Origin of the sequence: Methanolobus sp. (assembly GCF_016278365.1) — an archaeon.
Taxonomy (GTDB): Archaea; Halobacteriota; Methanosarcinia; order Methanosarcinales; family Methanosarcinaceae; genus Methanolobus.
Map to the genome: position 1 here is coordinate 352520 of NZ_JADQBZ010000002.1, position 53372 is coordinate 405891.

Sequence of the window (53372 nt, forward strand, 5' to 3'; positions counted from 1 at the left end):
TTCTCGATGGCATACCTCAAAGAGGTTCTTGGCATGACCGTCTTATTTTTCATCACATATTCGAATATTTCCTGCTGGTGCGCTTTACCTGCTTCCTTGAGCATCCACCCATAACCCTTGCGTACAAGGTCATCTTCATCTTCTAGCAGCCGGTCGGCTATTTCCAGGACATCTTCCAGGAATTTCCCGTTCCTGGCTGGCAGCACAAGAGTAACAGCTGCAGCCCTCCTGAACCACCGGTTATCAGAGGCGGTCCACTCTTTGAGCCTGTGCATGTAATCGGGATAAGTTTCAATGAACGTGGCAACCGAATGATTACATAAAGTATCGCATTTTGCCCAATTGTTAACGTATTTCCCAATCCATTCTTCAAATATCTCAAAGTCAGAAGGCTCGTAGTATTTCCTGAAACGGTAAACCCAGTCAAAAGCAACAGAGGATTCTTCAAAGAGGTCTGATGCAAGGAGATGTTCGCACAGAGAAAATACCTCCTGCTTGCTTTCATCCTTTATCTGCCGGAAGTATTTATCTGCGATTTTAATGACAGTTGCTGCCTTTACACCATAACAGTTTATCCCTTCCTTGAAAAAGCGCGCAGATGAAGCTTTTGTTTTTTCTTCTGCACTTTGGGCCAGTTCCACCCTTATACTTGATACAAGATCTTCATGCATTTGCTCGCCAGCCATGGTTTCTTTTGTAAAGATATAAAGAAGATGACACAAATGGTTAATACGGCTTACGGACGATATCCATAGGGGGAAACAATGGACAATACCAGCGATATAAGCAATACCAGTAATGTCAGACAGATACTGAAGAGCGTGCCGATCACCGAAGGGGCCGGAGTGCATCTAAAAAGGGCGTTCACTTCAAGCAGAGGCCCGGACCTAGACCCGTTCCTTATGCTTGACAATTTCCACTCGGGCAATCCGAGTGATTACAGGATGGGATTCCCGTGGCATCCACATCGTGGTATGGAAACTATAACATACATGATTTCCGGGAGTGTGGAGCACAGGGACAGCCTCGGGAACAAAGGCACGATAGGCCCCGGCGACATACAGTGGATGACCGCGGGCAGCGGCATAATACACCAGGAAATGCCAAAGGGAAACGAGAATGGAGAACTCTGGGGACTACAACTGTGGACAAACCTCCCTGCAGCACATAAGATGATGCAGCCCAGATACAGGGAAATTAAAAGTGAACAGATACCTTCAGTGCATACCATGAACGGCACCGTGGTCAAAGTGATATGCGGAGATGTCGATGGGATGCACGGACCTGTTAAGGATATCATGACTGAGATAGAATATCTGGATGTGAACATACCGGCCAACGCCTCATTCAGGCATCCCACGCAGCCGGAAAATACTATTATGGCATATGTTCTGGAAGGAGAGGGTTATTTCGACCCGGAAGGTACCTTATCTGCAGGAAGTGAGAGCCTTGTCATATTCGAGAGTGATTACTGGGTAGAAGTAAAAGCTGCAGACAAAGGAATAAGGTTCCTGTTGCTTTCAGGCAAACCATTGAATGAACCTGTTGCATGGCGCGGACCGGTAGTAATGAACACGCAGGAAGAATTAAGACAGGCTTTTGAAGATTACAGGGAGGACAGGTTCGTAAAAGGAGAAGCCCATTTTACAGAAAGCTCACAATAAAGGTCCCATCAAAACTAAAATGGCATAAAATCAATATTCGTAAATCCTCCAAGTATCAGGAAGCCTATGATCAATGGTTGATGCACCAGGTAAATAAAAAGTGAGTTCCTGCCCAGAAGACCAAACAGTCTCACCAGATAATTATTTTCAAGGTCACGTATCCTGAACTGCCTCCTATAACCACGGTACAGGATGTTTCCGGCTGAAACACCCAGGAGGACCAGGCCGAACCAGGGAATTAAAGGGACGTAATCTATGGAATAAAAACCGTAGGGCCTGAGGCCAAGCCAGAGCAACCAGGGAAAATCAACATATGCACCTTCTGCAAAAAAACCTATGAAAAGGATAGCCAGACCTACAAACAGGGGTTTCATCTGAAATTTAAGAAAAGGATATGCCAGGATAATAGAAACGCCTATCAGGTGAAGTATCCCGAAAAAGATGGTACCGCGGGGAAGAAGTGTGCCTGTGACAAAGGTAATGACAAGTCCCCATGAGAATATAGCAGCACCCCTTCTTACATATTTGGGAAATAGACTACGATTTCCACTTGCACGACTCCTTGCCCGGGAATAACTAAGAGTGAGGGACAGGCCTACAAGGAAAATGAAAGTCATAGAAGCACTTCTTCCTATTATCAGCAGGATACCTGAATTAACATCCAGTTCGTATATACCTAAAGATCTCAAGTCGTAGAACAAATGATAGATCACCATGAGGACAATCGCCACACCCCGGAAAAAGTCAACCTCCCAGAAGCGAGTCTGGAAAGTCTTGTCTATTGTTTGTCCCATTACTGATGAACCTGGCACTGCCATCTTTACTTCCTATCCTTATCCCTTTTGAACATGGAAGACAGATGCAGTGCATAGGTACCATCTTCTTTTATCGCCATCACTATTTCCTTGCGATCGAAAAGGGATTCAAGGTTCAGCTCATAGGAACCCGGGCCCAGTATACGTACGGATTCCACACGTTCGCCTTCATCTTCTGAGATACTTCGGTCTTTTTTCTCAGGACCGATTATCTCATCGATCTCCCGTATTATCTTTCCTGCAGGCTTATCTTCAGGCTTGTGTCCTGAACTCTCATCTATTACCGTATGATGTTCAGTCCCTCTCCCAGCCTCACCTTTATCACCTTCAGATGCCTCTTTTTCAGCTCGCTCCTTTTCTTCCTCTTTTACGTAGAGGAACTTATTCCAACCGCAGCTAGGACAGCCGCTAAGTATAACGGGAGCACCGTCGTCGAATATTGATTCACATCGTGTGCACTTGTGAGGCATGGTTCACCGGATTATATAAGCACTATGTATATTAAAATCCTTGCGATAATCTGCAGATAAGGATAAGACATCACCTATTAAGATATCTCCCAATCAACGGTCCCAGTCTCCTTCTGGTTTCATAAGATATCATCCCGGGAGAGGTTGTAATAGCCCCTGCCAAGGCATCCTTGCACATGCACTTCTGATCCGGGCTTATCTTTCCGATGGCTTCCACAATAATATCCTTTACGGCAGCTTCGTTCTTGACAGCGTTCTCAATGACCGTTTCTATAGTGACATCCTCCTCATTCCATACATCGTAGTCTGTCACAGTGGCTATCATGGAGTAGCATATTTCCGCTTCACGTGCCAGTTTGGCCTCAGGTATTGCAGTCATGCCAATAATATCAAAGCCCAGCGCCTGGTATACCCTGGACTCTGCACGTGTCGAGAACTGCGGGCCCTCCATGCACACATAAGTTCCGCCTTCCTTTACATCATAGCCTTTGGACCGGGCAATATCCACAAGAGATGATGACATTTCGGGGCAGAACGGGTCAGCAAATCCTATGTGTGCCACGATTCCACCCTCAAAGAATGTGGAAGGTCTTGATCTTGTGCGGTCATATATCTGGTCCGGGATGACAATATCAAGTGGAGCCAGTTCTTTTTTCAGACTACCAACTGCAGATGCTGCTATGATGCGCTTGACGCCCAGTTTCTTCAGTGCAAAGATATTCGCCCTGGAGTTGAGCTCGGTAGGAGATATCCTGTGTCCGGTACCATGTCTTGGCAGAAAACACACACTTTTATCGCCATGTTCACCTATAATGATCGAGTCAGAAGGTTTTCCAAAGGGAGTGTCGATATCAACAGTCCGTACCTTATCCAGCATATTGGTATCGTAGATACCGCTTCCGCCTATGATGGCAATATCAGCCTTTTCATTCATGAGATTCCTCTCTTTCATATCCAGGGAACACTCAAGCCAGTCCCCATGATTGTTTTCCACTCTCCAAGGTCTGCTTCACGATTCCCCTGCGAGTCATCTCGGCCATGATCTCAGGGAGCCTGCCAGGCTGTGCTATCTCAAAGGAAAAAGAATCTAGCGAATGATGCACGTAAAGTCCATGCCTTATCGAAGGGATGTCCCATGATGTGCGACTCTCCTTTGACATAAGTCTTGAAATGATGTCTATCATATCTTCCATAAAGTTCCATGGGAAGACAACCCAGGCCCACTCTTCAAGGCGCTCACCGCAATATTCCGGATCAAAAGCAGAGCATTCAAGATACTGGAGTGTTGCTGTCCTGACCTCCTTTGGATTCTGTTGCATAACATATTCCCTGGAATGCAGGAGACTTTTCCCTGTATCGGCTATATCATCAACGATCAGTACGTTCTTTCCCTTAACGCAATCATTTGCCAGAGGATACCTTATCATTGGCTCATTACCTGCAAGTGCAGTCCCGACATAGTGCTCTATCTTAAGACTTGTCAGGTCATCCAGTCCGAGAAAATCACATAGCACACGCCCACCAAACCAGCCACCTCTTGCAAGAGCTATTATCATGTCGGGCTGATAGCCAGAATCTTTTATCTGGTCTGCAACATTTCTGCATAGATCGTAAATATAATCCCAGTTTGTAATTACACATTTGAACTTGTCAGGTAACGCCATTTTGATTTCCTCCGGATTTTGATATATTTAGACAGAAATGACATATATTCTTTCGCTTTCCTGCAACCAGACGCAACCTTTATCTGCAATGATACTCTTCTTAGGGGTACCCTTACGAATTGAAGCAATAACCGAAGCGGGGTGGGGTAGCCAGGAGATCCCGACGGGCTCATAACCCGTAGACCGATGGTTCGAATCCATCCCCCGCTACTTCTTTTCAATTCGTTGTTTTTTATCAGAACTATATATATGTTAATTTTTCTATTTCTTGCTCTATATGACAAGCATGTATGTGATACTTATTACATGAACCAGTTCACAACAACGTTAAATATGAACGCCCATTTATTAGAACTAAAAGAGAGACAGGATGGTCCTTAAATGGTTATGGATAAATTAGGGAGTTCCTTACAGGATGCCCTCAAGAAACTGGTAAAATCAGGACGTATAGATGAACGAACTGTGACCGAGGTAGTCAAGGACATCCAGAGAGCCCTGCTCCAGGCAGATGTTAATGTCAAACTCGTCATGGAGATGTCAAAGCATATCAAAGAGCGGTCGCTCAATGAAGAGGTTCCCTCAGGTATGAGCCCAAGGGAGCACGTGCTCAGGATAGTCTACCAGGAACTTATCAACATTATCGGAAAAAGTACCGATATACCTCTCAAACCCCAGAAGATAATGATGATAGGGTTGCAGGGTAGCGGTAAGACCACAACCACATCCAAGCTGGCCCGATATTTCCAGAGGAAAGGGCTTAGACCTGCAGTAATATGCGCCGATACGTTCCGCCCGGGTGCTTACCAGCAACTTAAAACGTTGTGTACCAAACTCGATGTAGCATTCTACGGTGAAGAGGGAAACCCTGATGCTGTGGGTATAGTTGAGAGAGGACTAAAAGAATTACATAAGTATGATGTCATTATTGTTGACACTGCAGGAAGGCACTCCCTTGAGAAAGACCTCATCAAGGAAATGGAAGATATACATGCAATGGCACAGCCGGATTATAAGCTTCTCGTACTTGATGGTGCTATCGGGCAGCAGGCTAGCGAGCAGGCGCGTGCTTTCAATGAATCTATCGGAATATCAGGAGTTATAATCTCCAAGCTGGATGGTACTGCAAAGGGTGGCGGTGCTCTTTCCGCAGTATCCGAGACAAATTCCTCAATAGCCTTTATCGGGGTCGGGGAAACGCCTGAGGACCTTGAGAGATTCGAGCCTGACAGGTTCATCTCCAGATTACTTGGGATGGGCGATATCAAGAGCCTTATAGAAAAGGCAGAAGAGACGCTGGCAGACGAGGAACTTGACGTACAATCCATGATGATGGGCCGGTTCACTCTCAAGGACATGTACAAGCAGCTCGAGAGTCTGAATAAACTCGGACCCATGAAGCAGATCATGCAGATGCTCCCCCTTGGAGGACTCGGAGCAAAGATACCCGAGGACGCTTACCAGGTTACCGGCGACAAGCTCAAGCGCTACAGGGTACTGATGGACTCCATGACCGAAGAGGAAATGCTCAATCCGAGAGTTATTGGTAGCTCCCGCATAAAGAGGATAGCCATTGGTTCAGGATCCAGTGCAGAGGATGTGAGGGAACTCCTCAAATATCACAAGATGATGCAGACCGCCATGAAAGGATTCCGCGGCGGCAAGTTCAACATGCAGAAAATGATGAAGAAAATGGGTATGTGAGCTAGTACCTCTCACATACTTCAAAGAAATTCGTCAGAAGCTTTTCTCCTTTTTCAGTGTGTGCAACTTCAGGGTGCCACTGTACGCCGTAAATAGGCCTTTCAAAGTGTTTCATGGCCTCGATCTCGCAAATTGGAGACCTTGCGAGCCTTATGAAATCTTCCGGCAGCACGCTTACCTCATCGGCATGAGAGGCCCACACATGTGTCCTTGGACCAAGCCCTTTGAGAATCTCATCCTCGTCAATTATCTCAATTTCCACACTGGCATAGCCTCCCGAGCTACCCTGGCGGACCTCGCCTCCGAATGACTTGGCTATTACCTGATGTCCGAGGCAAATGCCCAGTAGAGGGATGTCGATACTTTCCAGATACTCTGCACAGTTGCCTGCGCGCTCCATGCTTGGGCCACCGCTCAATATCAATCCATCCGGTTCCATGTCGAGGATATCTTCAACCGAAGTAGTGTTTGGGATTATTCCGGTATCCATATCAAGGTCCCGGACCGCACGATGGATAAGATGGCAGAACTGGCCATAGTTGTTGATTACAAGAATCTTTAATGTTCTCATGTGTTCGACCTTTTATGATGATTTTATGAGGCTATTTAAAGATAATAGAATAATATTGTTGCTATTGTAACTCACGATATAAGACAGTTTCATATTCCATCTGTCTACGAAACATAGTATTAAGTAAATCTAGATACAAACTATATCAGGAAGAGGAAATTCCATATAATGGTAAATATAATTATTGTATTTACCGTATGGCATAAAGAGGAATTGTTTTGGAAGTAAGAACCACAGGTATTCCCGGCCTGGATGAGATATTGGGAGGAGGAATTCCCCGTCCTTCAACTGTACTTCTCGCCGGAAACCCTGGCACCGGAAGAACCACATTGGGAATACAGAGCCTTTGCTATGCCGCCGCAAGAGGAGAAAAGGTATTATATGTGTGCCCAACCTCAAAATCAGAAAAATCCGTAAGAGAAGCATTATCAGGATATGATTTCTATGATGATTCACTGAATATCCGCATCTACAGCATAAGCTCGGTAGAACGGGATCCTCTCACCATGCTGGTCGACCTTGGGAACACCGTTGCAAATATGAAGCCCGACAGAGTGATGATAGACCCGGTCACTCCGATAGGTTTTGGTTTCGCTGAAGCTGAAAGAAGAAGGTTCATGTATTCACTCAACACCGCCATAGGCGAGTGGAATGCTATTGTATACATGACAGGGACAATGGCAACAAGCGATGTTTGCAGGTCGGTCATCAGTGATATCGCTGATGGTGTGATATACCTGACCCAGAAGATAGGGCGGGTGCACAATGACCGTCGTCTCAAGGTGATCAAATTCAACAGTATACACTACCTTGATGGAGAGCACTCTTTTGAAATAACCGGCTCCGGGGCGAATGTTTATCCACGAATGGAGTACCTTGTAGCTGAGAATTATAATAGCTCGGAAAGGACTGGATTTGGAATAGCCCGGTTAGATGAGTTTCTCGGAGGAGGGCTTTTCAAAGGATCATCCACGCTCCTGGCAGGCAATACAGGCACCGGTAAGACTTTATTCGGACTACAGTTCATTGTACATGGTGCCATGAAGGGGGAGCCGGGCATAATAAGCAGTTTCGAGGAAACACCACATGAACTGAGGCATTATGCGGCAAACGCCGGAATGGATCTTAAAGGCCTGGAGGAACGAGGGTTGATACGGATACTGCATAATTCCCCTTCAGGAATCAATGCGTGCAAGCAAGCAATGCAGCTCAAGGAAGCCATTAATGAAACAGGTTCAAAGAGAATACTCCTTGACGACATCTCGGGCTTTGACTACGTTTTTAATGATAGCACCGAGAAAAGGGAGCATATCTCAAATCTGATCCGGCTTTTTAAGAACAAGGAAGTGACTTCCATGTTCATCAGCAGCAATCAGTCAACATGGAACGAGCCACTTGCTCCACCAATCCCGATTTCACCAATTGTTGACAATCTTCTGTTTCTCAGGCATACGGAAGACAGGGAAAAGATAACAAAATCATTCTATATTTTAAAGAGCCATGGCACAGACCATGAAAAGCGCCTCATACGATATGAGGTCACTGGCGAAGGGATAAAAATCTCCGATTTTCAAAAAGATAACTGATAGATAGTTACTGAGAGTCTTCGCTTATACTGCGGAAAACATTTAAATAGTTCACCGTGCTACTATGTCACACACTAGCACGGGCATAATATGCCCTGCGTACAATTCATAAATAAACGGAAGGCATAAGACGATGACAGGAATCGGAAAGAAAATTCGCATTGAAAGAATAATGCATAGAGAAAGCAGAAATATGGTCGTTATTCCCATGGACCACGGCATATCTAACGGGCCTATCAAGGGACTTATAGATGTCCCTGAATCAATAAACAAGGTTGCTGAAGGAGGGGCGGATGCAGTACTGATGCAAAAGGGAATTATCATACACGGCCACAGGGGATACGGGCACGATGTGGGACTGATAGTACACATCAGTGCGTCAACTGCCCTTGGACCTGATCCAAACGACAAGGTGCAGGTATGCTCGGTGGAAGAAGTGGTAAAAATGGGTGCTGACGCCGTATCCATCCACATAAACGTAGGTTCGGAAACTGAATCCGACCAGCTCAGGCAGCTTGGGGAAGTATCCGAGCAGTGCACTTACTGGGGAATGCCCCTACTGGCCATGATGTACCCACGTGGGAAAGATATAGAGAACCCCCATGATGCCGAGCTTGTAGCCCATGTAGCAAGAGTTGGCGCCGAACTGGGCGCAGACGTTGTCAAGACCCTTTACACAGGAGACCCCGATACATTCAGGGACGTTGTAAGAGGATGTCCTGTGCCTGTGGTCATAGCCGGAGGGCCAAAGACCAACACCGACCAGGAGTTCCTGGAGATGATCAGGGGTGCAATGGAGGGTGGCGCACGGGGTGTTGCTATCGGAAGGAATGTGTTCCAGCACGAAAACCCCACAAAAATTACAAAAGCTATAACAGAGATAGTGCACTTCAACAGGAGTGTAGAAGAAGCGCTGGAAATGCTCAAGTAAGAGAGATAAAGCCAGTACATCTGGAAGTGCTCATATGAAGGATAAGATGATTTGGATAAAGGCCGATGAAGGAAACTGGGACGACAGGAAGATTGTGATCACAACAGGTATTGAATCTGGTGCAGATTGTATTCTTGTCAATGGTGCGGATGTCAGCAAGGTCAAAGAACTGGGAAATGTGAAAGTTGCTGCCTTTGCCTATGATAACAAGTCAGAGGCGGATGTCATTGTTGTAGGGAAAGGGGGCGAAGGGGATGGCACAAAGCCGCTTCCACCGGACTACGGAGGTTCTCTTGACGTGACAACGGCCATCCGACTAAAGGAAAAAGGTGTCAAAGTCGCCGGATACGTAATCATCCGCAACAAGGAATATGAGAACTTTGCCGCAGAATTGGGCAATGTCTGTGATTACCTCATCACTGTGGGAACAGACTGGCAGGTCATCCCACTGGAGAACCTTATAGCAGGGCTGCAGAAAAAGAATGTGAAACTGATATCCGGTGTGAAGAATTCCGAGCAGGCAAAGCTTGCCTTTGAGACAATGGAGCACGGTTCCGACGGAGTGCTTCTGGACACCAAAGACCTCAACCAGATAAAAAAGACTGCTACCCTTGCAGAAAGTGCAGGTGTAAAAGACATTGAGCTTAAGACTGCCATAGTCACAAGGGTCGACCCTATAGGCATGGGAGACCGGGTCTGCGTGGATACCTGTAACCTCATGGTCAGGGGCGAAGGCATGCTTGTGGGTTCGCAATCAAATGGTATGTTCCTGGTGCACTCGGAATCCGAAGAAAGTCCCTATGTGGCATCCCGTCCGTTCAGGGTCAATGCCGGTGCTGTACATGCTTACGTAAAAGTGGGTGAGAAAACCCGCTACCTCTCCGAGCTGAAAGCCGGTGATGAGGTCACTATCGTGGATGCCAATGGCGGGCAGAGGACAGGCGTTGTAGGCAGGGTCAAGATAGAGAGAAGGCCTCTGGTACTTGTGGAAGCAGACATCGACGGCAAGATAGTCAAGAACATATTGCAGAATGCTGAAACAATAAAACTTGTGACCAAAGATAAAAAACCTGTATCTGTAACAGACCTCAAAGTGGGTGATGAGATACTCGTGCACTCAGAGGACATCGGACGCCACTTCGGGATGAAGATCGAAGAAACGATCATTGAAAAATAATCAGGCATAGTAGCAGGTGTGGCAATGGTGCATATAGGCAATTTTGACCTTGGAAAGAAACCTGGAATTGTAGCAGTTATTTCTGAAGAACCAGTGGAAAGTGCCAAGGCCGCTAAATGGCTGGGTGCAGACCTGCTGGAGCTTCGCCTTGATATGCTGGAGTTCAGCAACCCGGATGAAATGAAGAAGGCCATTGAGAAGATCAAATCTACCACAGGCCTTCCGTGTATTGCAACCAATAGGTTACAAACCGATGGTGGCAAATGGACAGGAAGTGACGAGGCAAGAATAGAATTACTGGATCAGGCTCTCCTCAAGGCTGATGCAGTCGATATAGAACTTGCCGCGGATGCGGGCCTGAGAGACTCACTCATAAGAAAGGCAAAAGATGCCGGAAAGATGGTTATCGTTTCCTCACATGATTTTAAATCCACGCCTTCCCCGGCAGAGATGAGGGAAATCATTGACCGCTCTTTTAAAGCCGGCGCAGACATCGCAAAACTGGCGGTCACACCTGCATCCATGCAGGATACGCTTAATCTGCTGCAGGTTACCCTGGATGCAGGCGGGACGGTCTGCACAATAGCAATGGGAGATAACGGCAGGCATACAAGGATAGTTGCACCCTGCTATGGTTCAGTGCTTACATACGGCTCCATCGGCAAAGCAGTGGCACCCGGACAGATACCGATCCATCAACTCAAGTCAGCCCTGGTGATACTCTTTTGAGAACCGTGTTCGCTGTTTTCGGAGACCCTGTGGGTCATTCGCTATCGCCTGTAATGCACAATGCAGCATTTGAGGCCCTTGGCATGGATTATACGTACCATGCCTTCAAAGTAGGAAAAGAGGAACTGAAAGATGCACTTGCAGGTGCAAAGGCTATGGGATTTGGAGGTGTCAACCTTACCGTACCCCTGAAGCAGGAAGCCCTGAGCATAGTAGATGCTGACCCGCTGGCTGCGGCTATCGGAGCTGTGAATACGATTGACTTCAAGGAAGGCATGAAAGGTTACAATACTGATGGTTTAGGTGCTAAACGAGCACTTGAAGAGGAAGATGTGGATATCCGGGGCTCGGAAGTACTTATCGCTGGTGCAGGTGGTGCGGCCCGTGCTATCGCCTTCCAGTTTGCCAGAGATGGTGCCAGTGTTACCATAGCCAACAGGACGCCGGAAAGGGCACTCGAGCTGGCGGCTGATGTCTCAGCTGTCGGAAAGGTCAGAGGCTGTGGCTTTGAGAACCTTCGGGCACTTATCGGAGAAAGTGATATCCTGGTGAACTGCACGGTCCTGGGGATGCATCCTGATACTGAGAGGACCATCGTGACCTCAGAGGATATGCACCCGGACCTCACTGTTTTTGATATTGTTTACAATCCCCTGGAAACCCGCCTGCTCAAAGAAGCAAAGCTTGCCGGCGCCAAACCTGTCAACGGTATCATGATGCTTGTTTATCAGGGAGCTGAAGCTTTCAGGATATGGACAGGTGTTGAACCTCCTGTTGATATCATGAAGAGAGCAGTCCTGGAGGAGTTACAGACTTGAAGGTACTCATCATTGGCGGCACCGGGGAAATGGGACAGTGGTTCACCCGTTTCTTCAAAAATAACGGTTATGATGTAATGGTCTGGGGCAGCGGAGGGAAGGTAGAGATAGCCCAGAAGATGGGGGTTAATTTTGCCCCGGACATTGACATGGCAATATCGGAGAGCGATATCGTCATAGTTACAGTTCCCATTGACATCACCGGGCAGGTTATCCGGGAAACTGCACCGAAGATGAAAAGTGGCAGTCTCCTGATGGACCTGACATCACTCAAGGTCAAACCTACGGAAGTCATGAAAGAGTACGCACCTGCGGATGTGGAGATACTGGGAACACATCCAATGTTCGGTCCTTCCATACCCAGCCTTCACGGACAGATATTCATACTAACGCCTATTGAGGGAAGATGCCAGAAGTGGTTCCCTGTGATCAGGGCCCTGCTGGAAGATAACGGGGCTCACATAGAGATCATCAGCGCACAGGAGCATGACCGTTTTGTATCTGTTGTCCAGGGGCTTACACACTTTGCTTACATAACCATAGGCACCACATTCAACAGACTGGACTTTAGCGTCGCACAGTCCAGGAGATTTATGAGTCCTGTGTATGATATCATGGTGGATTTCGTTGGCAGGATACTGGGCCAGAATCCTTACCTGTACGCCTTCATCCAGATGGAGAACCCTGAAGTGTTGAAAGTGCATGAGGCGTTCATGCAGGAATGCAGGGAGATGTCAGCAATCGTGCGGGAGAATGATGTGGAGAGCTTCATCTCCAGAATGAAAGATGCTTCAGCCCATTTCGGAGACACCGCCGCAGCACTGCGTCGCTCTGATAAGCTCATAAATTCCAAGATAGCCGAGCTTGACGAACTTGTGAACTCAATAGGTATGGAGAAGGGGCTCAGGCACATCTATTCAGATGTTGTGCATGTAGGCATAGTAAAAAAAGTCACACCTCGGAGTGTTGTACTTTCCACAGGTAGCAAGCTCGTTTCAATGAAGCTGGAAAACATCCGCCTCTTATCCCCGGAAGAGCTCAGGAAATGGAAAACAGAGAACCTCAGGGGGCATTCAAGGGATATATCCGTCATCATTCCAAAGAATGCTGACCCGGAGGTCATACGCAGCATCATTAGCAATAATATGAATGTCATCTCAGTCCGGTTAATAGATATATATACATGTGCTAAGAGTGATACCGGATCAAGCGTGACCTATCGTGTAGGTATAATAGGAGATGCCAACGCCACAGTGGTCAATAATGAGATAGCAGCACTGCTCACAGGCATAGGTTGTAAACTCAGAGGATAACTCTGTCACCTACACTTTAACATCATTTGAACCTGGTTAGCACAATTATATACATAGTGCTGGGACAAACATTATCAGGTACCTATGCTTACACTAATTCTGTGATAATTTGAACAGAGCACCCGCAACTCCACAACAATATATAAGGTTCCTTAAGATAGGTATATTCTTTACAGCCCTTTTCGGAATGTACCTGGGAATCCAGGGGCTTTACCTGATGTTAGTAGAGAAGAATTACGTCACCGGAGCATCTCTGTTCCTTGCAGCACTCCTGATAGCTCCCCCGCCAATCGGCATATCCAGGATGGCAAAGGAACAATTCGGTATAGATCTGTCCATACCTGTGAGAATGGTGGCTACAACCATACTACTGTTTATAGCATGGCTGAGCCTTCCTTAAAGCGGACTAAGATAGTTATCAGATCCTGCTTACAAGATCTTCAAGCGCAACCTTAGGATCCTTAGCTTTAACAATGCCCGAGGCCAGCAGGACACCTACGGAGCCAAGCTCGAGGGCCGCCAGGAGATCCTCTCCTTTTGATATGCCTGCCCCACACAGAACTTTAACTGCAGGGTTTACTCTTGTGACAGCCTCCACGGAACCTGTAACAACCCGCGGGTCTGCTTTTGATACGGGTATTCCACTGCCTATAAGTTCCGGCGGCTCCACTGCCACGTAATCAGGGCCCAGAGCAGCGGCAGCGGCAGAAGTTGTGATATTATTGGTACAGACGATAGTCGTAAGACCTGTTTCTTTTGCCTTGTTTATAGATGCATCAATGTTTGCCAGTGTCAGGCAGTATTCGGAGTGGTTAATGAGAGTCCCGACTGCCCCTGCATCCTTTATGCACTGAGCGAAAGCATGTCCTGTAAAACCCCCTGCGCCTACGCTGTCCAGATGCTGCGCATAAACAGGGATATCCACCTGTGAGGATACACGATAAATATCACAGAACTGGGGTGCCATCGCAATATCTATGCCGGAATCTTCAGCAACTTGCCTGCATGCCTGCGCTATCTTTACGGCGCCTTCGCCTGTGCCTTCAATGTATGTCTTCAGGTTCAAAACTATCAGTGTGGAACTCATATGATCTCTCCGGTGAGAGATAATACCTCAAAATAGAAAAAAGCGTGTGTCTATTTGCTGAACACACGCACAAAATATATGTTTAGAAGTCAGTCATTACCCTGAACTGGTCTATTTCAGGGTTGTTAAGGCCTTCAATGAACTTCTCGGCAACCTGCCTTACATCTTTGGCATTGGTGATTGCCCTGCCTACTACAAGGACATCAGCGCCTGCCTTAAGTGCATCAGGCATTGTGTCAATACGGATACCGCCAGCAACCGCCACAAGGATCTTTGGTGAGAGAGCCTTTATGTCCTGGATATTGCCCCATGCATGAGCAGTTTCCTCAACATCGATAGCACGGTGCAGTTCCACAACATCAGGCAGTTCTTTGAGCTGCTTGAGTATTGCTACAGGGTCCGGGCAGTTCAGAGTATCCATGACAGCATATATTCCGGTCTTGTGAGCTTCCTCAATGGCTTTGTTGAGAGTTGCCACAGGTGCCAGTGCTGAGACTACGATAGCATCTGCGGTTGCATCTGCAACCATGCGGGCTTCCAGGTTACCGGTATCAAGGGTCTTGAGGTCAGCAACTATGAATGCGTCAGGACGAACCTCTCTGAGCCTGGAGATGACGTCAACACCGTAACGCTTGATGAGAGGTGTGCCTGCTTCAAGGATAACGTGGTCGCTCTTTGGAAGCTGGCTCACTATACTGAGTATAGCCTCAATGTTAGGGTTATCCAGCGCAACCTGCAGGTAAGGAGGATTCCAGAGCCTGGAGACCTTGAATCCCATTACTGCATGTCCCATTCTGTCCTTCTCTTTAAGTACTGTGTCAACGTCCGGGAACCCTTCCAGGGCACGTTTGACTGCCAGTTTAGTTGCCCCGTAATTGTACCTGAAGATCCTGTTGTAATCTTTGGCCTCAGGGTGGATGAAAACGCTTGCAATGACAACGAGATCTTCGATATCCATGTCACCGAACACACCTTCTTCAAGAGCGTCAGCAACTGCCTTTGCAACTGCAGCCTGCGCAGGACCAAATATCTGGGCTGCTTGATCCATATTCTTTACAGTAACCTTCGGAACTATCAGTGTAGCAGGTTTTGTAGGAAGGTTCGGGCGTATCACCGAAAGCAGAGGAGTGTGTCCTACTGACAGTTGTGCTAGACCGTTTGCAAATGCCTGACCTACAGGACCATTCTTGTTCCCGATTAAAAGGTCAACGTGCGCGAGTTCTGGTGCCTCGCCAATTAGAGCTTCTCCGATTAAAAACATCAATTCACCTACATAGATTAATGTAAATTTATCATTCCCTGTGCAATGTCAATTCCTGTTTGGTAGTTGCGGCACAGGGCGTGTTATGCGTGCTATATCTAGTATTATGATAAATACCTTTTTAAAAGGAGGATGCTAACGGACTAAAAATACGAACTATTCTTTACAATATCCGGGTGCAGATATCGTTAAGCCCGCACTCCCCACATCTGGGAGATATCGGACGGCATACATTCTGCCCAAAAAGGACCATCAGGCCGTTGATGTCTTTCCAGTCCTGCCTTGATACAACCTTTTCGAGTTCCTTTTCAGTCTCAGCCGCTGATGATGTTTTCACCAGTCCAAAACGATTAGATATCCTGTGTACATGAGTATCCACAGCAATTACATCTTTTTCAAAAGCATAACCAAGCACGCAATTAGCAGTTTTTCTGCCAACTCCGGGTAGTTTGAGCAGCTCGTCCATGCTGTCGGGGACGATGCCTCCATAGTTCTTCAAAAGAATCCGGGATATATCAATGATCCTCTGTGCCTTCACCCTGTAGAAACCCACATCCATTATAAGTGCCTGTATTTCATCAATATCAGCCGATGCCATTTTCAGAGGGCCATCAAATACTTCAAAAAGTCTCCGGGTTGCAGGAATGGTCACCTCATCACGAGTGCGCTGGGACAGCACTGTGGATATGAGCATATAGTAAGGATCCCTGTTTACGTGAAAATACCCACCGGGGTACATTCCCCGGAGGCGGGAGATCATCTCTTCAACAGACATCATTGAATGTAGTTAACCAACTTATAAACTGTTTTCTCTGGATCGAAAGAGGAGGAGGTCATTTAAGGTAAAGAGTTCAGGAGCTAAAGGAATAGGCTTTATACTTGCAGGCCGCACTTTTATTTATGGGAGTGAATAAATTAGTTACTTACACATTAATGTTCATTGTTTTTCTTGCAGCCCTTTCTTTGCTGCCTGTACATGGAATATCAGCAGATGATCACTTGATAGGCGCTGCTTCTGCACAGAACATGAGCAATGGTACCGAACTCACAATATACTCACAGGACATTGCACTTGTCAGGGAAACCAGGGAGCTCGACCTTCAGGAAGGAGAGAATCTGGTTGAGGTCACTGACATTACTTCCCGCATAGATCCAAGTACTGTTATCTTTGAAGATACCCAATATCCCGGAACTTATATTATCGAGCAGCAGTACATGCGGGACGCTGCAAGTATGGACAGGATACTGGAAAGGCATATTGGGGAGGAGATAACAGTCATCGATGAAGAAGGTAGCTCCTACACAGGGATACTGCTAAGCCATGAGAACGATAGCATTATCCTGAACACATCAGGGAATATCATTGCAATCGTAAACATCGCAAGGATAGAATTCCAGGATACCAATGATGACCTGATGGGACCTGCACTTACATGGAGGATATATTCACCAGAAGCAGGGCCAAGAGTTGTCTCAACCTCATACCTGACAGAAGGGCTGAGCTGGAAGGCAGATTATATTGTTATGATGGATGACAATGAAACTCAGGCCAGCATCAATGGATGGGCCACCATAGATAATCAGGCAGGTGCCAGTTTTAATAATGCAAGCTTGAAGCTTGTGGCAGGGGATGTGCGCAGAGTCTCCGGACAGCTACCGTCTCCGGAAATCGCAACTGATGATGCGGCTGTTGACCAGCCAGCCGAACAGTTCATAGAGGGAGAGTTGTTCGACTATCATATCTACACCCTGAACAGGACCACCAGTTTAATGGATGGAGAAATAAAACAGATATCACTGCTGTCTGAAGACTCCGTACCTGTAGAGAGGGAGTACATATTTGAGAGTGCTACAGGTGACAGGGTAAAAGTTGTGATGAACACTGAGAACACTGAAGACAACGGTCTCGGAATGCCGTTGCCACAGGGTATTGTCAGGGCATATGCAGAAGACCCTGATGGAACGCTGCAGTTTGTTGGAGAGGATACGATAGATCATACCGCCATAGGTGAAGAAATACGTATCTTTGTAGGATATGCTTTTGATATTACAGGAGAAAAAACTCAGACAGACTATCAGAGCCTGGGCGAGACCGCTGAAAGGCGCAGTTATAGCATAAACCTGACAAACCAGAAATCAGAGGATGTGAATGTCACTGTTGTGGAGAATATATACGGCGACTGGGAGATTACCAATTCCTCGCACGAGTACACAGTAGTTGATGCGTTCACTGCAGAGTTCGATGTTAGAGTGCCGGCAAACGGAGAGGAATCTATAACATACACTGTAGAGGCACGTTACCCACGGGCAATCCCTTAATGACGTAATCCGGAGAGATTATGTTTAGTCCCTGTGCAGGGAAGAGAGTAAGAGGGAAAGATCACATGCACTGCGGTCCCTGTTCCCTCCTCACTCTCTACCCATATATTTCCGTTGTGGATTTCAGTGATTGTCTTACTTACATGCAGCCCTAAGCCGCTGCCACCGTGTCTTCGTGTCAGGGAACTGTCCACCTGATAAAAGGGAGTGAAGATATTGGAAAATTCAGCCTGGGGGATACCTATGCCATTATCTTTTACCACCACATGCACATGATCATTATCCCGATAAGCTGAAATCTCGATGATGCCCCCGCTCTTGCTGAACTTTATAGCGTTGTCTACAAGTGATCTGAAAATATAAGGAATGTACTCCACATCACCATTGATAAGCGGCAGGTCGCTTCCAAAATTACGGACCATCTTTATATTTTTGTCTGTTACTTTAAAAGTGAAATAGTCCATCACTTTCTTCAGAGCATCTTCTATCCGAAGTGGATCAAACCTGTAATTGGCCTTGCCAGATCTTGTAATGCTTATGTAGATAAGAGAATCAAGCAGAAAACTCAGATGATCATACTTGTCGAGAACTATTTGCATGGCATTTTTCTGTTTTTCGTTCAAAGGTCCCAGTACCTCATCATGCACAAGTTCACTGTAACCCTTAATAGATATAAGAGGTGTTTTTAGTTCATGGCTAAGATTTGAGATAAATTCGTCCTTCATCCTGTCCAGAGAATGCAGTGAATCATTTGCCTTTCCCAGGTCCTGAACATATTTCTGGATAGTTTCCTGAGATTTTTTACGCTCACTTATATCGCGAGTAACGCCCATGAAGAATTTGAAATTCCCATCCTCATCAAATAAGGGAGTTGCTAGTGCTTCAGTCCAGACTGTGTAACCTTCCTTGTGGAATTGTTCCAGCTCCATGATTTCTGTATGGCTGGTCATCCTTGCATATTGGATATCTGCAAAAAAAGCATCCATACAAGACCGGATTTTCAGAATACTGTCCTGGGGGAACATTTCCGGAAAACTCTGGTCCATTACTTCCTCCGGAGTATAACCTCTCAATTTAATTACAGATGGGCTGACATAAAGGAAGTTACCTTCTTTATTCATGGTCCAGATAACATCGTTGGCATTTTCTGCCAGCATGCGGAACTTTTCTTCGCTTTCCTGAAGAGTTGTTTCAGCTCGTTTCCTTTCAGTTATGTCGCGCCCATTGCTAAGAATTGCAGGCTTACCTTCGTATTCTATGACCTTGACGCTTATTTCAACAGGAACCCTGGAGCCATCTTTTCTCAGATACTCCGTTTCAAATACAATATGTCCTTTCTTCAGGGCAGAGGCAAGGTGTTCCTTGCACTTGCTCCAATATTCAGGTGCAATAATATCGAATTTAGGTAATTGCAGCATCTCATCTTTACGGTACAATAGCAGATCGCATAACGAAGGATTAACTTCCAGTATATTGAAAGCCATATCAAGTATCATGATGGAATCGACGGCGTTCTCAAAAATTGCCCGGAATTTTTCCTCGGAAACCTTAATCTTTTGTTCGGCATCCCTTTTTTCAGTGATGTCCGAGCCGGAGCTTAGGAGCATTGTTACCTTACCAGCGGAATCCTCCGTGTATGAATTGCGCCACGAAATGAGTCTTTTGTGCCCTGCTTTTGTCACTACATTTCTTTCAAAACTTTCAACCGGCCTGAGACTACCCTCAAGGATCGTTTTGAAAAAAGATTCATTCCTTTCTTTATCCTCTGAAGGCACAACCATTTCTAACCAACTTGATCCAATAAGTTCCCCTTCGGCATAGCCAAGTACCTCATTGCATTTTGCATTGGTAAGGGTGACAGTCAGATTCGAATCAAGTGCCACTATCATGCATCCGGCGATATCAAGATATTTTCTTGTCCGGTCAGCTTCTGAGACTAGTTCATCATGCAGTTGTTTGCTTTTCAAAAGAGTCCTGACGCGGGTTAGAACCTCAAACCGGTCAAAAGGTTTTGTGAGGAACTCATCAGCTCCAGCCTGAATGCCTTCTATGCGGTCATCTCTGGAAGAAAGAGCAGTGACTATTATGACTGGTATAAAGCATGTTTCTTTGGATGATTTCATTATTCTGCAAACATCGTATCCGCTCATGCCCGGCATCATAACATCAAGGATGACAATATCTGGTTTTTCAGAATCGAGGATAGCAAGAGCTTCTTCCCCGCTATGAGCAGTCTCTATATCGTACTCTGTCATGAGCTGGGATTCAATTAACCTGACATTAAGGATATCGTCGTCGACAACGAGTACTTTGGACCTGTATTTTTCGCTCATAGTGCGTACCATTTGTTTTTTGCCCTGGGGCTGATTAAGGCATTCTAATACCGGCAGGGGATATATAATAAATTTTCCTTTATTAAAGCATTAATTTATGGAGGCTGAAAATACACTGTTTTTCGGCATTTTTCATAGGATGCGGGCAATCTTGATAAAATAACAGGAATACTTTATTAATGCATATATGACAATGGGAAGCTAATGTTTGAGCAGTTGATTGTCCCTGTGTCTATCTATACGTACCTGAGTCTTTTTATTACAAGTTTTCTGGCATCAACTGTGCTTCCGCTGGGGTCTGAAGCCCTTGTGATCCTGCTCATAAAATCAAATCACAATTTTTATGCAGTAGTACTTTTAGCTACTGTGGGCAATTATCTTGGAGCCTGTACAACGTACTATTTGGGACTTAAAGGACGTAGCGGAGTTATAGAGAAATATCTCTCGATCTCAAAGAAGGAGCTTGAAAAAGCAGACAGATGGTTTACAAGGTATGGTTCATATGCCCTTTTGTTCACCTGGCTCCCCCTGATAGGTGATGCCATTACAGCTGTGGGCGGTCTTTTGAAACTGGATTTTAGAGTATTCTCCCTATACGTTTTTACAGGAAAGTTTGTACGCTACCTGGCACTGGCATATCTCGCCACTCAAATATAAGGAAGAATACCTAAGAGATTCATAGAAGGCTATGTTTATGATGATATCAACCTCTTCCCAATTATTTAATTAGATAACTATATATACACTAGTACCGATATTATCTTAAATATATAATAAATGTTACAAAACATGGGCTGGATGAAACATGACCACGTTCGATATAAACCAAAAAGAACTTGTTAAAAACTCAGTTCTGATACCTGTTGCATTTGTAGCCGGAACACTGATAGCGATTCTAGCCTACAATTATTTGCCCCACGAAATTGCCCTAATATCAGTCGTCAGTGGCGCAATACTGGTATCACTGATCACATATGCCCTTGTAAGGGCAAAGTCCAACTAACTCTGCATCAGTTTTGATGCGATAATTATATAGCCTTGCATATCCATTCACATCTCTTGCCTATGGGCTCGTGGTCTAGCTGGTCATGACGTCGCCTTCACACGGCGGAGGTCCGGAGTTCGAATCTCCGCGGGCCCACTAAGAGTTCTAAAAAATAAATACTGGTTCTTGTATCAACGCCAACTGTTTTTCGAGTGATCCGATTCCTGAAGTAATTATTCTGTTACCATTTGGATATCAAGAATTTCCAGAGGGTCATTAATGAGTATAATCAATTAATTGTATTGAATCACCGATCTTCTTTTCAATTGCTGTTTTCATCTGTTCAGCATGCGGACAGGCAAATCCAATAGGATTTCCTCGTGTGATACACGAAGCAAGAACAATTGTATCTGCCCCTCTTTTAACCATTTCAGCAGCCCTCTGAACTGCTTTTTTTCCGGGGCAACCACCGCATGAAACAACACCTATCACTTCAATTTCACCCTCAACGCCCTCGAATGCAAGTTTTTTCTCCTTCATTACTTTAAAATCCGTTGTTGCAGGACATATGTCCTCTGTTTGCATACACCTGATCAATCCTGCCTTCATGATTCTGCCTCCTTGATATCTCCAAATATGCTTTCCGCCAGTAAAACTGAAATGTCCTTCATGTTCAACTCTTCATCCTTTGATTTACAAACACCGCCTATATGATGCATGCAGAAGGGACAATACGAGACCAGCATATCGGCCTTCTCTTTATAATCCTTAACCGACAACATGGCTATATCCGATGATATTTCCGGGAAGTTGGGCTTAAGACCAGCAGGTCCTCCACAGCACACGTGTTTGCCGCCAAAGAGTTCCTTAATACTCACATCCATGCTGGAGAGAATATCCCTTGATACATCCTTTGATTGCTTCAGAGGACAGGCATCCCTTACCGCAACAGTATAATTGAGTTTGTTTGGTTTGAGTGTACTATCATTTATCAGATCCCTGAACAGGTTGAGAGAATGCTCTACCTCAAAGTTCAATTCTCTATAGAGTTCAGGATACTCACGACCCAGGACAAGGTAGCAGCCAGGGCATGAAGCTATAACCTTCTTCACTCCCAGAGATTCAATATAGTCTACGAAACTTTTTGCATGTACTGCTGCCTCTTCAAGATGACCGTTATCAATAAGGAAAAGCCCGCAACATTTCTCCTCCTTCAGAAGCATTGGCTTGATGCCGGCATGGTTGAGCAGACGAATAGTCGACCTGGCGATGTCCGGCTGGCTGTGTGCTATCCAGCAGCCTGTCATATAGGCTATATCAGAGCTTTCGGCGATTTCCAGATCATCAGTGACCCAGTCAAACCTTGTTGACAGATCCATACCTCCGGGACTATTACGTTCGATAATGTTCTTTGAGATAGCCGTGGTCTTGGCAGGCTCTCTACCCTGCTTTGCTAACAGCTCCCTTTCATATTGGATGATATCGGTGATTGGTATGCTTACAGGACATACATCATCACATGCTCCACACCGTGTGGAAAGGTAAATATTGTCCATCTCATCCTGTGTGAGTTCATCGCCTGCTACTATCTTTGCAAGTGATTCGATCTTTCCCTGTGGAGTGAACCGGTTACCTTCAGTAACCATGTTAGCAGGGCATACATCCCAGCATTTCTTACAATCAATACATGAACTTATTTCTTCCTGAAAACGATGCATATGGCAACCTCACTTTTTCCGTGGAACGGACTAGTCATAATCATCCCATTGATTTTTATATATTTTAAATGGATGTAGTAATGGCCTGGCATTTTCAAATCTCTTTGAAAACCTTTGCAAGAGATTCACCTTTAACATGAATGGAGAATTGGTAAAGATATCCAAAGGGCACTGTATACACATTTATTCCTTTGCCTTTCAGTTTTTCTTCAATAGATACGATGACTTCCATTGCAAATTCCGGCGCGGATTTACTTGAAGACAAGTGAGCAAATGAATGCAATACAATGTGATTCTTATTTACTTTATTCAGATACCATTTGATGTTGCCCACTGCACTTTTGACAATCTTGCTTTTTCTCTCTTCATCTTCTGATTCGGCATGAATGAAAACAACAGCAGTATTCTCTATCCTTTCTTCGATTTCGACATTTTCCACACTTTCAATTGTCTTGCAATGAGTGTCAAACCAAAAATATTCTACATCGAATAGTAGCAATTTCATGTGCCCCACTCCTTATAAAAAGGAATTACTTTTATACCGTATCTCCTTTCCCCAATTCACTAAGCATTTATTTTCATAAAAATAATTAGAAACTGGATAGATTAGGGATATATCGATAGATCCACATCTTTTCCAAAAGCAACATAATTTGTAAAATCTGAACTGATGGCCTTGATCGCCTCTTCCGTTGGCTCAGAGTAATACCAAGCCGCATCTTTATTCACTTTACCATTGACAATTATATCATAGTAATTGATTTTTCCCTTGGGAGAAGATGTTTGATTCCCATTGTCTGTGAAGTATTCCAGATTCAATGTTTCCGGAGCGAAGTATTTTTCTCCGTCGATCATAAAGAATTTCTTGCTTTTGCCCAGCAGTGCTCCATTCCATTTGATATACCATGCCATTATTACCATAATATCAGTTCCATTGTTTTATTATCGCAATAAGAGGGAGCGAATCCTTTTCTTATATACATATTCTGTACATTATATTCATGGCATTGCTATTATCGAAGTTGTTGATAATCCTCATGTCAGGTTTTTTTAGTTTCCTAGATTAAGGTTATCAAATTAGCTCCTGAAACCCTTATTCAAATCTGAAGGCGTCCCTTAGTATTTCACGATCCGCATTCATCCCTGAAATATCAAGACACGGATCCACAAGAAATCTACACGGGTTTTATCCTTTTCCAGTCTTAGCTTCCAGCACTACCATGAATCCGTGTTGATCCTGTAAATCCGTGTCTTAGACATAGTTTAAAAACAGGTATTCTTAATAAAAAGTGAATAAACTTTTAAATCAAGATTCTAATTGGATTAACTTCGATTAAAAAAGAGTTTTCCGCAAAAGACTTAATATTTATTAAATACCAATGCTTCAACAGAAAATGCACTCTTTTAAAACTCTTGAGAATCTCAAAAACTCATATAGTGAGCGTATTCGCCAGATAGCAGATGAAAGAAAATCGGGAAAGAAATTAGTCGGTACTTTTTGTCTCTTTGTACCTGACGAGATTATTTTTGCAGCAGGAGCTGACCGTGTAATACTCTGCGGAGGCAAGAATGACACTGTATCAATAGCGGAGCAGTATCTTCCAAGAAACATCTGCCCGCTAATCAAATCTTCTTTTGGATCAATTATCAACGATGGCTGTTCAGGTATAAAATCCTGCTCTCATTTCAGTATGGTGGATATGATCGTAGCCGAGAATACCTGTGATGGTAAAAAGAAGATGTATGAACTGCTGGAGGATTACGTTCCAACCTACGTAATTGACCTTCCTCAAAGACCTGATACTTCTGAAGCTCTGAAATACTTTATATCTGAGCTTGAAAAGTTCAGGGATGCTATGGAACAGCTTACAGGCTATAAGATCACGGATGAACAGCTGAAAGAGGAAATAAGATTCTCTAATGAGACTAGACGGTTGTTTCACAGGCTCTATGAACTGCGTAAAAGGGATCCAAGCCCCATAAGTGGCACCGATGTGCTGAAAATACTTCAAAAGCAGTATTTTTTATCACCAGATAAGCTTAAGGAATACCTCCAGATGCTTATCAACGAAGTGGAAAATATTGAGCCCGGGCAGGTTCATAAGCCAAGGATAATGATCTCCGGTTGCCCAATGCCAGGCGGTAACACGAAAGTAACTGAGATCATAGAGAGCAAAGGCGGTGTCATTGTTGCAGAGGAAAGCTGTACCGGCACGAGATCTTTCTGGGACCTTGTCGACGAAAGCAAGGAACCGATGATCGCTCTGGCTGAACGCTATATTAAGATACCCTGCTCCTGCATGAGCCCCAATAACAGGCGTATAGATAATATCCTCGAACTTGCCAGAGAATTCAGGGTCGATGGTGTGATCTACTACACATTGCAGTTCTGCCACGGGTACAATATAGAAAAACAGAAGGTACAGAAAGCCCTGAAGGAGGCGGGGATTCCAATGCTCTCTATCGAGACGGATTACAGTGACTCTGACGTCGAACAGATCGGGCTTCGTGCAGATGCATTTATGGAGATGATTTCATGATCTCAGTGGGAATTGATGCAGGCTCGGCTACAACCAAGGCAGTGCTTGTCAAAGATGACGGCAGCACTGTTCACTCTATACGAGCCACAGCATTTGATTTTGTATCAGCTGCAGAAAAGGCATACGAGGATGTGCTTGGAATTGCTGAAATTGACAGAAAAGAAGTCGATCACGTATATTCAACAGGATATGGCAGGAACAGCATTAAGTTTGCCGACAGGTCCATCAGCGAGATAACTGCCCATGCAAAGGGTGTGCATCACATCTATCCGGATGTTGAAGGCATAATAGATATTGGAGGCCAGGACAGCAAGGTAATCTCTGTGAACAATGGCAAAGTAACAGATTTTTTAATGAATGATAAGTGCGCTGCCGGCACCGGCAAATTCTTAGAGTACACTGCAAGAGCACTTGAAGTGCCAATGGAAGAACTTGGAAAGATAGCTCTTGATTCAAGATCACCTGCAAGCATAAGCAGTATGTGTACCGTTTTTGCTGAATCGGAGGTTATATCGCTGCGGGCAAAAGGTTACTCAAAAGAAGACATCGCAGCCGGGCTGGTTGAGAGCATTGCAAGGAGGGTCGCTGTCATGGCCAGACAGATCGGGCTGAAAAGAAATGTGGCCTTTGTGGGAGGAGTGGCAAAGAACGCCGCCATCAAAGCAGCACTTGAAAAGGAATTAGGAATATCACTCTACGTGCTTCCGGAACCGCAGATCACAGGAGCACTTGGAGCGGCACTGCATGGTAGCAATTGAACAAGTGGCTGCTATTTCCCAGATGATAGACTCTGTAGATATTTTCATTTGAATAACATAAACACTTCCCACTGTTTCAGGTGCCGTGTCCTGTATGAAGCCAGCCAGGCTCTCAGTGACTCCCCTCTTGATGTAGCGTTGAGATGCCATTTACGAATGTTTTAGCGTAGACTCTACCGACTTGAAGCCAATAATTTATATACTATTTCCAACTGGGCAGGACACATATTCCTCTGGATATCTTGTCGTAAAATATATCTTTCCTCACTTACAACGTTATTATGCAGGGATGAAGATTTCAATCCGCACCGAGGGAAACAAAATATGACTAAATCAAGTTATTCCGATCTCGCCCAGGTAACCTACCACAGAATATATGTGGACTCACAGGGCGATTCACACTTTGATGTCGTAAAAGTCGAACAGAGTCTTATGCAAGCAGCACCACCAGCTGCCCCGTTCTACGTCTCAGAAGACGGACCGGCAGTGAAGTATCGCTTCTATACATTTGAGCCGGGCTGGATTGGCGAACTCCATCCGGCTCCAACCCGCCAGTTCCTGGCCCTCATGTCAGGTGCCGTGGAGATGGAGACCACGGACGGGACAGTCAGACGACTTACGCCCGGAGATCTGATCCTGCTGGAAGATACCTCCGGCAAGGGTCACGTGACGAGGAACATCGGAGACGGGTTCTGCACGTTCCTTGTGGTCCCGGTTCCTTCAGAGTGACATATTTCCCAGGTATCAGCTCTTCACACCCCTACAGAGTAAAAACAGAAGCGCTTTATTTGCATAAAGCGCAACATTTATCAGCGTGGAACAAATCAGCGTGGGACAATTCGTTATCCCAGCTTATTAGAATCTTATTCTGTAGTCGTTCCGTCAAAATCCGCTTCATTGGCTTCGGCTTCTTCCTTGGTGGCACGTACGATGCCATCCTTGTGATGCGCCGGTGAATAGATCGTATAGAGTTTCAGTTCCTCGGTTTCCGAAGTGTTGACGACATTGTGCTGCGCGCCTGCTGGCACTACAACTGCAACTCCGTCACCGAGTTCATACTCATTACCATCAATTATACACTTTCCTTGTCCACTTTCAAAACGGAAGAACTGGTCATTCTCCTCATGCACTTCCATCCCGATCTCTTCCTTGGGCCTGAGGCTCATAAGTACCAGTTGGCTGTGCTTTGAAGTATAGAGAACTTTACGGAAATTGTTGTTTTCCAGAGTAGCATCTTCGATATTGATAGAGAATCCTTTCATACTCATAAATGGGGAGTTAATTGTATATAAAATCATTCGAAAGTAAAGAACTATTTATAAATATTTAAATTCTATTTCTATTGATTGCTTCCATTACACCCTAATTATCTAGTCATGATAATTAGCATATGCCAATTGACTTGACGCCATGAAATAATTTCCCTACTAGACAGTCTCATAAAAGCATACCCAAGGAAGAACAGCTAATAATAAACAAAAAAATGAAAAGATACCAATGTGAACAGAGGTATTCAAACGGGTTCCTGATCGAAATAATCAACAGTTGTTGATACAGATTTCACTATAACCTCTGAATTCTTCCTGATTACATACTCACTCACACCGACATCAGTCTCTGAGTCTCCCCAGTCGTATGTATAACCCAATCTGGTCCATGGATACTTATCATAAGTGCTAGTGTTAAGGGAATTGAACCACTCGAAATGTTCCTTTGAAACATTTTCATGGAATTGAATCTGAGCCTGTGTGTCTGTGATCTCAGGATCAGGGCTTGGCCTGAAAAGGTCATCCGGCCTAACCCATAGCTCTACAAAATACTCATTCCCATTATTATATGGAAGACCTATGAGCTGTTCCAGTCTAAGTGTCAGTTCATTTTCAGGGATATCATTTCGCTGAACGAAATCTTTCAACTCAGGGATGACCATTGTCCAAGTGTCACCCCAGAATGTAGAAACAGTTGATCCCACTGGATAACTCTCAGGATACCTGGTCCAGGTGACAACAAGAACATATTTCTCACCCGAATCTTCCATCCAGTTCAGTTCAGTGTTCGACTCTGTTATAGGCACCAGTTCCTGGTATATCTCATCCTCTTGGGCAACCATTGAATCCTTTATTGCAGCCATATACATAAGTTCAAAGTCTGTCACCTCATTAGAAGACGATTCCGTATTATCATTAAGAACGAATCCTACATACAGTATAGCAGCCAATGATAGAGATAATAGCAACAGCAAATTAATTTTTTTCATACATTACCTTTCCATTTTTATATCACAGGTGTGGTCCGGGACATTATAAGCCCAGGATTATAGGTTTACATAAATATAGGATATAGATATATATTAATTATAACCAGGTGAGTCTTAAAAATACGTATTTGACATCATTTTTCAGTCTTCTCAGTCTTCTTATTCTTCAACCCATGCACAGCCGGATTGTGAATCACTTCCCCCCGGACATTATAACGCGAACCATGGCATGCGCAGTCCCAGGTTCTCTCAGCATTATTCCAGGAAACAATACAGCCCATATGCCTGCAGGAAGGATCCAGAGTATGAATCGCACCAGCATCATCGCGGTATGCTGCAACCCTTTCACCTCCGATCTTAACGATGGAACCTTCGCCGGGAGCGATCTGGGAGGCATCTTCTGGAACAGGGAGCACCCTGGCGCCTACAAAGCCTTTGCCAGATTCCAAGGCTTGTGAGAAGAAAGTCTTTGCCGATTCAAGCGGCTTGAAACGGGAAGGATCATATACTTTTGCCCAGGGATTTTCCCTGTCAAGTATCATGTCAGTGATAATCATGGCTGCAACTGTACCTGTGGTCATACCCCATTTATGGAATCCTGTCGCCAGGTAGGAGTGTTTACTATCCGAAGTAATCCTTCCGATGTAGGGAACATGGTCAACTGTGACGACATCCTGTGTGGACCAGTGATAATCGACAGACTTCACGGAGTAGATAGACCTGACCCATTCTTCAAGTTTCCTGTAATGGTCTTTTGTATTGCCGCCCTCTCCTGTCCTGTGCTCTTCCCCGGCCACAAGCACCAGTTCACCATCTCCTTCCGGCTGGGAGCGAAGGGAACGTGCAGGATGCTCAGCATTGATGAACATACCCTCCGGAAGAGATTCCTTCATGTGAACACCCAATACATAGGACCGGGATTGGTGAAGCCGGGAGAACATCATTCCCGGCTTGTCATCAACCGGAAAATGTGTTGCCTGAATTACATCTTTTGCCTTGATAATCCCATTGTTTTCGGTTCTTACACTTATAGGCCCTTCGCCTTCAATTTTATGTATCTTTGTACCCTCAAAGATATGGCATCCATTGCCCGGAATCTGCCGGGAGAGTGCACATAGATATTTGCGTGGATGAAACTGAGCCTGGTTGTCGAAGCGGACCGCACCATAAGTTTCAAAAGGCAAGGGTAAATTTTCCTCGAAAGAAGCGGGAATTCCCAGACTTTTAGCCGCCTTTACTTCCTTGTGTAGCTTATCGACTGATTCTTTAGAGCCAGCATAAACATAGGCAGGCTTGCGGAGAAGATCACAATCGATATTATAGGAATTCACCAGGAAAGCAATCTTTTCTATAGCTGCCTGGTTTGAGTCAGCGTACTGAAGCGCCTGCTCTTTTCCAAAATGGGAAATCAGGCGATCATATATCAGGTGGTGCTGGGAAGTTATCTTTGCAGTTGTCTGGCCACTTACCCCATGAAGGATCCGGCCTGCTTCTACCAAAGCTACCGATAAGCCTGCCTCTTTCAACAATAGAGCAGAAGTAATTCCAACTATGCCGCCTCCAATAATTGCCACATCGGCCTCAATATCTCCCGTCAGGACAGGGTAATTAGACTCCTGCGTTGTGGCTATCCAGTATGACTCTGGTGTACCCGGCAGGCTGTAATCTGCTAACTGCTTGCTGGTCATTGATAACACTCACCAGATATCCGGCACCACTTTACTGTGAATCGGACCTTCAATAACTGTCAGCAGTTCATATATAAGGTTGATTTTCCCCTCAATCTCGTCAAAATCTATTCTGTAACCAGTGATAGTATCCATGCAGGATGCTAGCTTTGCAAGTATAGCCTTATCCATTGAAAGTTTCCCCCGATGTCCCTGTTCAACACCCTTATTTAAAACATCACTTACATGGTTTATATACGTTTTTAATTCTCTTTAAAACAATATTAGCAGATATGTTGAATTGGAAAACCCACAAATATTCAGGGATTTGCACCAACCACTGCATACTATGCAGGCAACGCCGCAATTATAATATCCTATCATTCAAAAGATAAAGCATATGACCATGTTATCAAGAGACGAACTAAGAGAATGCATCGAAGGGGAAATTCCACTTATCGAGAATATGATCGATAAGGAAATACAGTTGCAGCCAAATAGCGTGGAACTGACGCTCAGGGGAATCGAAGCATTGAAAGGTCCTGGAACTGTCGATTTTGACAACAGCCAGAGACAGGTCCCGCAAAGCGAGAATATCGGATTTGACAGTGAGGACTGGACAGTGCTTGCTCCCGGAACATACAAAGTTACATTTAATGAGATAGTGAACATACCCCTGGACATGGCTGCTATAGCAAGACCAAGATCAAGCCTGCTAAGATGCGGTGTGACAGTGGAATCGGCCGTATGGGATTCAGGTTACAGGGGACGAAGTGAATCAATGCTTGTAGTACACAACCCTCATGGTTTCAGGGTCAAAAGAAATGCACGCCTGCTGCAGCTCGTGTTCTTTAGCCTTCGCAAAGAGGTCAGCCAGGGATATAACGGTCGATACCAGAACGAAAATGTATGACCAGACTCTGACCGACAAATCTTATCTGCGTAAAAATTATGTAGAATCAAACCTATGAGGGATGCATGAGCGAAATTGGCAAATCTGTAAGACTGGAAAGAATACTTGACCGTAATACACGTCGTACAATAATAATCCCGATGGACCATGGTGTAGGAGCAGGACCCATAAGAGGGATAATCGATATGCCCGAAACCGTCAACAGGGTTGCTGAGGGAGGAGCTAGTGCAGTACTTGGACATATGGGACTTCCCAAGCACGGGCACAGAGGTTATGGAAGAGATGTGGGACTAATCATCCACCTGTCTGCTTCCACTTCCCTGGGACCCGATCCTAATCATAAGGTGCTTGTAACAACCATAGAAGAGGCAATCAAAGTAGGCGCTGATGCTGTATCTGTACACATCAACGTAGGTGCGGAGGATGAAGCTGAGATGCTGCAGGACCTTGGCCAGGTAGCACGGCAATGCGATGAATGGGGAATGCCACTGCTTGCAATGATGTACCCGCGTGGGACAAAAGTAACCTCAGAACATGATGTCGAATATGTCAAGCACGCAGCAAGAATAGGGGCCGAACTTGGAGCGGATATCGTCAAGACAAACTATACCGGGGATATCGACTCCTTCAAGGAGGTAGTGAAAGGCTGCCCGGTGCCTGTAGTCATAGCTGGCGGCCCACGTATGGATACAGAGAAGGAATTGCTTGAAATGGTCTATGACTCTATCCAGGCCGGTGGAAAAGGTGTTGCCATCGGAAGGAACGTATTCCAATCCAACGACCCCACCCTGCTTGTGTCCAACATTTCAAAGATAGTCCATAAGGGATACACAGTGGATGAGATCCTGAAAGTATAAGCTGTACACGCCCTGTATTTAAAAGCAGGGCTAAGTCTTATTTTAGATTTTATTTTTATATCGTAACTCTAGCGGGTCAGCTGAAGATGCCCATAACATCGATTTGCCTATAGGGTTTCACTGGGAAGACGGCAAGAAAGACCTAAAGAAGATGGTTCTGCGCTGAGTGAGAGTCCTCCACACTAATGAGAGTCCTTAAAAATAGTGGAAAAGCAAGGTCAGATATTGAAATGACCAATGAATCATATATGGTTGGTGGTGGTACGATATGATAATATGATTGTATTGCTGACCTTGCGTAATAAATAGAATCCATGTGCATGCATATAATCTTTATGATGTGATTTTCAAGAAACATGTCCATAAAGTCAGGAAGCATGTCTTCAAAAAGCCTTGGTGAAGTCTCGTTACTATTAAATGCAATGGGAATGTCGATGTTCTATTTATCACTGATGAATGTCACTTATGAGGATAACTTATGGATAAGTATGAGCAGGTTATAGAACTGGCAAAACGCCGGGGATTCTTATGGAACTCATTCGAACTTTACGGAGGAGCTGCAGGTTTCTACGATTATGGCCCTCTGGGAAGCACACTTAAGCGCAGGATAGAGCAGATATGGAGAGACTTATATGTCATCCATGAAGGGTATATGGAAATAGAGACCCCCACCGTAGGTATTGAGGACGTTTTTGTGGCTTCAGGACATGTAGGAGGATTCTCTGATCCCCTTTGTGAATGCACCCAATGTGGGGAGGCTTTCAGAGCCGACCACCTGGTCGATCATATTATGGAAGGAGCTGATGCACTCTCCAATGCAGAACTGGACAGGCTCATCGGGGAACACAGTGTAAAATGCCCCGAGTGTAAAGGAGAACTGGGTAAAGCCTATGAGTTCAACCTCATGTTCAAGACCCAGATAGGGCCAGGGACTGGAAGGCAGGGTTATATGCGTCCTGAGACTGCACAGGGAATGTTCGTTGACTTTTTGAGGCTTGCACGATTCTACCGCGAGAAACTGCCCTTTGGCGCCACACAGATCGGTAAGTCGTACAGGAACGAGATCTCACCCAGACAGGGAGTTATCAGGCTCAGGGAGTTCACCCAGGCTGAAGCAGAGATATTTGTTGACCCTAAAGACAAGAGCCATCCCAACATAAAGAGATTTGCTGACACTGAACTTAACCTGTATTCGGACTCTGCACAGGAGAAAGGCACCATGGAGAAGATGAAACTGGGACAGGCAGTTGAACAGGGCATCATCGCCCACGAGTTCCTGGCATACCAGATAGGGCTTACAAACCTGTTCCTCACGAGAGTGGGCGTTGCTCCGGACAGGCTTAGGTTCAGGCAACACAAGAAAGATGAGATGGCTCACTATGCCATGGACTGCTGGGACGCGGAAGTAAGTACTGACCGGTTCGGCTGGGTCGAAGTCGTGGGAATTGCTGACAGGACAGACTATGATCTTTTAGCACACGCTGCTGTCAGCAAGACAGAGCTCACCATCTACAGGGAATATTCCGAACCGAACATAGTCACGCAGTTTGTCGTGAAACCGCACATGGGAAAACTCGGACCGCTTTTCAAGGGAAAGGCAAAACTGGTTGCTGAAGCTCTTAAATCCCTGCCGCGTGAACAGCTTGAGATGGAAGAGATTCGGATAATGGTTGACTCCGAGGAAGTTGTGATTCCAAAAGATGTGGTGGAATTCGCAGAAGAAACAGTGAAGGTCAGCGGAGAGAACATAGTACCTCACGTGGTTGAGCCTTCATTCGGTATCGACAGGATCCTCTACACGGTTATGGAACATGCATTCGAGGAGGAGGCAATATCCACAAAGGAGGAGGAGGAAGCCGGGGAAGAAGCAAGGATCGTCATGAGGTTCAGGAATGAGGTTGCTCCGGTACAGGTTGCTATCCTGCCACTCCTTACAAGGGAGGAACTAATTACCCCTGCAAGGGAAATCGAATCAAGACTCAGGGAAAGGGGACTGCTCGTATCCTATGATGACTCCGGTACCATCGGACGTCGCTACAGGAGAAACGACGAGATCGGTACACCATACTCTGTCACCATAGACTATGATACCGTCAAGGACATGACCGTCACGATACGGGAGCGCGACAGCATGAAGCAGGTCCGCACACCTGTAGAGGGTATCGAGGAAGTGCTGCATGGGATGATGTACAGGGGCAGGGAGTTCCAGAGTGTCGGAAAGGCACTCTAATACTTTCACTCCGCTTGCCACAAGTTTAAAAGTTTAAGGATTGTATTATTGGCAAGCTTTAAACTTGAAAACATGCCGGAATATATTAAACATCCCCTGATAAGGCCTAATGCTGTAGAGCAGCGCCTCTATCAGCTTGACCTCGCTGGAAAATCACTACGCGCACCCACACTGGTCGTGCTCCCTACGGGACTTGGCAAGACAATAATAGCTCTTCTGGTCATCGCCTCACGCCTGGAAAAGGCGGGAGGGAAGGTGCTATTACTCTCACCCACAAAGCCCCTTGTGGAGCAGCATGCATCTTTTTTGAAAAAAGTACTCCTGATACCGGAAGAAGAGATACTGGTATTCACAGGCAGCACAAGTCCCTCAAAGAGGACCGAGCTATGGGATAAAGGACGGGTTATTGTATCCACCCCCCAGGTCATCGAGAACGATGTACTGACAAAACGCATCAGCCTGGAAGATGTCACCCACATTACTTTTGACGAGGCCCACAGGGCAACAGGCAACTATGCCTATACATATATCGCCGAGAGGTACTTCCAGCTTGCCAGGGACCCACTCTGTCTGGGCATCACAGCAAGTCCCGGGAGTTCGGAGGAAAAGATAGCAGAGGTGTGCCAGGCCCTGCATATCGAGTCTGTTGCAGTGAAAACGGAATCTGACCGGGATGTGGCCCTTTACATTCACAAGAAGGAGATCGAGTGGAAACGTATTGAACTGCCCTCCGAGATGAAGGAGATCAGAGACCTGCTCAATAAAGTGCTTGAAGACAGGTACAAAAGAATGGGAGAAGCAGGATACCCCATAAACAACCAAAGATATGTCTCCAAGAAGGATCTCCTGGCGATACAGCAAAAGCTTCAGGGAGAATTAAGAGGTGCTCCGGACCCTTCGGCATACACTGCCATATCCATAATGGCAGAGATCATGAAGATAGGCCACGCTGTAGAGATAACAGAGACGCAGGGACTTGGAGCACTGCGTATGTACATGGAAAGACTGGATAACGAAGCCTGCTCAAAGAACGGAAGCAAAGCTTCTAAACGGCTGGCTGAGGATCTTTATTTAAGGCAGGCGGTCAGCCGGCTTAAAGGCTGCGACTGCGAACATCCAAAGATGGAACATGTGAAGCGCATAGTAGGTGAGCAGCTTGAGAGCAATCCTGATTCAAGGGTCATTGTCTTTGCCAATTATCGGGACACCGCAGAAATGATCACAACCGCCCTGTCTGAGACAGAACATATCAGGCCCATCAGGTTCGTGGGACAGGCCTCCAAATATAAGGACAAGGGACTTACCCAGAAGCAGCAGGTAGGGATAATTGAGAAGTTCAAGGCAGGGGAATATAATACGCTCATAGCCACATCAGTTGCCGAGGAGGGACTTGATATCCCGTCCACCGACCTTGTGCTTTTCTACGAACCCATCCCTTCCGAGATCAGGAGCATCCAGAGAAAAGGCAGGACCGGAAGGAAACATGAGGGACGCGTTGTTGTGCTTATCACCAAAGGCACAAGGGACGAAGGATACTACTGGAGCAGCCAGTCCAAGGAAAAAAAGATGCAAAGCAATATGTCGGAACTCCAGAATATGATGCCTGCCAGAAGGAGTGAAAACCTTATTGACACCATGACGTCCGCAGACCGGAAGGAACAGGTCACACTTTCAGATTTTGGAAAGGATACAGTGCAAGTGATCGTAGACCAGCGCGAGGTAAAGAGTTCCGTGGCAAGGGAGCTGGAGAAAGCAGGAGTCGAAATAATGCTCCACACTCTCGAAGTCGGGGATTACATATTAAGTGACCGCATAGCTGTGGAAAGGAAAAGCTGCGAGGACTTTACGGGCTCGCTTATTGAGCACAAGCTCTTCGAGCAGATATCAAATCTTGCCAGAACCTATGAGAAGCCGGTACTCATCATAGAAGGGGAAAGCCTGTTCAACACCAGAAACCTCAATCCCAATGCTATCCATGGTGCCCTCTCCTCCATAGCACTTGACTTCGGGGTTGCGGTATTCTACACAAGGGATGCACAGGACACAGCAGGTCTGCTAAAACAAATAGCTAAGAGAGAGCAGGTCGACGAGAAAAGAGACATATCCCTCCACGGTAAGAAGTCATCCATGATGCTTCCCGAGCAGCAGGAATACATAATATCGTCAATATCCGATATCGGCCCAAAGGCTGCCAAGAGCCTGCTCATGCATTTTGGTTCCGTGGAGAATGTAATCAGGGCAGATTATGCAGAGCTCCTGGAAGTGAAGAACATAGGGCCAAAGACCGCCAGTAAGATCAGGGAAATCGTTTCCAGCGCGTATAAGTGAAATGTTGGGATCCAAACAGGCAGCACCTAGAAGTGCTGCCCGGAAAGCTTTCCCATAAGGTCAGAATGTTCGTTTCATTTTCTTGACTATGGAAATACTGTGCTCGATAATATCCAGTGAATCAGAGATTCTTCGGTTATCATTCTCATCCTGCATGGAACGCGCGAGAGAGATCATCTTTTCCATCAATAAGGATTCAAGCTCAGTCTTCAATCCCTCCGTAGATACAGAAATGTCCTTTGAGACTGTTGCCGCAGATATGGACTCTTCCGTTATTTCCGGAATCTGAGTGGCATGAGGAACTATATGCTCGGTTACTGGAGTACCACCTGATTTGATAGCAGGGGCCGCTTCCGAGGAAGCCCTGGGCTGGAGCCTTGTGCGCGGGTCTTCCGTTTCCTTACATACAGGACAACGGACATCCCCCTTATACCTGAACATGGGTGCTCCGCATGAATCACAATGCTGTGCAAGCATTGTACCGCCGATTTCCAACATTTTCGATATTAGCTGTATTTTTTCATCATCATTGTCAACCATTCAATTTGCTCCTTGATTTACGCAATCTATATACCAATGAAAGTCTTTTTATACAATATAACTATTTAGAAGTAACTTAAGTAACACTTATTTTGATTCTTAGATTATCAAGGTGATCCACATGTCAGATTTTGAACAAGTCATTCAGGAATGCAAGCAGAAATTGGAATACATAGCCAATGATAATTCCGTTCCTAGAAACATCAGACGTTCTGCAAATGAAGTTCTGGAAACATTAAGCAAGGGGAAGGAACCTTTATTCCTGAGAACCTCATCAAGCATATCCATACTTGAGGACATAAGCAACGACCCGAATATCCCAGTCCACACTAGGACCCTTATATGGGATGTAGCCAGCCAGCTTGAAACTATCCCTGTAGATGAATAAGGGATAGATAATTTCTTTTTCTAGCCAGATGTTCTAAAGAAAGCTCGTGCAGAGCCGGATATTTTTTCACGGGAGATTATCTTCTGCAAAAATGTATATACTAAGCAGCCGATGGGACATGGGGTTTACATGATCAGCAAGATATCTGACATGATCAGAGAGAGTTTTGAGAATAAGGATGTTGCACGTGAAAAGAGTTTAATTATATCAAGGGATGTTGTGCGCAACTGCAGGACAGCCATGTTCAGCATTCATAGAAGGGATCTTGAGAAAGCATCCGAACTGCTTGAGATTTCCAGGCAGATGTTAGAAGATATAGATTCGCTGCTTGGGGAACATCCGGATATTTACCATGCAGGATTTGTAGAGCATGCCCAGCAGGAATATATTGAAGGTTACGTACTCTTTGCCTTGGTGAAGGACAAAGGAGATACTGCCAGCATTGCCGGACCTGAGGAACTTAGTGTCAGTTATGCAGCATACCTTAATGGCCTTGCTGATGTGGTAGGTGAGCTAAGGAGACATATACTTGACATTATAAGAAATGACGTACCTTCAGAAGGGGAAAAATACCTTGAGGTCATGGAAGAAATATACGCATGCCTTATGATGTTCGATTTTCCGGATGCAATGACGCACGGACTCAGACATAAAACAGATACCGCTCGTGCACTGATAGAAAGGACACGAGGCGATCTTACAACAGCCATCGGGCAACAGAAGCTGGAAAGCTCGATGCGGGAATTTAAGGCAATTATAGATTGATCATAGTCATTCGGATTTATTAAATCAGTTATATGAGGATTATTATGAGATTCAACCCTGATGAAATCAAGGAATGGGCCGGCAAGGATTTTGATGCGGCATGGACAGAAGGAAAACAATTCATAAAAAAATCAGGACTTAACGAACAATATCCGCACCTTTCCCTGAGATACGGCAAACCTCATCCGATATACGAAACCATCTCCAGGCTTCGGGAAGCTTATATGCGCATGGGTTTTGAGGAGATGATGAATCCCCTCATAGTGGATGAAAAGGAAGTCCACAAGCAGTTCGGCCACGAAGCACTTGCAGTTCTTGACAGATGTTTCTATCTGGCAGGCCTGCCACGCCCGAATGTAGGCATCTCCGATGAGCGCATCGGGTCAATAAGGTCGATACTCGGAGATATTGATGATGAAGCTATTGAGACTATCAGGAAGATATTCCATTCATATAAGAAAGGAGAGGTAGAGGGAGATGACCTCGTGCCGGAGATATCCGCAGCCATAAACGTCTCAGATTCACTTATAGTTGAGATGATAGACCGGGTATTCCCGGAATTTAAGGAGCTTGTGCCCCAATCCTCAAGAAAGACACTCCGCAGCCACATGACATCCGGCTGGTTTATCAGTCTTTCATCTCTTGCAGAGCGTGCCAACCCTCCATTCCATTTATTTTCAATTGACCGCTGCTTCAGGAGAGAGCAGGATGAAGATGCTGCACGGCTCATGACATACTATTCAGCATCCTGCGTCATAGCAGATGAAAACGTAACTATTGACCATGGAAAAGCGGTTGCCCAGGGTCTGCTATCCCAGTTCGGGTTTGAGAAGTTCATGTTCAGGCCCGACGAAAAGCGCAGCAAGTACTATTCTCCGGACACACAGATAGAAGTGTTTGCATATCACCCCAAACTTGTAGGATCAAAGACGAAGTACTCAGACGGCTGGGTAGAAGTTGCAACCTTTGGCATATATTCACCTACAGCCCTTTCCCAGTATAACATACCCTATCCTGTGATGAATCTTGGTCTTGGAGTAGAAAGGCTTGCAATGATACTCTACAATGCAACCGATGTTAGAGAACTTGCATTCCCGCAGATTGCCCAGTACGCAGAATGGGCAATGAAAGATGATGAGATTGCAAAGATGATATATGTGGAAAACGTGCCTGAGACACAGCAAGGAAAAGATATAGCCAGTTCCATAGTTGCAGTATGCGAAGCTCATGGCTCCACACCCAGTCCCTGTGAGTTTCCAGCCTGGGAAGGCGAGATATCCGGGAAGCATGTAAAGGTTGCTGTTGTGGAACCCGAGAGCGATACAAAGCTCTGCGGCCCCGCGGTGTTCAACGAAGTGGTAGTGTTCAAGAACGACATCCTCGGAGTGCCTGACAACAAAAAATGGAAAGAAGCGCTTGAGAACCATTCTGCAAGGACAGGAGTAAGGTTCCTTGATGCCTTTGCGGCACAGGCTGCATGGGATATTGAGAATGCTATCTCCAACGGAGAGACAAAGGTCGAAACACGAGTCAGGATAGTGAAGGTTCCTTCAGAGATCAACATATGCCTTGAACCGATAGCAAATTATTACATCACAAGCAACAACAAAAAAATAGACATCCGCGGGCCGATATTTACAACTGTGAGGACGCAGATTGGATGAAGGATATCTTCGCAAGTGGTTCGATCCGCAGTCCCGAACACTGAAGGACCTCAGGGCCCTGCAGCATGAAGCAACCCTGATGCTAAATATGGAGGACGGCTTTGACCGGCTTGAATCGGTAGCTGGTATTGATTGCTCCTATCTTGACGATCGCATCATATGTGCTGTAGTGATGCTGGATTACAAGACCCTGGAGGTCATCGGGCGGGAACATGTTGTTCAGAAGGTGAGGCTGCCCTATATACCCACATATCTTTCCTTCCGCGAAGGATGTGCTATGGCCTCTGCCTTTGAGAAACTTGAGAGGAAGCCGGATATCCTCATGATGGATTCATGTGGCATCAACCATCCGAGAAAGTCAGGAATGGCCTCTTATTTTGGAGCTGTGATGAATCATCCAACCATCGGAGTTTCTAAGAAGATACTTTGCGGTGAAGCTGAAATACCCGCACAGGTTGGAGAATACCACGAACTTGTGTATGAAGAAGAACAGATTGGATGGGTTCTAAAAACTAATAAAAGAAGTAATCCCATCATTGCATCTCCTGGGAATAAAGTATCTATGCGCTCCTGTCTTGAAATTGTAAGTCACTGCCTCAAAGGATATAAACTGCCGGAACCTACAAGGCTTGCGCACCTGTACGCCGCCCAGCTACGGGAAGAACTTAAATCCGGAAAGGGGCACCAGACTACTTTTGATGAAGGTTATTAGGGTCCTGTAGAAAAACTATCGAGATCAACATTAACCGGGCAAGGTGACCATATATGCAGGACGGCACCAAAAGAACCATGATCTCTGACTTCAGATTAACGGGCCAATCAGGGACAATATCTTTAATATCAATACGAATATGGATGAAATTATGAAGATATGCTTTTTTGGAGTCGGAGGGGTTGGCGGGTATATAGGGACCATTGTAACTGAGAAATATAAAGACAAACACGAGATTTATTATATAGCGCGTGGTCAACATAAAGATACCATTTGCAAAAACGGACTGACCTTAAAAAAAGCAGGTGAGAATAAGATAATCACTGCATCTCCTAAAAAGTGTACTGATACGGTTAATGATTTACCTGTTTGTGACATCGTCATTTTGTCAGTCAAAATTTACGATCTGGAAAATGCAATCAAAGAGATCTCAAAGATCACAAATGAAAGAACAATTATTCTCCCTTTGTTAAACGGTGTTGATATATACGACAGAATAAGAGAGCATTTGAAAACCGGAATTGTTTTGCCTTCGTGCGTATACGTAGGCACTCATATAGAAAACCCCGGCATTATTTACCAGAATGGCGGCAGCTGCAAAATATCAATAGGCGCCGATCCGGAAAGTCCTGATTTTGACCTGGAACCTTTATTTACAATATTCAAAGATGCCAGAATTGACTTTGAGTTAGAGGAAAATGTCAACATATCTATCTGGTCAAAATACATGTTCATAGCTGCTTATGGATTAGTAACTGCAGCATTCGACAGTACATTAGGTGAAGTTTTAGGAAATTCGGAACAGAGCCAGATTATAAAATCTATTATGAATGAAATTGAAACAATCTCCAGAAAACTACATGTGGCACTGGATGATGATATTGTAGAAAAGTCATATCTTAAAGCAATGCTTTTTCCCTATGATACTAAAACATCATTTCAGAGGGATGTTGAATCAAAAGGGAGAACCAATGAAGGAGATCTATTTGGCGGAACAGTGATACGTTATGGGAATGCCCTAGGAGTGCAGACGCCAACCACAAAAATAATTTACGAAAGACTGCTAAATAAATTTCAGTAATTTCTAATATATCAAGCTATCTTTTTTGAGTTACAGAGATTTCTCAGAATCTACATCATTCGGGCAAAACCGAGGATTTCTACATAGCGGTTATTAAGAATGCTTAAAATAAAGAGAACTAAAGCAGGCCAAGAACCCGCTTATGAAGTTAAGGATTTACTGTGCATTGTAAAGTGGTATTTCCTCTGCGTCCACTTTTGAGACTGCACCGATGCGATTGCTCAGAACTTTACGCACACGTGCAATACACCTTGGATCAAGCTGCAACCGGAGGGTTGTCATTTCACGTTCCTCGTGGTACATCTCCCCGCTTTGCAGGACACGGAAGGTACTCATCTGGGTTTTGAGCAACTTTGCAACTATGCCGGTGTTGCCTCCTGTAAGATCATCGGGACAGGTACGTGTAAGGAAAATGAAATCCCCGGGTTTGAGGTCCATCGCCGCAAAGAAATTGTGAGGGCTCCTTATCTCGATCGTAAGGAGTTTGTTCTGCTTGAGTTCAGATATCACATGCTCGGACATCCCGGTTAATACTACGTATTCGGACATTTTATCACCCATACATCGGGAACTCTTTTCTTGGAACTGCTGGCTGTTCGCTTGTCCTTACATCCTCAGCAAGCCTCTGCATTTCAATCTCTATCTTCTCGGCCTGCTCTATAAGACTTTCAGTATTTACATTGAGATCATAGAGAAGGTTGAGAACACCAATAACAACAGCAGCTGCCCGTGGATCAGGGTTCTGGCTTCTTGTGGAACCCAGTAGGCTTATTGCAGGCATGTGCCTTACAAGGCATTCGGACATAATGCTTCCGGATATGCCGGAGATCGTACCCATCTGGAAGAGTTCTACCTTTTCCTTGATCCGTTCAAGCATCTCGGTGGTTGTCGCAGCACCAAATACCTTATGCTCTTCGCTCATTGTTGCAATCCCTGCAAGTGAGACGATTTCCTTCACCTTGACGGAATGGGCCCACTCCAGAATTGCCTTGCTTATATCATAGGTCACAACCGGATTCACCGGAATGTCAGAAACTATCATCAGAATATTGTGTTCCTGGCTTTCGTATATCCTCACAGCCATATTGATGAGACCTTCATACAGCACAGCTATAGGTGGAAAATGTTTCGAATCGATAGAGCCGATATACTCCATTTTCAACTCATCTATTATCTGCTGGCTGGCAATATTGCCTACAAGCCCTATCCCCGGAAAGCCCTCTATCAGGACAGGATTGACAGACTTGACCTCATTTGTAATAATCTTCACATTACTATCTTCGTAATCAGTCTCAGACAAAAAATCACCTTTTGGTTAGCACTAAGTTACTCCCTGATGATGATATAGAGCTAACACTAGATAAGAGCATCGTTTATCCGAAAAAATTAAGTATCTTGCGATAAGCGAAGGTGTAGTATTTCAGAATAAGGTGAACACATGGAAAAACCAGTAACATATTTTGATGAAGTAGGTCCAAAGAACACAGAGGAAGTGCTTCGATCTGCAGCCAGAAGAGCAGGAGAATTGGGAATAGAGCATATTGTCGTCGCAAGCACAACCGGTGAGACGGCCATCAGGACCGCCGAAGCTTTTAAAGATCAGAATGTAAAGATAATTGCTATATCTCACCAGTACGGACTCAAGGAAAGTGGCAAATGGGAAGCCGATGAGAAAAATCTCAAGAGACTTAGTGAGATGGGAGTTATCATGACCACCCAATCCCACATGTTCTCCGGCGTTGAGCGTGCCATCTCCAAGCGCCTTGGGGGTGCCAGCAGAGGAGATGTGATATCAGATACACTGCGTGCGGTGTTCGGAAAAGGGTTCAAGGTTGCCATAGAATGTGCAATGATGGCAGCAGATTCCGGACATATACCTGTTTCAAAGGACACAGAGATAATAGCGATTGGCGGGACACGACAAGGCGCCGATGTGGCGCTGGTATTACGGCCTGCACATTCCTTTGATTTCTTCAGCCTCCAGGTAAGGGAAATCATAGCCATGCCCAGGGCAAAAGAAGACTAATATCATATATTATTCATTTATTTTTTTCTGCATTTCATCGTCTTCAGGAAAATCCAATCCAGTGTCATCTTTCTTCGATAAATCTGTTTTTGAGCTTTTGGAGTTGAAGCCGATTGCAGACTTGAGTACGTAAGCGGTTACCACTACGAATAAGACAAATACCACAAGGGCGATAGCAAAAACTATCAGTGGATCCATAAAAATTAGAAAAAGAGTACCCAGAAGGGTACTTTACTGTGGTTTCTCGTAGAGCTTGGTCTTTGTCATCAGCCTGCCGCCCTTCTTAGCGTGGGGCTGCCTGAAGACGCTGTCGTTGGCCTTCTCTATCTCCCTTGCCTCGATGGCCAGCTGTGCTGCTGCGCGCATCATCTCGTGACCGGCTGCAGTTGTGAGTGTTACCTGCTCGATCTCCTTCATCATGAAGCATGCGGGGAAGTTGATCTTGGCGACCATATCAGCCATGTGGAGCGCTGCAAGACCTTTTGCCTTTGCGTAAGGGTTGCTGAATCCAGCTCTTTCGATGCACTTCTCGGGTTTTGCGACTATGTGAGGAAGCTCAAGGTCCTTGCCGGACTTGCCCTCATCGACCATAGTGGTTACTTTGTCGAGCTCTTCCTGGATGAGCCTTACGACACCACAAGTGGAGAGAACCTTCATTGCGTCGGAGTTGAATGATGCCATCTCTACCGGGTCAAGGAATTCGGTCTTTGCGCCGATAAGCGGATCAACGGTCATAATAATGAAACCGAATCCTGCTGCTTCAAGAGCCTCACGGTCTTCCTTCTTGGTCGGACCGTCAGAAATGATGATACATGGTACGTCCTTGTAGATCTCGCGGGCTGCGGTCGGGCCGGGTGCACTTGCATTGGGGCTTATCATTACATAGAAGTCTGCACCCCAGTTCTTAAGTTCTGCAGTTGCAGCTGCCTCATCTTTACCCATTTTAGGACCTGTACCGAAAACACGCACAGAGATTCCTTCTCTTGCCGCAATTTCATCCTGTACCAGATCGATAACCTGGCTCATACCAAGATTACCTAACTTAATGAATCCAATCTTTGCCATAAAAAAATCACCGTATTGCAATAGGCAGAGTAGCATATATTACTTTTGGGATAAGACTTAATCATACGTTCTCATGAATGTCCAGGAACTGCTCAGGGAAACTTTTAAGTCCGGTGCCCGAAAACCTTAAAAGTAATGTTGCATATTTCACATCAATCTCGGCACCATATACTGTTTCACAACGGGATTAAAAATTTAGGTTTGATCGTGTGAGTAATGCTGACAATTCTCAGGAAAGGGTTAAGTTAGTAGTTTTTGATATGGACAGCACCCTAATAGATGCTGAGACCATTGATGAACTTGCAGCGGTAGCTGGAGTTGGACATAAAGTAGCCATCATTACAGAAATGGCTATGAATGGAAAGCTTGAATATTCACATGCCCTTAATGAGAGAGTGAAGCTGCTGGAAGGACTTTCAGTGCAAAAAGCGCGAGAGGCTCTTGACAGGATGCCTTTTATGCCTGGAGCGCATGAACTGGTCAAATTCTTCAAATCCCGGGGTTACAAGACTGCAATGATATCCGGTGGATTTACCATTGCCACCGAAAGGATAGGCAATGCGCTGGGTATGGACCATGTAGTTTCGAACGAGCTTATAATTAACAACGGCTGCCTTACAGGAGAGGTCACGGGGCCGCTCACAGGACATGGGAACAAGGAACTTGTCCTGGAAAAGATCTCCCGTGAATATGGGATAGAGCCTGAAGAGTGCATTGTTATAGGCGATGGGGCAAATGACATCTGTATCTTTAAAAGAGCCAGGTATGCCATTGCATTCAATGCCAAGCCCATACTGCATCAATATGCAGATGTTGTGATTACTAAGAAGGACCTCGAGGCAGTAATTCCAGTGATAGAAGCACTGGATGTGTAAAGCCAGAATCGTGCATTATGAATGCATGAAATGCCAGCTCTTTTGCTGGATAGGGAGGATTAACAAGATATGTTCAAGGAACTGAACGATAAAAAGACTGAGCTTAAAAAGCAGTCAGAAGATTATAAGGCAAAGAGGAATGAACTCAATGCAGAAGCAAGCACATTAGCTGCAAAGCGTAATGAGCTGAACAAAAAGACCAAGGACCTTATCAACGAGGCGCAGGACTTCAAGAAGCTTCGTGACGAGAACAACGAAAAGGTCAAGGAATATAAGGTCATTCGCGACGATGTCAATGCAAAGGCCAACGACATATTTGCAAAGATAGACCAGATCCGTAATGAGAACAACATGGGCGGTCCTTCTATCAAGGACATACGCAAGGAAATAGACAGGCTCGAATTTGCCCAGCAGACGGAAGTTCTCACAACAAGCAAAGAGAGAGAGCTTGTTAGCAAAATTACCGATCTCCAAAAACAGTACGTTGCAAAGAAAGGACAGCTTGAAGGCAATCAGGAGCTTAAGCAGTTACTGACCGAGGCCCAGGAAATAAGGGATGAGGCTTCAGAGCACCACAAGGTACTTTCCGAGTATGCCCAGAAAGCGCAGGAATATCATGACAAGATGATAACCACTTTCAAAGAGGCTGACAAGATACGTGCTGAATCCGACGCTGCTCACAAAGACTTTGTCAAGTTCCAGGAAAGCGCAGACGAGCAACACAAGCTCTTCATTGCAGCTCAGAAAGAGATCCGCGACATTGACAAGGAACTTCGCAAGATGAAGAAGGGCGATGTTGACGGGAAGAAAGAGGCTGCAAAGGCAGATGCTCGCAAGGATGCCGAGGATATTTTCGATAAATTCAAGTCCGGTGGCAAACTTACAACCGAGAACCTCATGGCTCTTCAGAGATCAGGACTTCTCAAATAAAAGGCGCATCATACAGGGTGATAACATCACCCTGATCATTGCTTTTTCTTTTTTGGTATAACAGGGCATATTCGAAGAGATGTTGATGCCTCGTTCTGAAATCGTATTATTTTTCCAGCCCGAGCTTTGACTGCCTGAAAGAAGTATCCCTCATCAGACACGGACCTGCAGTGAAAACCGGGTCTTTGTATAATCTATTCCAGACAGACCTTAGGGATTCCTTATGCACGTTGCCGTAAGGAAGTGGCATGCAGGCGCAGGGAAGGATATCCCCTTCAGGAGTTATATGTAGCCATTTCCTTCCGGCAAAGCAGCCAAAACACTTTACCATATGTGGTATCGGGAAGACCCTGGGGCCTTCCATATCTGCCACCTTCGCTACAAAATCATCAAACCTTTGCAGGTCCTCTGCTGACAGTATTTCATCCTCATGATCCAGCCAGCGGCCAGTGGGCACTATCTCAAAGAAAGAGAGTTCATGAACGCCTGCCTTCTTCGCAAGTGAATAGAAATCATCCAGTTCCCTGATGTTGAGCGGAGAGAGCACTACATACATGTTGACAAGCAGGCCTGCATCCAGTCCGTTGCGAATAGCAGACATCGCTTCCCTGAAGACACCGGGACGACCACGCATATGATCGTGGCCTGCTTCGGTCGAACTGTCAAGGCTGACGCTGAGCATATACAGCCCTGCATCCTTAAGGCTTGCTGCGCGCTCTTTTGTAAGGCCCACACCGGAAGTGAAAAGACCGGGAATAGCTTTTGACTGGTCCACGTAAGTTATGAGCTCTTCGAGCCCTTCATAGACAAGGGGTTCGCCACCATCAAAAATAATCAACGTTGTTCCAAGCTCTTGAGCCTGATCGATTACTGACCGCACAACTTCCGGCGACAGTTTTGCCTTGTTCCTGGTATCAGGAAGGGCGCAATGTATGCACTTATTGGGGCAGTCTTCAGTTATTGATATGGTGAGCTGCTCCGGAACAAAACGACCTCTCATAGCACTCATCTGGCTTGTAACAAGCCTGTCAAAAGCTTTACTCGGGACAGGAGGCATCCAGGTGGAATAGATCAGCCGGTCAGCCTCCACTTTTGAAGGCTTTGTTCCTTCAAATATCTCCAACATGCCAGATACAAATCTACCGGCTATCGAAGAAGCCAGGCCCGAGGTGCCCATGCGCACTTTATTATTCTCCACCCGGGCATACACCTTAAAAAGAGGGTTCCTGTAAAAGAAATACTTCTTCTGCATACTCTTGTCCATGTATTATTTTGTCCGCAGGATAGCCCGGTATGAGAGTAGTGCTGATGGGTTTTTCTTCAGGATCAGCCGGGATATCTGGACAGCCTGATTGAAGGGAGTTCCACCCAGAACCTTCAGATCCTCACCTTCAAAGACCTTCATCATCTCGTTTATCTCATTATCGCTCATTTTCCGGAGGGTTTCAAGGGCAAACCTTCCAAGGTAGTACTCTGTCCGGTAAGCCTCGTTCCATAATCTCCTGTACTCTGAAAGCGCTCTTGCGGAAACATCTCCTTTTGCAATGGCATCCGCGGCAACGTCACCGCACATCTGGCCGGCATGCATGCCATAACCTATTCCAGACTGACCTGCAGAGCCGCCGGTGAGCATGATACCAGCAGCGACCATATCACCCGGTATCGCTGCTATAGGGTCACCACCAACTGAAGTGCTTATGATAGTAAGATTTTCTATACCCTTGAGGGCTTTGAACCTTGCAACCCATGTGTCAAAAAAGTCCGAAACGTCCCTTCCATGTCTGCGCACATATACTCCCAAAGTCGCACGATTGCCTCCGCATGGAGAGTAGGTGGACTTCCAGCCGGGTGCATGGTTACCTACATAGTACTCGAACATGTCAGGCTCACCAATGCCCTCAGCTTCAACCTCAGCCTCCATAGCCCATGCGATGTCCTCAGGATGCTTCAGGGACCTGAGCCCCAGCAGGCCGGCAATCTTTGAGTTGATGCCATCTGACACGATGACAAGCCTGCATTTAAGTTTGCCCCGGGAAGTGCTCAGGGTAAAATAGTCCCCGGTCCTGAGGACATTATGCACCTCGACATCCATACGTATGTCAACTCCTGCATCCAAGACCTGTTTTGCATAGAATTCATCGAACTTCCTGCGGTCAAGGAAATAGGATTCACCTTCGAATATGACCTCTCTGCCTGAAGGAGCAATTATGTGAGCGCCTTTGAGAGTTTTAATGACATAACTCTGGTCTACGGACTCACCCGTCCGGTCAAACATGCCTTTGAAAAAAGTGTTCGCGGGATGTGAAGGGATACCTGTTGCTTCTTTCCTGTCGAGCAGGATAACACTTCCGCCCTTTCGGGCGGCGTTCCTGGCTGCCATCATACCGGCAGGGGAAGCACCTATTACTATTATATCAGAATCCATTAGAATACCCCTGTTACCTGACTCAGTATTCCTGCATATCCCGGCAGGAGAATCAAAAGCACTACATCCAGTATAAGGGAACCAAACATTATCCCCCTGTATCTTGAGCCCTGCAGGAAAAGCCTGCCTCCCCTCTCGGGGGTGGGCGTCCTTATAAAATCAACTGACTGGGAAAGCATCCAGCCGCCTGCAAGGAGCGCACCTGCGAAATAGACAGGACCTAGCCCTGCAGTCAAGCCTATTGCAAGAGATGCTATCACACCTACAACCCACATGAAAGTGACAAACTTTGCGGTCGCAGATACTCCGAAGGTTACCGGGAACGTAGGAGCTCCTCTTGCACGGTCCCCGACAACATCCCTTGCGACTCCCGACAATGTAAAACCCCAGTCGGTGAAGCACATCATCAGCCCAAGGAAGATGGCAGGCAAAGGAAGTATGGAGCCATAGTCGGGCTGCCTAAGGATGCCTGCATGATCAAAAGCCAGCCAGATGCCGATTGGAACAAGACCATATGCTATGCCCACAGGCACAAAGCTCAGGAAAGTAGCCCGTTTTGCAACGGCCGAATAAGCGCTGATGGTCGCCACGGCAATCAGGAGCACCACAAATGACTCGGGATTAAGATACAGGGCCGCTGCGCTGGCTACCAGGAAAAGCAGGAAGGAGTATTTCAGAGCTTTATCCCTTGTGAGCCTGTCCGATACAAGAGGACGATTTGGCAGGTTTATCTTGTCGATATCCATGTCACAGCAGTCATTGTAGACATAGGAGCTTGTGATAGCTGCGTAACCTCCGATAACTGCGATAATGAAAGGGATAAGAGGTGGGAGGGAACCAGTTGCAAGATAGGCTGCCAGCAATGCACTTGCTGCAGGCAGTGCAAAATCCATGTCAGCTATTTCCGGGCGAAGCAGCTCTATATAGGGATTCCTTGTTTTTGTATCGGAAGTTGAAACCATGTATATCACCGGGAGTTTTATCCCTAATTTCCAGTATTATATATTAGTATTAGGGTCTTTAAAAAGACCCAAATATACTGCAGAAAAATTGACAGCCAACGGCTACAATCATGGATTGTGGCCAACGATTATCTGGACATTCGGGAGGCTTTCCAGCTTATCCACCAGCGTATGCCTGAATCTTTCAACAAGTAAATATGTGAATTCCGTTTCAGGATTGAGCTCTGCAAGTCTGATGGTATTGACATATGCCCGTTCAAGGGATTCCTGATCAGGCGTTCTTGGCACTTCCGCATTAAGAGGATATATCTCTCCAAGCTCCTGTGGATAGGCTCCGAAGGGTGGTTTGAATACCAGTACGTTGTCATACCCGCTGTCAAGCTTTATGGGAGCCGGCCTGATGAAGGCTGAGCCGCGTATCGTGAAGCGTTCGAGCTGGTTAGCAAAGCGCAGTACTTCAGGCCTCTTCGCAGATTCAGGGCCACAGTAAAAGAAAGTAGATTTGGAAGCAGGGTCCAGTTTCTCGAGCCACTCTGAGTGGGTGTACATCTGTTTAAGTGCTTCAAGCATGCGCGGATGTGAGCGGCAGCGTTGCTCAACAAGCTCCAGGAGGTTGCCTTCCCATATCGCCTGTTTTATGATGCGTATCTCTTCAAATGTAACGTAAAGGTTGTGCCTTGCAAGTAGTTCCGTGGAATTGTGGGCTTTTTTGAGCTCTTCCGGAGAATACTTCAGACAGATGGGACATGAGCATGGGAGATACTTCAGGTCGTCCACATGGTAAGTTCCTCTGCTTGTGATATAACGTCGGTCCTTGGCATATAGCGCATATGCTGCCGAGTCGAAAAGATCACACCCAAGCGCCACGGCAAGGGCGAACATCATAGGATGCCCGGCGCCAAACAAGTGTACGGGAGCTGTGGGGTCAAGCCCTTTCTTGGAGGCAGCAATTACATCCACAAGGTCAGCATAGCGATATGATTCCATGAGCGGGACAACGGCTCCGAATGGATAAACATCAAAACCTGTTTCAGAGAGCGTTCTTGCACATCTTTCCCGCAGCTGCATGTAGGAAGAGCCCTGTACGGGACCTGCCAATAGCATATCCCCGGTCACAAGCTTCCTGGCTGCCTGCAGACGTTCGATGGTGATATCAAGTTCCTCGCTGGCACGCTCAAAGCTGACATCGGGAGGTGTCGGTATATCCAGCGGTACACCGATGTCACTGCCAATCTTCTGCTGGAAGTCTATTATCTGCTCGTTGGTGACCTCGACCTCGCCATAGACTGAGAGCTGGAATGAGCCCGAGTCTGTCATTATGGGGCCGTCAAAATCCAGGAGCGCGTGAAGGCCGTCTTTCAGGGCTTTCTCCCTCAGTTCATCCTTGCGGTAGATGATGTAGGAGTTAGTGATCAGTATCTGGGCCCCGAAGTCCCTCATCTCTGAGGGTTTTATTGTCTGTATATTAGGGTTAATCACTGGCATGACCGTAGGAGTCTCCACAACGCCATGGGGTGTTGTAAGCCTGCCTATACGGCCTGCTGTGTCCTTATGGATAATATCGAATCGTGATGACATATAGGGGACTAAATAAAGGTAAAGATATATGTAACTTCTTAGAGGTATCTGAGTTCGCGATGAATTATTATACTAAAAGGAAAGTTATGGATTATATATGCATATAAGGCAAATATTAGGGAATTCGCATTGCATCTGTTCACAGATGAACAATGAGTTTTGAAAAGGATTGGTGTAGCGTCTTTAATGATATTCAAGAATTTTATAAGAAGCAATTTCTTGCATTCCTGTTCCCACAAAAATAGCTGAGTCTTATGATGTCTGTTATATGGATATTCATATTCCTGTGCCTTGTACAGTCTGCCATTTTTTCAGGGCTCACTATCGGCCTCTTTGGATTAACGCCCCTGCGACTTGAGATCGAGGCGGAGTCCAAGAACCCTTATGCCTTGAAGATCCTGAGCCTCCGAAAGAACTCAAATTTCCTTCTGGCCACACTTCTGTGGGGCAATGTAGCTGTAAATACTCTGCTTGCACTGCTTACAGACAGAGTTATGGCGGGAGCGATAGCTTTTGTATTCTCGACTGTGGTGATTACCTGTTTCGGAGAACTGGCACCACAGGCATATTTCTCACGCAACGCCCTGAAAATGGGAGCACATCTTTCACCTCTTGTTAAGGTATACAGTTTCCTGTTATACCCGGTTGCAAAACCTTCGGCGATGGTCCTTGACCGGTGGCTTGGTAAGGAGCAGGTCGAGTATTTTAAGGAGAGGGCTTTCAGGGCGATGATCATGAAACATATGTCGTCCGCAACCTCGGATATCGACAGGTGTGAAGGTATTGGAGCTTTGAACTTCCTTTCAATAGATGACCTGGACATAAAAAAGGAAGGATCGATCATACATCCAATGAGCATTGTCCAGTTACATTTTGAAGGGGACCTGCCAATATTTCCCAAGATAGGGAGTTCTCCGGGGGATACATTCGTCCAGCAGGTGGCAGCCTCAGGAAAGAAGTGGACAATTGTTGTCAATGAGATGGATGAACCAAAAATAGCTATCGATTCCGATGCTTTTTTAAGAGGAGCTTTGCGGGTTGATGACAATTTCAATCCTTATAGATACTGCCATCACCCCATCGTGGTATCTGATCCAAGGGAAAAGATAGGCGGGGTTATCAACAAGCTCAAGGTCTATCCAATAGACTCGGAGGATGACGTCATCGACCAGGACCTGATCATTTACTGGAACAAGAATGACCCTGAAAGAAGGATAATCACGGGGTCGGATATTTTGGGCCGCCTGCTACGCGGGATAGTTCTCAGGGTAGAGTGATCGGCAAGTATTATCAAGTAGCTCCGGCCTTCCTGCAACTGCAGAGCCGATCATATCAGAACGGCGTATTGAGTACTGTGAGCATAATGTGATAAATCACATATAGCATGCACATATATTAAAACCGCCAGTTAAGACAGTAATTGCTCAATATGGCTTACGGTATAGGCATCACATGGATGCTACCGAACTATTTTTCATAGAAGCGGTAAGCGTAATCAGTCATTGTGAGATTATGGTTTGTTGAGATTACCACCTGAACTAGGGGATCATGAATATCATAGCTCAGAACATAACAACAACAAAATAACACAATCATGACCTTCGGTCACAGTGCTCATAACAATACAAAAAGAAGAGTGATAGAATAAGTGAGCTGGCAGCGATCCGTA

At 45.6% G+C, this 53372-nt stretch carries 55 protein-coding genes and 2 tRNA genes (1 of these 57 cut by a window edge); 30 read left to right on the forward strand and 27 right to left on the reverse strand.

Annotated elements, in window-relative coordinates; genetic code table 11:
• Positions 1-671 carry the 5' portion of a DNA alkylation repair protein gene (locus QZZ22_RS01815; protein WP_292462046.1) on the reverse strand. The gene continues 49 nt to the left of window position 1, outside the view, so only the first 671 of its 720 coding nucleotides appear in the window; the start codon lies at positions 669-671; its stop codon lies off the left edge, out of view.
• Positions 672-764: 93 nt separating this feature from the next.
• Between QZZ22_RS01815 and QZZ22_RS01820 the strand changes: the two genes are divergently transcribed.
• Positions 765-1664: a pirin family protein gene (locus QZZ22_RS01820; RefSeq protein ID WP_292462048.1), complete on the forward strand. Its 900-nt coding sequence runs from the start codon at positions 765-767 to the stop codon at positions 1662-1664.
• A gap of 14 nt (positions 1665-1678) precedes the next feature.
• Here QZZ22_RS01820 and QZZ22_RS01825 read toward each other — a convergent pair whose 3' ends face one another.
• The 4 genes from QZZ22_RS01825 to QZZ22_RS01840 all read right to left on the reverse strand — a co-directional run bounded on the left by QZZ22_RS01825 (position 1679) and on the right by QZZ22_RS01840 (position 4613).
• Positions 1679-2458, reverse strand: a complete 780-nt coding sequence (locus QZZ22_RS01825; protein WP_292462050.1) for a heparan-alpha-glucosaminide N-acetyltransferase — start codon at positions 2456-2458, stop codon at positions 1679-1681.
• A 26-nt stretch (positions 2459-2484) separates the two neighbouring features.
• Positions 2485-2949, reverse strand: coding sequence for a Zn-ribbon domain-containing protein (locus tag QZZ22_RS01830; RefSeq protein WP_292462051.1), 465 nt, complete (start codon positions 2947-2949; stop codon positions 2485-2487).
• Positions 2950-3019: 70 nt separating this feature from the next.
• Positions 3020-3883 (reverse strand): S-methyl-5'-thioadenosine phosphorylase, encoded by an 864-nt coding sequence (gene mtnP / locus QZZ22_RS01835; protein WP_292462053.1) that lies wholly within the window; start codon positions 3881-3883, stop codon positions 3020-3022.
• Positions 3884-3914: 31 nt separating this feature from the next.
• The gene (locus tag QZZ22_RS01840; protein ID WP_292462055.1) at positions 3915-4613 is read right to left on the reverse strand and encodes a phosphoribosyltransferase; all 699 of its coding nucleotides are present in this window, start codon (positions 4611-4613) and stop codon (positions 3915-3917) included.
• Between the two features lie 135 nt (positions 4614-4748).
• Between QZZ22_RS01840 and QZZ22_RS01845 the strand changes: the two genes are divergently transcribed.
• Together QZZ22_RS01845 and QZZ22_RS01850 are read left to right on the forward strand one after the other, a co-directional pair.
• Positions 4749-4823: transfer RNA gene (locus tag QZZ22_RS01845), tRNA-Met, on the forward strand.
• Between the two features lie 171 nt (positions 4824-4994).
• On the forward strand, positions 4995-6314 hold the full coding sequence (locus QZZ22_RS01850) for a signal recognition particle protein Srp54 (protein WP_292462056.1): 1320 nt from the start codon (positions 4995-4997) through the stop codon (positions 6312-6314).
• Between the two features lies 1 nt (position 6315).
• Here the strand turns inward: QZZ22_RS01850 and QZZ22_RS01855 are convergent, their stop codons facing one another.
• Complete coding sequence (locus QZZ22_RS01855; RefSeq protein WP_292462058.1) at positions 6316-6885, reverse strand: GMP synthase subunit A; 570 nt, start codon at positions 6883-6885, stop codon at positions 6316-6318.
• 218 nt (positions 6886-7103) lie between these two features.
• Here QZZ22_RS01855 and QZZ22_RS01860 point away from each other — a divergent pair, with 218 nt between their 5' ends.
• From QZZ22_RS01860 to QZZ22_RS01890, 7 genes are all read left to right on the forward strand, one after another.
• Positions 7104-8471, forward strand: a complete 1368-nt coding sequence (locus QZZ22_RS01860) for an ATPase domain-containing protein (protein ID WP_292462060.1) — start codon at positions 7104-7106, stop codon at positions 8469-8471.
• Between the two features lie 133 nt (positions 8472-8604).
• Positions 8605-9402 (forward strand): 2-amino-3,7-dideoxy-D-threo-hept-6-ulosonate synthase, encoded by a 798-nt coding sequence (locus tag QZZ22_RS01865; RefSeq protein WP_292462062.1) that lies wholly within the window; start codon positions 8605-8607, stop codon positions 9400-9402.
• Positions 9403-9436: 34 nt separating this feature from the next.
• Positions 9437-10579 carry a 3-dehydroquinate synthase II gene (locus tag QZZ22_RS01870; protein WP_292462064.1) on the forward strand — a complete coding sequence of 381 codons (1143 nt, stop codon included), beginning with the start codon at positions 9437-9439 and terminating at the stop codon, positions 10577-10579.
• Between the two features lie 24 nt (positions 10580-10603).
• Positions 10604-11308: a type I 3-dehydroquinate dehydratase gene (gene aroD / locus QZZ22_RS01875; protein WP_292462066.1), complete on the forward strand. Its 705-nt coding sequence runs from the start codon at positions 10604-10606 to the stop codon at positions 11306-11308.
• Complete coding sequence (locus tag QZZ22_RS01880) at positions 11305-12126, forward strand: shikimate dehydrogenase (protein ID WP_292462068.1); 822 nt, start codon at positions 11305-11307, stop codon at positions 12124-12126. Before aroD ends, QZZ22_RS01880 begins: the two co-directional genes overlap by 4 nt.
• Positions 12123-13439, forward strand: coding sequence for a prephenate dehydrogenase (locus tag QZZ22_RS01885; protein ID WP_292462070.1), 1317 nt, complete (start codon positions 12123-12125; stop codon positions 13437-13439). The genes QZZ22_RS01880 and QZZ22_RS01885 overlap by 4 nt, the downstream gene beginning before the upstream one ends.
• 109 nt (positions 13440-13548) lie before the next feature.
• Positions 13549-13839, forward strand: a complete 291-nt coding sequence (locus tag QZZ22_RS01890) for a hypothetical protein (RefSeq protein WP_292462072.1) — start codon at positions 13549-13551, stop codon at positions 13837-13839.
• 18 nt (positions 13840-13857) lie between these two features.
• Here QZZ22_RS01890 and tpiA read toward each other — a convergent pair whose 3' ends face one another.
• The 3 genes from tpiA to nth form a co-directional block, all read right to left on the reverse strand.
• Entirely contained in the window at positions 13858-14526 is a 669-nt protein-coding gene (gene tpiA, locus QZZ22_RS01895; RefSeq protein ID WP_292462075.1) for a triose-phosphate isomerase, read from the reverse strand.
• An 82-nt stretch (positions 14527-14608) separates the two neighbouring features.
• Complete coding sequence (locus tag QZZ22_RS01900; RefSeq protein WP_292462077.1) at positions 14609-15787, reverse strand: bifunctional 5,6,7,8-tetrahydromethanopterin hydro-lyase/3-hexulose-6-phosphate synthase; 1179 nt, start codon at positions 15785-15787, stop codon at positions 14609-14611.
• Positions 15788-15950: 163 nt separating this feature from the next.
• On the reverse strand, positions 15951-16562 hold the full coding sequence (gene nth, locus QZZ22_RS01905) for an endonuclease III (protein WP_292462203.1): 612 nt from the start codon (positions 16560-16562) through the stop codon (positions 15951-15953).
• Positions 16563-16720: 158 nt separating this feature from the next.
• On the opposite strand from nth, the gene QZZ22_RS01910 reads away from it, so the two are divergent.
• On the forward strand, positions 16721-18106 hold the full coding sequence (locus tag QZZ22_RS01910; protein ID WP_292462079.1) for a DUF4139 domain-containing protein: 1386 nt from the start codon (positions 16721-16723) through the stop codon (positions 18104-18106).
• On the opposite strand, the gene QZZ22_RS01915 is transcribed toward QZZ22_RS01910, so the two are convergent.
• Positions 18103-20439: a PAS domain S-box protein gene (locus QZZ22_RS01915; RefSeq protein ID WP_292462080.1), complete on the reverse strand. Its 2337-nt coding sequence runs from the start codon at positions 20437-20439 to the stop codon at positions 18103-18105. The genes QZZ22_RS01910 and QZZ22_RS01915 overlap by 4 nt on opposite strands.
• A 204-nt stretch (positions 20440-20643) precedes the next feature.
• Between QZZ22_RS01915 and QZZ22_RS01920 the strand changes: the two genes are divergently transcribed.
• The 3 genes from QZZ22_RS01920 (at position 20644) to QZZ22_RS01930 (ending at position 21580) form a co-directional block, all read left to right on the forward strand.
• Positions 20644-21096, forward strand: a complete 453-nt coding sequence (locus tag QZZ22_RS01920) for a YqaA family protein (RefSeq protein WP_292462082.1) — start codon at positions 20644-20646, stop codon at positions 21094-21096.
• 148 nt (positions 21097-21244) lie between these two features.
• Complete coding sequence (locus QZZ22_RS01925; protein ID WP_292462084.1) at positions 21245-21442, forward strand: hypothetical protein; 198 nt, start codon at positions 21245-21247, stop codon at positions 21440-21442.
• 64 nt (positions 21443-21506) lie between these two features.
• Positions 21507-21580, forward strand: a tRNA-Val gene (locus QZZ22_RS01930).
• Positions 21581-21700: 120 nt separating this feature from the next.
• On the opposite strand, the gene QZZ22_RS01935 is transcribed toward QZZ22_RS01930, so the two are convergent.
• The 4 genes from QZZ22_RS01935 to QZZ22_RS01950 all read right to left on the reverse strand — a co-directional run bounded on the left by QZZ22_RS01935 (position 21701) and on the right by QZZ22_RS01950 (position 24063).
• Positions 21701-22033 carry a CGGC domain-containing protein gene (locus QZZ22_RS01935; protein ID WP_292462085.1) on the reverse strand — a complete coding sequence of 111 codons (333 nt, stop codon included), beginning with the start codon at positions 22031-22033 and terminating at the stop codon, positions 21701-21703.
• Positions 22030-23142, reverse strand: a complete 1113-nt coding sequence (locus tag QZZ22_RS01940; protein ID WP_292462087.1) for a (Fe-S)-binding protein — start codon at positions 23140-23142, stop codon at positions 22030-22032. The genes QZZ22_RS01935 and QZZ22_RS01940 overlap by 4 nt, the downstream gene beginning before the upstream one ends.
• Before the next feature lie 94 nt (positions 23143-23236).
• Positions 23237-23647 (reverse strand): threonyl-tRNA synthetase editing domain-containing protein, encoded by a 411-nt coding sequence (locus QZZ22_RS01945; RefSeq protein WP_292462090.1) that lies wholly within the window; start codon positions 23645-23647, stop codon positions 23237-23239.
• 101 nt (positions 23648-23748) lie between these two features.
• Complete coding sequence (locus tag QZZ22_RS01950; RefSeq protein ID WP_292462092.1) at positions 23749-24063, reverse strand: DUF427 domain-containing protein; 315 nt, start codon at positions 24061-24063, stop codon at positions 23749-23751.
• Between the two features lie 458 nt (positions 24064-24521).
• Between QZZ22_RS01950 and QZZ22_RS01955 the strand changes: the two genes are divergently transcribed.
• From QZZ22_RS01955 to QZZ22_RS01965, 3 genes are all read left to right on the forward strand, one after another.
• Complete coding sequence (locus QZZ22_RS01955) at positions 24522-25682, forward strand: double-cubane-cluster-containing anaerobic reductase (RefSeq protein WP_292462094.1); 1161 nt, start codon at positions 24522-24524, stop codon at positions 25680-25682.
• On the forward strand, positions 25679-26440 hold the full coding sequence (locus tag QZZ22_RS01960) for an acyl-CoA dehydratase activase (RefSeq protein ID WP_292462097.1): 762 nt from the start codon (positions 25679-25681) through the stop codon (positions 26438-26440). The genes QZZ22_RS01955 and QZZ22_RS01960 overlap by 4 nt, the downstream gene beginning before the upstream one ends.
• A gap of 324 nt (positions 26441-26764) precedes the next feature.
• Entirely contained in the window at positions 26765-27169 is a 405-nt protein-coding gene (locus QZZ22_RS01965; protein ID WP_292462098.1) for a cupin domain-containing protein, read from the forward strand.
• A gap of 134 nt (positions 27170-27303) precedes the next feature.
• On the opposite strand, the gene QZZ22_RS01970 is transcribed toward QZZ22_RS01965, so the two are convergent.
• The 4 genes from QZZ22_RS01970 to QZZ22_RS01985 all read right to left on the reverse strand — a co-directional run bounded on the left by QZZ22_RS01970 (position 27304) and on the right by QZZ22_RS01985 (position 30556).
• Positions 27304-27702: a cupin domain-containing protein gene (locus tag QZZ22_RS01970; RefSeq protein ID WP_292462101.1), complete on the reverse strand. Its 399-nt coding sequence runs from the start codon at positions 27700-27702 to the stop codon at positions 27304-27306.
• A 251-nt stretch (positions 27703-27953) separates the two neighbouring features.
• Positions 27954-28658, reverse strand: a complete 705-nt coding sequence (locus QZZ22_RS01975) for a hypothetical protein (protein WP_292462103.1) — start codon at positions 28656-28658, stop codon at positions 27954-27956.
• Between the two features lie 173 nt (positions 28659-28831).
• Positions 28832-30385 carry an FAD-dependent oxidoreductase gene (locus tag QZZ22_RS01980; RefSeq protein ID WP_292462105.1) on the reverse strand — a complete coding sequence of 518 codons (1554 nt, stop codon included), beginning with the start codon at positions 30383-30385 and terminating at the stop codon, positions 28832-28834.
• 9 nt (positions 30386-30394) lie between these two features.
• Positions 30395-30556: a hypothetical protein gene (locus QZZ22_RS01985; protein ID WP_292462107.1), complete on the reverse strand. Its 162-nt coding sequence runs from the start codon at positions 30554-30556 to the stop codon at positions 30395-30397.
• Between the two features lie 208 nt (positions 30557-30764).
• Between QZZ22_RS01985 and QZZ22_RS01990 the strand changes: the two genes are divergently transcribed.
• From QZZ22_RS01990 to QZZ22_RS02005, 4 genes are all read left to right on the forward strand, one after another.
• Entirely contained in the window at positions 30765-31277 is a 513-nt protein-coding gene (locus QZZ22_RS01990; protein ID WP_292462109.1) for a deoxyuridine 5'-triphosphate nucleotidohydrolase, read from the forward strand.
• A gap of 65 nt (positions 31278-31342) precedes the next feature.
• On the forward strand, positions 31343-32134 hold the full coding sequence (locus tag QZZ22_RS01995; RefSeq protein ID WP_292462111.1) for a 2-amino-3,7-dideoxy-D-threo-hept-6-ulosonate synthase: 792 nt from the start codon (positions 31343-31345) through the stop codon (positions 32132-32134).
• Between the two features lie 478 nt (positions 32135-32612).
• Complete coding sequence (gene glyS / locus QZZ22_RS02000; protein WP_292462113.1) at positions 32613-34364, forward strand: glycine--tRNA ligase; 1752 nt, start codon at positions 32613-32615, stop codon at positions 34362-34364.
• A gap of 72 nt (positions 34365-34436) precedes the next feature.
• The gene (locus QZZ22_RS02005; RefSeq protein WP_292462115.1) at positions 34437-36692 is read left to right on the forward strand and encodes a DEAD/DEAH box helicase; all 2256 of its coding nucleotides are present in this window, start codon (positions 34437-34439) and stop codon (positions 36690-36692) included.
• Between the two features lie 60 nt (positions 36693-36752).
• Here QZZ22_RS02005 and QZZ22_RS02010 read toward each other — a convergent pair whose 3' ends face one another.
• Positions 36753-37232, reverse strand: a complete 480-nt coding sequence (locus QZZ22_RS02010) for an autoantigen p27 domain-containing protein (protein ID WP_292462117.1) — start codon at positions 37230-37232, stop codon at positions 36753-36755.
• Positions 37233-37353: 121 nt separating this feature from the next.
• On the opposite strand from QZZ22_RS02010, the gene QZZ22_RS02015 reads away from it, so the two are divergent.
• From QZZ22_RS02015 to QZZ22_RS02035, 5 genes are all read left to right on the forward strand, one after another.
• Complete coding sequence (locus tag QZZ22_RS02015; protein WP_015053375.1) at positions 37354-37620, forward strand: UPF0147 family protein; 267 nt, start codon at positions 37354-37356, stop codon at positions 37618-37620.
• Positions 37621-37749: 129 nt separating this feature from the next.
• Complete coding sequence (locus QZZ22_RS02020; RefSeq protein WP_292462120.1) at positions 37750-38385, forward strand: haloacid dehalogenase; 636 nt, start codon at positions 37750-37752, stop codon at positions 38383-38385.
• A gap of 44 nt (positions 38386-38429) precedes the next feature.
• Positions 38430-40049: an O-phosphoserine--tRNA ligase gene (sepS, locus tag QZZ22_RS02025; RefSeq protein WP_292462122.1), complete on the forward strand. Its 1620-nt coding sequence runs from the start codon at positions 38430-38432 to the stop codon at positions 40047-40049.
• Positions 40042-40761 (forward strand): endonuclease V, encoded by a 720-nt coding sequence (locus QZZ22_RS02030; RefSeq protein ID WP_292462124.1) that lies wholly within the window; start codon positions 40042-40044, stop codon positions 40759-40761. Before sepS ends, QZZ22_RS02030 begins: the two co-directional genes overlap by 8 nt.
• Before the next feature lie 139 nt (positions 40762-40900).
• Positions 40901-41842 carry a ketopantoate reductase family protein gene (locus QZZ22_RS02035; protein ID WP_292462126.1) on the forward strand — a complete coding sequence of 314 codons (942 nt, stop codon included), beginning with the start codon at positions 40901-40903 and terminating at the stop codon, positions 41840-41842.
• Positions 41843-41998: 156 nt separating this feature from the next.
• Here QZZ22_RS02035 and QZZ22_RS02040 read toward each other — a convergent pair whose 3' ends face one another.
• Positions 41999-42391, reverse strand: a complete 393-nt coding sequence (locus tag QZZ22_RS02040; protein ID WP_292462128.1) for a DUF473 domain-containing protein — start codon at positions 42389-42391, stop codon at positions 41999-42001.
• A 4-nt stretch (positions 42392-42395) separates the two neighbouring features.
• Complete coding sequence (locus tag QZZ22_RS02045; protein ID WP_292462130.1) at positions 42396-43142, reverse strand: proteasome assembly chaperone family protein; 747 nt, start codon at positions 43140-43142, stop codon at positions 42396-42398.
• Between the two features lie 138 nt (positions 43143-43280).
• Between QZZ22_RS02045 and QZZ22_RS02050 the strand changes: the two genes are divergently transcribed.
• The gene (locus QZZ22_RS02050) at positions 43281-43868 is read left to right on the forward strand and encodes a pyruvate kinase alpha/beta domain-containing protein (RefSeq protein WP_292462132.1); all 588 of its coding nucleotides are present in this window, start codon (positions 43281-43283) and stop codon (positions 43866-43868) included.
• A 9-nt stretch (positions 43869-43877) separates the two neighbouring features.
• On the opposite strand, the gene QZZ22_RS02055 is transcribed toward QZZ22_RS02050, so the two are convergent.
• Positions 43878-44066, reverse strand: coding sequence for a hypothetical protein (locus QZZ22_RS02055; protein WP_292462134.1), 189 nt, complete (start codon positions 44064-44066; stop codon positions 43878-43880).
• 33 nt (positions 44067-44099) lie between these two features.
• Positions 44100-44933, reverse strand: a complete 834-nt coding sequence (locus QZZ22_RS02060; protein WP_292462136.1) for a F420-dependent methylenetetrahydromethanopterin dehydrogenase — start codon at positions 44931-44933, stop codon at positions 44100-44102.
• 260 nt (positions 44934-45193) lie between these two features.
• Here QZZ22_RS02060 and serB point away from each other — a divergent pair, with 260 nt between their 5' ends.
• The gene (serB, locus tag QZZ22_RS02065) at positions 45194-45808 is read left to right on the forward strand and encodes a phosphoserine phosphatase SerB (RefSeq protein ID WP_292462138.1); all 615 of its coding nucleotides are present in this window, start codon (positions 45194-45196) and stop codon (positions 45806-45808) included.
• A gap of 69 nt (positions 45809-45877) precedes the next feature.
• Positions 45878-46738, forward strand: coding sequence for a coiled-coil protein (locus tag QZZ22_RS02070; RefSeq protein ID WP_292462140.1), 861 nt, complete (start codon positions 45878-45880; stop codon positions 46736-46738).
• Between the two features lie 106 nt (positions 46739-46844).
• Here the strand turns inward: QZZ22_RS02070 and QZZ22_RS02075 are convergent, their stop codons facing one another.
• From QZZ22_RS02075 to tgtA, 4 genes are all read right to left on the reverse strand, one after another.
• Positions 46845-48002 carry a radical SAM protein gene (locus QZZ22_RS02075; protein ID WP_292462141.1) on the reverse strand — a complete coding sequence of 386 codons (1158 nt, stop codon included), beginning with the start codon at positions 48000-48002 and terminating at the stop codon, positions 46845-46847.
• A gap of 3 nt (positions 48003-48005) precedes the next feature.
• Positions 48006-49163 (reverse strand): NAD(P)/FAD-dependent oxidoreductase, encoded by a 1158-nt coding sequence (locus QZZ22_RS02080; RefSeq protein WP_292462143.1) that lies wholly within the window; start codon positions 49161-49163, stop codon positions 48006-48008.
• On the reverse strand, positions 49163-50125 hold the full coding sequence (locus QZZ22_RS02085; protein WP_292462145.1) for a UbiA family prenyltransferase: 963 nt from the start codon (positions 50123-50125) through the stop codon (positions 49163-49165). The genes QZZ22_RS02080 and QZZ22_RS02085 overlap by 1 nt, the downstream gene beginning before the upstream one ends.
• A gap of 108 nt (positions 50126-50233) precedes the next feature.
• Entirely contained in the window at positions 50234-51703 is a 1470-nt protein-coding gene (gene tgtA / locus QZZ22_RS02090) for a tRNA guanosine(15) transglycosylase TgtA (RefSeq protein ID WP_292462148.1), read from the reverse strand.
• A gap of 254 nt (positions 51704-51957) precedes the next feature.
• Here tgtA and QZZ22_RS02095 point away from each other — a divergent pair, with 254 nt between their 5' ends.
• The gene (locus QZZ22_RS02095) at positions 51958-52980 is read left to right on the forward strand and encodes a DUF21 domain-containing protein (RefSeq protein ID WP_292462150.1); all 1023 of its coding nucleotides are present in this window, start codon (positions 51958-51960) and stop codon (positions 52978-52980) included.
• The last annotated feature ends 392 nt before the right edge of the window (positions 52981-53372 follow it).

Bases quoted from the DNA above. Each gene is read 5' to 3' on its own strand.
- QZZ22_RS01820 (WP_292462048.1), top strand. From the start codon at position 765: ATGGACAATACCAGCGATATAAGCAATACCAGTAATGTCAGACAGATA.
- QZZ22_RS01825 (WP_292462050.1), bottom strand. From the start codon at position 2,458: ATGGGACAAACAATAGACAAGACTTTCCAGACTCGCTTCTGGGAGGTT.
- QZZ22_RS01830 (WP_292462051.1), bottom strand. From the start codon at position 2,949: ATGCCTCACAAGTGCACACGATGTGAATCAATATTCGACGACGGTGCT.
- mtnP (WP_292462053.1), bottom strand. From the start codon at position 3,883: ATGAATGAAAAGGCTGATATTGCCATCATAGGCGGAAGCGGTATCTAC.
- QZZ22_RS01840 (WP_292462055.1), bottom strand. From the start codon at position 4,613: ATGGCGTTACCTGACAAGTTCAAATGTGTAATTACAAACTGGGATTAT.
- QZZ22_RS01850 (WP_292462056.1), top strand. From the start codon at position 4,995: ATGGTTATGGATAAATTAGGGAGTTCCTTACAGGATGCCCTCAAGAAA.
- QZZ22_RS01855 (WP_292462058.1), bottom strand. From the start codon at position 6,885: ATGAGAACATTAAAGATTCTTGTAATCAACAACTATGGCCAGTTCTGC.
- QZZ22_RS01865 (WP_292462062.1), top strand. From the start codon at position 8,605: ATGACAGGAATCGGAAAGAAAATTCGCATTGAAAGAATAATGCATAGA.
- QZZ22_RS01870 (WP_292462064.1), top strand. From the start codon at position 9,437: ATGAAGGATAAGATGATTTGGATAAAGGCCGATGAAGGAAACTGGGAC.
- aroD (WP_292462066.1), top strand. From the start codon at position 10,604: ATGGTGCATATAGGCAATTTTGACCTTGGAAAGAAACCTGGAATTGTA.
- tpiA (WP_292462075.1), bottom strand. From the start codon at position 14,526: ATGAGTTCCACACTGATAGTTTTGAACCTGAAGACATACATTGAAGGC.
- QZZ22_RS01900 (WP_292462077.1), bottom strand. From the start codon at position 15,787: ATGTTTTTAATCGGAGAAGCTCTAATTGGCGAGGCACCAGAACTCGCG.
- nth (WP_292462203.1), bottom strand. From the start codon at position 16,562: ATGTCTGTTGAAGAGATGATCTCCCGCCTCCGGGGAATGTACCCCGGT.
- QZZ22_RS01910 (WP_292462079.1), top strand. From the start codon at position 16,721: ATGTTCATTGTTTTTCTTGCAGCCCTTTCTTTGCTGCCTGTACATGGA.
- QZZ22_RS01915 (WP_292462080.1), bottom strand. From the start codon at position 20,439: ATGAGCGAAAAATACAGGTCCAAAGTACTCGTTGTCGACGACGATATC.
- QZZ22_RS01920 (WP_292462082.1), top strand. From the start codon at position 20,644: ATGTTTGAGCAGTTGATTGTCCCTGTGTCTATCTATACGTACCTGAGT.
- QZZ22_RS01925 (WP_292462084.1), top strand. From the start codon at position 21,245: ATGACCACGTTCGATATAAACCAAAAAGAACTTGTTAAAAACTCAGTT.
- QZZ22_RS01935 (WP_292462085.1), bottom strand. From the start codon at position 22,033: ATGAAGGCAGGATTGATCAGGTGTATGCAAACAGAGGACATATGTCCT.
- QZZ22_RS01940 (WP_292462087.1), bottom strand. From the start codon at position 23,142: ATGCATCGTTTTCAGGAAGAAATAAGTTCATGTATTGATTGTAAGAAA.
- QZZ22_RS01945 (WP_292462090.1), bottom strand. From the start codon at position 23,647: ATGAAATTGCTACTATTCGATGTAGAATATTTTTGGTTTGACACTCAT.
- QZZ22_RS01950 (WP_292462092.1), bottom strand. From the start codon at position 24,063: ATGGTAATAATGGCATGGTATATCAAATGGAATGGAGCACTGCTGGGC.
- QZZ22_RS01955 (WP_292462094.1), top strand. From the start codon at position 24,522: ATGCTTCAACAGAAAATGCACTCTTTTAAAACTCTTGAGAATCTCAAA.
- QZZ22_RS01960 (WP_292462097.1), top strand. From the start codon at position 25,679: ATGATCTCAGTGGGAATTGATGCAGGCTCGGCTACAACCAAGGCAGTG.
- QZZ22_RS01965 (WP_292462098.1), top strand. From the start codon at position 26,765: ATGACTAAATCAAGTTATTCCGATCTCGCCCAGGTAACCTACCACAGA.
- QZZ22_RS01970 (WP_292462101.1), bottom strand. From the start codon at position 27,702: ATGAAAGGATTCTCTATCAATATCGAAGATGCTACTCTGGAAAACAAC.
- QZZ22_RS01980 (WP_292462105.1), bottom strand. From the start codon at position 30,385: ATGACCAGCAAGCAGTTAGCAGATTACAGCCTGCCGGGTACACCAGAG.
- QZZ22_RS01985 (WP_292462107.1), bottom strand. From the start codon at position 30,556: ATGGATAAGGCTATACTTGCAAAGCTAGCATCCTGCATGGATACTATC.
- QZZ22_RS01990 (WP_292462109.1), top strand. From the start codon at position 30,765: ATGACCATGTTATCAAGAGACGAACTAAGAGAATGCATCGAAGGGGAA.
- QZZ22_RS01995 (WP_292462111.1), top strand. From the start codon at position 31,343: ATGAGCGAAATTGGCAAATCTGTAAGACTGGAAAGAATACTTGACCGT.
- glyS (WP_292462113.1), top strand. From the start codon at position 32,613: ATGGATAAGTATGAGCAGGTTATAGAACTGGCAAAACGCCGGGGATTC.
- QZZ22_RS02005 (WP_292462115.1), top strand. From the start codon at position 34,437: ATGCCGGAATATATTAAACATCCCCTGATAAGGCCTAATGCTGTAGAG.
- QZZ22_RS02010 (WP_292462117.1), bottom strand. From the start codon at position 37,232: ATGGTTGACAATGATGATGAAAAAATACAGCTAATATCGAAAATGTTG.
- QZZ22_RS02015 (WP_015053375.1), top strand. From the start codon at position 37,354: ATGTCAGATTTTGAACAAGTCATTCAGGAATGCAAGCAGAAATTGGAA.
- QZZ22_RS02020 (WP_292462120.1), top strand. From the start codon at position 37,750: ATGATCAGCAAGATATCTGACATGATCAGAGAGAGTTTTGAGAATAAG.
- sepS (WP_292462122.1), top strand. From the start codon at position 38,430: ATGAGATTCAACCCTGATGAAATCAAGGAATGGGCCGGCAAGGATTTT.
- QZZ22_RS02035 (WP_292462126.1), top strand. From the start codon at position 40,901: ATGGATGAAATTATGAAGATATGCTTTTTTGGAGTCGGAGGGGTTGGC.
- QZZ22_RS02040 (WP_292462128.1), bottom strand. From the start codon at position 42,391: ATGTCCGAATACGTAGTATTAACCGGGATGTCCGAGCATGTGATATCT.
- QZZ22_RS02050 (WP_292462132.1), top strand. From the start codon at position 43,281: ATGGAAAAACCAGTAACATATTTTGATGAAGTAGGTCCAAAGAACACA.
- QZZ22_RS02055 (WP_292462134.1), bottom strand. From the start codon at position 44,066: ATGGATCCACTGATAGTTTTTGCTATCGCCCTTGTGGTATTTGTCTTA.
- QZZ22_RS02060 (WP_292462136.1), bottom strand. From the start codon at position 44,933: ATGGCAAAGATTGGATTCATTAAGTTAGGTAATCTTGGTATGAGCCAG.
- serB (WP_292462138.1), top strand. From the start codon at position 45,194: ATGGACAGCACCCTAATAGATGCTGAGACCATTGATGAACTTGCAGCG.
- QZZ22_RS02070 (WP_292462140.1), top strand. From the start codon at position 45,878: ATGTTCAAGGAACTGAACGATAAAAAGACTGAGCTTAAAAAGCAGTCA.
- QZZ22_RS02075 (WP_292462141.1), bottom strand. From the start codon at position 48,002: ATGGACAAGAGTATGCAGAAGAAGTATTTCTTTTACAGGAACCCTCTT.
- QZZ22_RS02080 (WP_292462143.1), bottom strand. From the start codon at position 49,163: ATGGATTCTGATATAATAGTAATAGGTGCTTCCCCTGCCGGTATGATG.
- QZZ22_RS02085 (WP_292462145.1), bottom strand. From the start codon at position 50,125: ATGGTTTCAACTTCCGATACAAAAACAAGGAATCCCTATATAGAGCTG.
- tgtA (WP_292462148.1), bottom strand. From the start codon at position 51,703: ATGTCATCACGATTCGATATTATCCATAAGGACACAGCAGGCCGTATA.
- QZZ22_RS02095 (WP_292462150.1), top strand. From the start codon at position 51,958: ATGATGTCTGTTATATGGATATTCATATTCCTGTGCCTTGTACAGTCT.